The organism is Nocardia caishijiensis NBRC 108228 (assembly GCF_001612825.1).
GTDB lineage: Bacteria > Actinomycetota > Actinomycetes > Mycobacteriales > Mycobacteriaceae > Nocardia > Nocardia caishijiensis.
This window is the reverse complement of record NZ_BDBE01000036.1, coordinates 57,672-113,174: the sequence shown is the minus strand read 5'-3', so window position 1 is coordinate 113,174 and position 55,503 is coordinate 57,672. Positions and strand designations below refer to the sequence as shown.

Annotated in this window: 59 protein-coding genes, 1 tRNA gene and 2 pseudogenes (2 of these 62 running past the window's edge); 29 read left to right on the top strand and 33 right to left on the bottom strand. The window is 68.5% G+C overall.

Annotation, left to right across the window (positions count from 1 at the left end; genetic code table 11):
- The 5 genes and pseudogenes from NC7_RS20210 to NC7_RS20195 all read left to right on the top strand — a co-directional run.
- On the top strand, positions 1-253 hold the final stretch of the coding sequence (locus NC7_RS20210; RefSeq protein WP_218017650.1) for a glycosyltransferase family 2 protein. Its footprint begins 533 nt before the window's first position; only the last 253 of its 786 coding nucleotides appear in the window; its start codon lies off the left edge, out of view; it ends in the stop codon at positions 251-253.
- Between the two features lie 63 nt (positions 254-316).
- Positions 317-1,147, top strand: coding sequence for an alpha/beta fold hydrolase (locus tag NC7_RS20205; RefSeq protein WP_067985417.1), 831 nt, complete (start codon positions 317-319; stop codon positions 1,145-1,147).
- A gap of 23 nt (positions 1,148-1,170) precedes the next feature.
- On the top strand, positions 1,171-1,740 hold the full coding sequence (locus tag NC7_RS20200; protein WP_067985415.1) for a hypothetical protein: 570 nt from the start codon (positions 1,171-1,173) through the stop codon (positions 1,738-1,740).
- Between the two features lie 87 nt (positions 1,741-1,827).
- Positions 1,828-1,890, top strand: a pseudogene (locus NC7_RS30575) (DUF2510 domain-containing protein); the annotation flags it as partial.
- A 77-nt stretch (positions 1,891-1,967) separates the two neighbouring features.
- The gene (locus NC7_RS20195; protein WP_067985413.1) at positions 1,968-2,363 is read left to right on the top strand and encodes a hypothetical protein; all 396 of its coding nucleotides are present in this window, start codon (positions 1,968-1,970) and stop codon (positions 2,361-2,363) included.
- Here the strand turns inward: NC7_RS20195 and nrdF are convergent, their stop codons facing one another.
- The gene (nrdF, locus tag NC7_RS20190) at positions 2,364-3,326 is read right to left on the bottom strand and encodes a class 1b ribonucleoside-diphosphate reductase subunit beta (RefSeq protein ID WP_067985411.1); all 963 of its coding nucleotides are present in this window, start codon (positions 3,324-3,326) and stop codon (positions 2,364-2,366) included.
- Between the two features lie 451 nt (positions 3,327-3,777).
- Between nrdF and NC7_RS20185 the strand changes: the two genes are divergently transcribed.
- Positions 3,778-4,728 (top strand): hypothetical protein, encoded by a 951-nt coding sequence (locus NC7_RS20185; RefSeq protein WP_067985409.1) that lies wholly within the window; start codon positions 3,778-3,780, stop codon positions 4,726-4,728.
- A 39-nt stretch (positions 4,729-4,767) separates the two neighbouring features.
- Here the strand turns inward: NC7_RS20185 and NC7_RS20180 are convergent, their stop codons facing one another.
- The gene (locus tag NC7_RS20180) at positions 4,768-5,382 is read right to left on the bottom strand and encodes an NAD(P)-dependent oxidoreductase (protein ID WP_067985407.1); all 615 of its coding nucleotides are present in this window, start codon (positions 5,380-5,382) and stop codon (positions 4,768-4,770) included.
- 22 nt (positions 5,383-5,404) lie between these two features.
- Complete coding sequence (locus tag NC7_RS20175; protein WP_067985406.1) at positions 5,405-6,208, bottom strand: inositol monophosphatase family protein; 804 nt, start codon at positions 6,206-6,208, stop codon at positions 5,405-5,407.
- Between the two features lie 125 nt (positions 6,209-6,333).
- On the opposite strand from NC7_RS20175, the gene NC7_RS20170 reads away from it, so the two are divergent.
- On the top strand, positions 6,334-7,233 hold the full coding sequence (locus NC7_RS20170; protein WP_067985405.1) for a LysR family transcriptional regulator: 900 nt from the start codon (positions 6,334-6,336) through the stop codon (positions 7,231-7,233).
- 107 nt (positions 7,234-7,340) lie between these two features.
- A complete protein-coding gene (locus NC7_RS20165; protein WP_067985402.1) occupies positions 7,341-8,306 on the top strand; it encodes a peptidase in 966 nt (321 codons plus the stop codon).
- A gap of 3 nt (positions 8,307-8,309) precedes the next feature.
- On the opposite strand, the gene mgtE is transcribed toward NC7_RS20165, so the two are convergent.
- A complete protein-coding gene (gene mgtE / locus NC7_RS20160) occupies positions 8,310-9,749 on the bottom strand; it encodes a magnesium transporter (protein ID WP_236573502.1) in 1,440 nt (479 codons plus the stop codon).
- 327 nt (positions 9,750-10,076) lie between these two features.
- Positions 10,077-10,658, bottom strand: coding sequence for a TetR/AcrR family transcriptional regulator (locus NC7_RS20155; protein ID WP_067985399.1), 582 nt, complete (start codon positions 10,656-10,658; stop codon positions 10,077-10,079).
- A gap of 79 nt (positions 10,659-10,737) precedes the next feature.
- Between NC7_RS20155 and NC7_RS20150 the strand changes: the two genes are divergently transcribed.
- Entirely contained in the window at positions 10,738-11,424 is a 687-nt protein-coding gene (locus NC7_RS20150; protein ID WP_067985397.1) for a DUF899 domain-containing protein, read from the top strand.
- Positions 11,425-11,575: 151 nt separating this feature from the next.
- Positions 11,576-12,571 carry an LLM class F420-dependent oxidoreductase gene (locus tag NC7_RS20145; protein ID WP_067985395.1) on the top strand — a complete coding sequence of 332 codons (996 nt, stop codon included), beginning with the start codon at positions 11,576-11,578 and terminating at the stop codon, positions 12,569-12,571.
- Here the strand turns inward: NC7_RS20145 and NC7_RS20140 are convergent.
- Positions 12,560-13,069, bottom strand: coding sequence for a DUF3558 family protein (locus NC7_RS20140; protein ID WP_084458632.1), 510 nt, complete (start codon positions 13,067-13,069; stop codon positions 12,560-12,562). The two genes, NC7_RS20145 and NC7_RS20140, sit on opposite strands and share 12 nt — an antisense overlap.
- Positions 13,070-13,517: 448 nt before the next feature.
- On the opposite strand from NC7_RS20140, the gene NC7_RS20135 reads away from it, so the two are divergent.
- Both NC7_RS20135 and NC7_RS29265 read left to right on the top strand, forming a co-directional pair.
- The gene (locus tag NC7_RS20135; protein WP_067985391.1) at positions 13,518-13,976 is read left to right on the top strand and encodes an RDD family protein; all 459 of its coding nucleotides are present in this window, start codon (positions 13,518-13,520) and stop codon (positions 13,974-13,976) included.
- Complete coding sequence (locus NC7_RS29265) at positions 13,933-14,256, top strand: hypothetical protein (protein ID WP_157102098.1); 324 nt, start codon at positions 13,933-13,935, stop codon at positions 14,254-14,256. Before NC7_RS20135 ends, NC7_RS29265 begins: the two co-directional genes overlap by 44 nt.
- A gap of 62 nt (positions 14,257-14,318) precedes the next feature.
- Here the strand turns inward: NC7_RS29265 and nrdE are convergent, their stop codons facing one another.
- The 4 genes from nrdE to NC7_RS20110 form a co-directional block, all read right to left on the bottom strand.
- Entirely contained in the window at positions 14,319-17,675 is a 3,357-nt protein-coding gene (gene nrdE / locus NC7_RS30570; protein ID WP_373861263.1) for a class 1b ribonucleoside-diphosphate reductase subunit alpha, read from the bottom strand.
- Between the two features lie 11 nt (positions 17,676-17,686).
- Complete coding sequence (gene nrdI / locus NC7_RS20120; protein WP_067985387.1) at positions 17,687-18,157, bottom strand: class Ib ribonucleoside-diphosphate reductase assembly flavoprotein NrdI; 471 nt, start codon at positions 18,155-18,157, stop codon at positions 17,687-17,689.
- A 23-nt stretch (positions 18,158-18,180) separates the two neighbouring features.
- Positions 18,181-18,414: a glutaredoxin-like protein NrdH gene (gene nrdH, locus NC7_RS20115; RefSeq protein ID WP_067985385.1), complete on the bottom strand. Its 234-nt coding sequence runs from the start codon at positions 18,412-18,414 to the stop codon at positions 18,181-18,183.
- A gap of 392 nt (positions 18,415-18,806) precedes the next feature.
- Entirely contained in the window at positions 18,807-19,376 is a 570-nt protein-coding gene (locus NC7_RS20110) for an NAD(P)H-dependent oxidoreductase (protein WP_067985383.1), read from the bottom strand.
- A gap of 132 nt (positions 19,377-19,508) precedes the next feature.
- On the opposite strand from NC7_RS20110, the gene NC7_RS20105 reads away from it, so the two are divergent.
- Together NC7_RS20105 and nadE are read left to right on the top strand one after the other, a co-directional pair.
- The gene (locus tag NC7_RS20105; protein WP_444980002.1) at positions 19,509-20,120 is read left to right on the top strand and encodes a TetR/AcrR family transcriptional regulator; all 612 of its coding nucleotides are present in this window, start codon (positions 19,509-19,511) and stop codon (positions 20,118-20,120) included.
- Between the two features lie 6 nt (positions 20,121-20,126).
- Positions 20,127-20,951, top strand: coding sequence for an NAD(+) synthase (gene nadE, locus NC7_RS20100; RefSeq protein WP_067985381.1), 825 nt, complete (start codon positions 20,127-20,129; stop codon positions 20,949-20,951).
- Here nadE and NC7_RS20095 read toward each other — a convergent pair.
- The 4 genes from NC7_RS20095 to moaA all read right to left on the bottom strand — a co-directional run bounded on the left by NC7_RS20095 (position 20,948) and on the right by moaA (position 24,296).
- The gene (locus tag NC7_RS20095; protein WP_067985379.1) at positions 20,948-22,192 is read right to left on the bottom strand and encodes an RNA polymerase sigma factor; all 1,245 of its coding nucleotides are present in this window, start codon (positions 22,190-22,192) and stop codon (positions 20,948-20,950) included. The two genes, nadE and NC7_RS20095, sit on opposite strands and share 4 nt — an antisense overlap.
- 2 nt (positions 22,193-22,194) lie before the next feature.
- Complete coding sequence (locus NC7_RS20090) at positions 22,195-22,905, bottom strand: YciI family protein (protein WP_067985377.1); 711 nt, start codon at positions 22,903-22,905, stop codon at positions 22,195-22,197.
- A gap of 97 nt (positions 22,906-23,002) precedes the next feature.
- Complete coding sequence (locus NC7_RS20085) at positions 23,003-23,245, bottom strand: MoaD/ThiS family protein (protein ID WP_067985375.1); 243 nt, start codon at positions 23,243-23,245, stop codon at positions 23,003-23,005.
- Positions 23,238-24,296 (bottom strand): GTP 3',8-cyclase MoaA, encoded by a 1,059-nt coding sequence (gene moaA, locus NC7_RS20080; RefSeq protein WP_067985373.1) that lies wholly within the window; start codon positions 24,294-24,296, stop codon positions 23,238-23,240. The genes NC7_RS20085 and moaA overlap by 8 nt, the downstream gene beginning before the upstream one ends.
- 128 nt (positions 24,297-24,424) lie before the next feature.
- Here moaA and NC7_RS20075 point away from each other — a divergent pair, with 128 nt between their 5' ends.
- Genes NC7_RS20075 through NC7_RS20065 form a run of 3 tightly spaced genes read left to right on the top strand, consistent with a single transcriptional unit; the run spans position 24,425 to position 27,160 of the window.
- The gene (locus tag NC7_RS20075) at positions 24,425-25,630 is read left to right on the top strand and encodes a molybdopterin molybdotransferase MoeA (RefSeq protein ID WP_067985371.1); all 1,206 of its coding nucleotides are present in this window, start codon (positions 24,425-24,427) and stop codon (positions 25,628-25,630) included.
- Positions 25,627-26,736, top strand: coding sequence for a bifunctional molybdenum cofactor biosynthesis protein MoaC/MoaB (gene moaCB, locus NC7_RS20070; RefSeq protein ID WP_067985369.1), 1,110 nt, complete (start codon positions 25,627-25,629; stop codon positions 26,734-26,736). The genes NC7_RS20075 and moaCB overlap by 4 nt, the downstream gene beginning before the upstream one ends.
- Positions 26,729-27,160, top strand: a complete 432-nt coding sequence (locus NC7_RS20065) for a molybdenum cofactor biosynthesis protein MoaE (RefSeq protein WP_067985368.1) — start codon at positions 26,729-26,731, stop codon at positions 27,158-27,160. Before moaCB ends, NC7_RS20065 begins: the two co-directional genes overlap by 8 nt.
- On the opposite strand, the gene NC7_RS20060 is transcribed toward NC7_RS20065, so the two are convergent.
- From NC7_RS20060 to NC7_RS20050, 3 genes are all read right to left on the bottom strand, one after another.
- Complete coding sequence (locus NC7_RS20060) at positions 27,157-28,194, bottom strand: CobW family GTP-binding protein (protein ID WP_067985366.1); 1,038 nt, start codon at positions 28,192-28,194, stop codon at positions 27,157-27,159. The genes NC7_RS20065 and NC7_RS20060 overlap by 4 nt on opposite strands.
- A gap of 203 nt (positions 28,195-28,397) precedes the next feature.
- Complete coding sequence (locus NC7_RS30565; RefSeq protein ID WP_067985364.1) at positions 28,398-30,206, bottom strand: N-acetylmuramoyl-L-alanine amidase; 1,809 nt, start codon at positions 30,204-30,206, stop codon at positions 28,398-28,400.
- 167 nt (positions 30,207-30,373) lie between these two features.
- Complete coding sequence (locus tag NC7_RS20050; RefSeq protein WP_067985363.1) at positions 30,374-30,910, bottom strand: sigma-70 family RNA polymerase sigma factor; 537 nt, start codon at positions 30,908-30,910, stop codon at positions 30,374-30,376.
- 228 nt (positions 30,911-31,138) lie between these two features.
- On the opposite strand from NC7_RS20050, the gene NC7_RS20045 reads away from it, so the two are divergent.
- The gene (locus NC7_RS20045; RefSeq protein WP_067985361.1) at positions 31,139-32,092 is read left to right on the top strand and encodes a cation diffusion facilitator family transporter; all 954 of its coding nucleotides are present in this window, start codon (positions 31,139-31,141) and stop codon (positions 32,090-32,092) included.
- A 605-nt stretch (positions 32,093-32,697) separates the two neighbouring features.
- A complete protein-coding gene (locus NC7_RS20040; RefSeq protein WP_067985359.1) occupies positions 32,698-33,024 on the top strand; it encodes a hypothetical protein in 327 nt (108 codons plus the stop codon).
- Here the strand turns inward: NC7_RS20040 and NC7_RS20035 are convergent.
- On the bottom strand, positions 33,003-34,364 hold the full coding sequence (locus NC7_RS20035; RefSeq protein WP_084458630.1) for a lipase family protein: 1,362 nt from the start codon (positions 34,362-34,364) through the stop codon (positions 33,003-33,005). The genes NC7_RS20040 and NC7_RS20035 overlap by 22 nt on opposite strands.
- Positions 34,361-35,506 carry an esterase/lipase family protein gene (locus NC7_RS20030; RefSeq protein WP_067985357.1) on the bottom strand — a complete coding sequence of 382 codons (1,146 nt, stop codon included), beginning with the start codon at positions 35,504-35,506 and terminating at the stop codon, positions 34,361-34,363. Before NC7_RS20030 ends, NC7_RS20035 begins: the two co-directional genes overlap by 4 nt.
- 195 nt (positions 35,507-35,701) lie before the next feature.
- Here NC7_RS20030 and NC7_RS20025 point away from each other — a divergent pair, with 195 nt between their 5' ends.
- Positions 35,702-36,919: a PucR family transcriptional regulator gene (locus NC7_RS20025; RefSeq protein WP_067985356.1), complete on the top strand. Its 1,218-nt coding sequence runs from the start codon at positions 35,702-35,704 to the stop codon at positions 36,917-36,919.
- Between the two features lie 85 nt (positions 36,920-37,004).
- Here NC7_RS20025 and NC7_RS20020 read toward each other — a convergent pair.
- The 3 genes and pseudogenes from NC7_RS20020 to NC7_RS20010 form a co-directional block, all read right to left on the bottom strand.
- A pseudogene (locus NC7_RS20020) lies at positions 37,005-37,331 on the bottom strand (transglycosylase family protein); the annotation flags it as partial.
- Between the two features lie 376 nt (positions 37,332-37,707).
- Positions 37,708-38,334 (bottom strand): response regulator, encoded by a 627-nt coding sequence (locus NC7_RS20015; RefSeq protein WP_067985354.1) that lies wholly within the window; start codon positions 38,332-38,334, stop codon positions 37,708-37,710.
- An 11-nt stretch (positions 38,335-38,345) separates the two neighbouring features.
- Positions 38,346-39,527 (bottom strand): sensor histidine kinase, encoded by a 1,182-nt coding sequence (locus NC7_RS20010; protein WP_067985352.1) that lies wholly within the window; start codon positions 39,525-39,527, stop codon positions 38,346-38,348.
- 198 nt (positions 39,528-39,725) lie between these two features.
- Between NC7_RS20010 and NC7_RS20005 the strand changes: the two genes are divergently transcribed.
- Both NC7_RS20005 and NC7_RS20000 read left to right on the top strand, forming a co-directional pair.
- Entirely contained in the window at positions 39,726-40,286 is a 561-nt protein-coding gene (locus tag NC7_RS20005) for a GlcG/HbpS family heme-binding protein (RefSeq protein WP_067985350.1), read from the top strand.
- A gap of 55 nt (positions 40,287-40,341) precedes the next feature.
- Positions 40,342-40,836: a DM13 domain-containing protein gene (locus NC7_RS20000; RefSeq protein ID WP_067985464.1), complete on the top strand. Its 495-nt coding sequence runs from the start codon at positions 40,342-40,344 to the stop codon at positions 40,834-40,836.
- Between the two features lie 5 nt (positions 40,837-40,841).
- On the opposite strand, the gene NC7_RS19995 is transcribed toward NC7_RS20000, so the two are convergent.
- Positions 40,842-41,795: a DNA polymerase domain-containing protein gene (locus NC7_RS19995; protein ID WP_067985348.1), complete on the bottom strand. Its 954-nt coding sequence runs from the start codon at positions 41,793-41,795 to the stop codon at positions 40,842-40,844.
- A 95-nt stretch (positions 41,796-41,890) separates the two neighbouring features.
- On the opposite strand from NC7_RS19995, the gene NC7_RS19990 reads away from it, so the two are divergent.
- The 3 genes from NC7_RS19990 (at position 41,891) to NC7_RS19980 (ending at position 44,106) form a co-directional block, all read left to right on the top strand.
- Positions 41,891-42,655: a hypothetical protein gene (locus tag NC7_RS19990; RefSeq protein WP_067985345.1), complete on the top strand. Its 765-nt coding sequence runs from the start codon at positions 41,891-41,893 to the stop codon at positions 42,653-42,655.
- A gap of 127 nt (positions 42,656-42,782) precedes the next feature.
- Positions 42,783-42,855 (top strand) — tRNA-Glu (locus NC7_RS19985).
- A gap of 105 nt (positions 42,856-42,960) precedes the next feature.
- A complete protein-coding gene (locus NC7_RS19980) occupies positions 42,961-44,106 on the top strand; it encodes an acyl-CoA dehydrogenase family protein (RefSeq protein WP_067985344.1) in 1,146 nt (381 codons plus the stop codon).
- A 51-nt stretch (positions 44,107-44,157) separates the two neighbouring features.
- Here NC7_RS19980 and NC7_RS19975 read toward each other — a convergent pair whose 3' ends face one another.
- The 8 genes from NC7_RS19975 to NC7_RS29845 form a co-directional block, all read right to left on the bottom strand.
- Positions 44,158-45,378 carry a cytochrome P450 family protein gene (locus tag NC7_RS19975; protein WP_067985341.1) on the bottom strand — a complete coding sequence of 407 codons (1,221 nt, stop codon included), beginning with the start codon at positions 45,376-45,378 and terminating at the stop codon, positions 44,158-44,160.
- Positions 45,375-46,628: a cytochrome P450 gene (locus tag NC7_RS19970; RefSeq protein WP_067985339.1), complete on the bottom strand. Its 1,254-nt coding sequence runs from the start codon at positions 46,626-46,628 to the stop codon at positions 45,375-45,377. Before NC7_RS19970 ends, NC7_RS19975 begins: the two co-directional genes overlap by 4 nt.
- Complete coding sequence (locus NC7_RS19965) at positions 46,625-47,191, bottom strand: GTP-binding protein (RefSeq protein WP_067985462.1); 567 nt, start codon at positions 47,189-47,191, stop codon at positions 46,625-46,627. Before NC7_RS19965 ends, NC7_RS19970 begins: the two co-directional genes overlap by 4 nt.
- Before the next feature lie 28 nt (positions 47,192-47,219).
- Entirely contained in the window at positions 47,220-47,558 is a 339-nt protein-coding gene (locus NC7_RS19960; protein ID WP_067985337.1) for a DUF742 domain-containing protein, read from the bottom strand.
- Positions 47,555-47,965 carry a roadblock/LC7 domain-containing protein gene (locus tag NC7_RS19955; protein ID WP_067985335.1) on the bottom strand — a complete coding sequence of 137 codons (411 nt, stop codon included), beginning with the start codon at positions 47,963-47,965 and terminating at the stop codon, positions 47,555-47,557. Before NC7_RS19955 ends, NC7_RS19960 begins: the two co-directional genes overlap by 4 nt.
- Entirely contained in the window at positions 47,962-49,329 is a 1,368-nt protein-coding gene (locus tag NC7_RS19950; protein WP_236573501.1) for a sensor histidine kinase, read from the bottom strand. Before NC7_RS19950 ends, NC7_RS19955 begins: the two co-directional genes overlap by 4 nt.
- A gap of 249 nt (positions 49,330-49,578) precedes the next feature.
- Complete coding sequence (locus tag NC7_RS29850; RefSeq protein WP_067985330.1) at positions 49,579-50,283, bottom strand: SGNH/GDSL hydrolase family protein; 705 nt, start codon at positions 50,281-50,283, stop codon at positions 49,579-49,581.
- Entirely contained in the window at positions 50,280-51,275 is a 996-nt protein-coding gene (locus tag NC7_RS29845; protein ID WP_159372884.1) for a saccharopine dehydrogenase NADP-binding domain-containing protein, read from the bottom strand. The genes NC7_RS29850 and NC7_RS29845 overlap by 4 nt, the downstream gene beginning before the upstream one ends.
- Positions 51,276-51,392: 117 nt before the next feature.
- Here NC7_RS29845 and NC7_RS19935 point away from each other — a divergent pair, with 117 nt between their 5' ends.
- Complete coding sequence (locus NC7_RS19935) at positions 51,393-52,292, top strand: AraC family transcriptional regulator (protein ID WP_067985328.1); 900 nt, start codon at positions 51,393-51,395, stop codon at positions 52,290-52,292.
- On the opposite strand, the gene NC7_RS19930 is transcribed toward NC7_RS19935, so the two are convergent.
- The gene (locus NC7_RS19930; protein ID WP_236573500.1) at positions 52,293-52,655 is read right to left on the bottom strand and encodes a RidA family protein; all 363 of its coding nucleotides are present in this window, start codon (positions 52,653-52,655) and stop codon (positions 52,293-52,295) included.
- A gap of 12 nt (positions 52,656-52,667) precedes the next feature.
- On the opposite strand from NC7_RS19930, the gene NC7_RS19925 reads away from it, so the two are divergent.
- A complete protein-coding gene (locus tag NC7_RS19925) occupies positions 52,668-53,042 on the top strand; it encodes a TetR-like C-terminal domain-containing protein (RefSeq protein ID WP_236573499.1) in 375 nt (124 codons plus the stop codon).
- On the opposite strand, the gene bla is transcribed toward NC7_RS19925, so the two are convergent.
- Positions 53,035-53,958 (bottom strand): class A beta-lactamase, encoded by a 924-nt coding sequence (bla, locus tag NC7_RS19920; RefSeq protein ID WP_067985326.1) that lies wholly within the window; start codon positions 53,956-53,958, stop codon positions 53,035-53,037. The two genes, NC7_RS19925 and bla, sit on opposite strands and share 8 nt — an antisense overlap.
- A gap of 165 nt (positions 53,959-54,123) precedes the next feature.
- Between bla and NC7_RS19915 the strand changes: the two genes are divergently transcribed.
- A complete protein-coding gene (locus NC7_RS19915; RefSeq protein WP_067985324.1) occupies positions 54,124-54,990 on the top strand; it encodes a LysR family transcriptional regulator in 867 nt (288 codons plus the stop codon).
- Between the two features lie 14 nt (positions 54,991-55,004).
- Positions 55,005-55,503, top strand: partial view of a serine hydrolase gene (locus NC7_RS19910; protein ID WP_067985459.1) — the 5' portion only. The gene runs 437 nt beyond the window's last position; only the first 499 of its 936 coding nucleotides appear in the window; the start codon lies at positions 55,005-55,007; its stop codon lies off the right edge, out of view.

Genomic DNA, 55,503 nt, shown 5'->3' with positions numbered 1-55,503 from the left:
TGATCTCCTGCTCGCCGCGGGCGGCTGGGCGGCATTGCGCGGAATGGAGGACACCGCTCTGCTGATGTCGGCCTCAGCGATGGCCGCGGGCGTTGTGGTGGACGCGCCGACGCTGCGCTATCGCAAGCACCACCTGCAGCAGTCCTCGAAACACTCGATCTTCGAGGGGGGGGGGGAGCAAATTTCGCTCATTCGGGCGCGGGCGGCAGCGCTGTTGCTCGGACCGGAATGGGCGGCGCCGTCGCTGCGCTGATGCCGTCGCGGCGTCACTGTGGTGACATCTCCGACGGTATGTTCCGGCGGATATCCTCGGGTCATGCCCGTGCAGCGCGATAGTTCCGTCATCCATTTCACCGACACCGGTAGCGGCGAGCCGATCGTGCTGTCGCACGGATTCCTCATGGACGCAACGATGTTCGATCGCGCCACCGCGCAGCTCACGGCGGCGGGACTGCGGGTGATCGCCGTAGACGCGCGCGGCTTCGGTGCGACCGTCAGCGACCCCGGCGAACCGTTCACCTACTGGGACCTGGCCGACGACATCGCCTCGGTCCTCGACGAACTGGACATCACCGGCCCCGTCATCGTTGGCGGCATGAGCCAGGGCGGCTACACCGCCCTCCGGTTCGCTCTGCGCTACCCCGAACGCACCCGCGCCCTCGTCCTCGCATCGACCACGGCCCGCGCGAACACCGTCGAGGAATCCGCGCAGTACCGCGCCATGGCCACCGCCTGGACCGACCCGGCCATCCCCCTCGAACCCCAGGCCCGCGCCCTCGCGCCCCTGCTCATCGGCGGCACCGACGCCGACCAGGAACACTGGATTCGCCGTTGGCTCACCGACCCCGACCGCTCCCGCACCACAACCGCCTGGCACAACCTCGCCACGCGCGACGAACTCACCCCCCGCCTCCCCGAGATCACCTGCCCCGCCCTGGTCCTGCGCGGCCACGCCGACCAAGCGGGCGGCACCGCCGACGACGCATCCGCCCTCGCCGAGGCCCTCCCCGGCACCCACGGCCTCTCCACCGTCATCGCGGGCACCACCGCAGGCCACGGCGTCTGGTGGACCCACGCCGGGCCCGTCGCCACCGCCGTGACGAGATTCGTCGACCAAGTCCGTCAGTCCGAGGAGGTATCTTCCTAGCGAAACTTCGGGGAGGGGACGGAATGCAGAACACCGCAACTCGACGAGCACACGAATCGTCGCCCGCGATCACCGCAGCCGCCATCGTCGGCGCCATTCTGCTCGTCGGCGGTGCGGCAACCAGTACTTTCGCCCTCGAACCGCACGCCGCGGCGACTGAAGACAGCGGGAGGACCGGTTCGGCTCTGGCCTTCTTCTCCCTGGTGTTCGCGATCACCGTGCTCGTCACGCTGACCGTCGCATTGCGGTGGTCGCTCACTTTCCGAATCAACGGGCTCGGAAATCTTCCGGCGGTGGCGATGACGGTCGTCCTCGCAGTCGAGGTCGTCATCACGCGGGCCTGGGATGGCATCTCCGACATCGCGGTGCTCCTCCACAAGGATCCTCCGATCTCGGTAACGCTCGCGGTCGCCGCTTGGGCTCTCGTCGTCACCGGCACCGTGCTGGTCGTGTGCGCGGCCTTCACGCCGCCGACCCGCTGGACCCTCGCACCGCGTTCCCGAGGCGTCTACGCAGTGATCGGCATCGTCATCTGCTGTGCCGCAGTGGCCTTCGCTATCCACGCCAGCCGCGACGTTCAGAACGCTATGTAGACCAACGATCGGACTCGAACGCCCCACGATCAGAGCGCCAGCTAAGAATCAACAAGACCGCGTGCGCGCTGCTTAGTCGCGGGGCGCACGCGGTGGTTCGACGGCCGTCAATGGTCCGAACAGACTCAGCCGCCCGTCGACCCGCAGTAGGTGAACCTGCGGGTACAAGGGCAATTGCTACGATCGAATCCGCTGATCCATGACCCGCGAGTGTCAAGGAGAGACCTGTGTCGAAGCGTGAAGTTCCGCCCGAGTCCGACAATGCCGCCGACGTCGACATGCCGTGGGCGCCGCGTGACCACGAATGGACCGGGCACCGTGCCGAGCACGATGCGTTGGAGTGGGCGAAGGGCGATCCGAACAAGCTCGCCAGTGTTTATCTGTATCGCGATCCGAAGGGCGATCCGGCGCTCGAGAAGGACTACAAGTTCCCGGTGGCCGACATCATCGACGGCAAGCCGACCAGGGTGTTCCGTGCGGTCGCGAACGCGGCGGCCCGGCTGGATCAGGCCGACATCTCCGCCGCCGACCGCGACAAGGTGAAGCATCGCATCAGCGAGCTCTACCGCGACGCGGCCGACGCCTTCGACGACCCGGAACTGCGTGCGCCGTGGGATCGGTGACTAGAACTCCCAGTCCTCGTCCTCGGTGTTGACGGCCTTGCCGATGACGTAGCTCGAACCCGAACCCGAGAAGAAGTCGTGGTTCTCGTCGGCGTTGGGCGACAGCGCCGACAGGATCGCCGGGTTCACCTCGCACTCGTCCTTCGGGAACAAGCCCTCGTAGCCGAGGTTCATCAGCGCCTTGTTGGCGTTGTAGCGCAGGAACTTCTTCACGTCCTCGGTGAGGCCGACCTCGTCGTAGAGGTCCTGGGTGTAGTCGACCTCGTTGTCGTAGAGCTCGAAGAGCAGCTCGAAGGTGTAGTTCTTGAGCTCGTCGCGCTCGGCCTGCGAGACCAGCTCGAGGCCCTTCTGGTACTTGTAGCCGATGTAGTACCCGTGCACGGCCTCGTCACGGATGATCAGCCGGATCATGTCGGCGGTGTTGGTGAGCTTGGCTCGCGAGGACCAGTGCATCGGCAGGTAGAAGCCGGAGTAGAACAGGAAGCTCTCCAGCAGCGTGGAGGCCACCTTGCGCTTGAGCGGGTCCTCGCCGTTGTAGTACGACAGGACGATCTCGGCCTTGCGCTGCAGGTTGCGGTTCTCCTCCGACCAGCGGAACGCCTCGTCGATCTCCTTGGTGGAGCACAGCGTGGAGAAGATGGAGCTGTAGCTCTTGGCGTGCACCGACTCCATGAACGCGATGTTGGTGTACACCGCCTGCTCGTGCGGGGTGATCGCATCGGGGATGAGCGAGACCGCGCCGACGGTGCCCTGGATGGTGTCGAGCAGGGTAAGGCCGGTGAAGACCCGCATCGTGAGCTGCTTCTCATCGGGGGTGAGCGTGTTCCACGACGGGATGTCGTTGGACACCGGAACCTTCTCGGGCAACCAGAAGTTGCCGGTCAACCGATCCCAGACCTCGGCATCCTTCTCATCGGGCACCCGATTCCAATTGATGGCCGACGCCCGATCGATGAGCTTCATTCCGCCTCCACACCTTTCCGCCAGACCTGTGACCCGCACCTGCCGCCGCGTGCGAGGCCGTTCCCCACGAACACTACTCGTAGTGGGTGACAACCTCACGGAACACAACAGCTTGTGTTGCGATGCGGGCGATACGACCGCACCAGCCGGTCACCCGCACCACACACGCGGCCCCCATTGTGCGCCACGCGTCCGACTCGACCACCATCGCATCGCCAGTGATTCACCACATGTCTCCGACGGCCGGTTCCGGCGGTGAGCGGTACCACTGCGGACCCGGTACCGAAGCACACCCGCGATCCGGCACACTGACCTGCGTACGCGCCCGACAGCGCGCCATTGGACGCGACCCCAGGCGGAGACATCGCACTCATTCCTGCCACCTGGAAGCGGATGACCAGGTGCGGGAAGATCGCCCGAGGCCTCCGAACGATTCGAAGGGACACCGACTGTGCGACAGGCTCTTCTGTTCACTCTCGCGGCGCTGACCATGGTCGCGTGCGGGTCCGAACCCGTGGCCGATTCGATGCCGAGTGGCGGATTCTGGTCCAGGGCGGCGGTTTCCGACGAGGAGAAGGTGAGCGTCCTGCGCAAGGTGCGCGCGATCGATGTGTGCGCCCTGCTGCCACGCGCTTCGCTCGCGCGGCTGGGAACAGTCGGCACGGTCGAGGATGTTCGCCCCGATCAGTGCCGCGTCGGGATCGCGGTGGCGGGACATCTCACCGGCATCGATGCCACGTGGAGTACCGGCGTGATGTTCTCCGGGGAACCGGCCATGGACGGTCCCGTGCGCGAGGAGTCGATGGGTGACGTGCGCGTGTTGTTCGACGACGAGCCGGCCACGTCGGCGGATCCGCAGGCACGCGCGGCGTGTCAGGCGTGGGCGCTGTTCGTGTCGGGTGCCGATCTGTCGTTGAGTGTTCGCGCGCCGGGCGACGCGTGCGCGACCGCGGCCGACCTGTTGCGGATCGCGTTGGTCGAGTTCCGTGCGGAACCGCCACACGGCACCTCACCCGATACCGACCGCACGGTGGTGACCGGCGCGGACCCGTGCGCGGTCGCCCCCCTGCTCGGATTTCCGGTGCCGGTCGCCGACCAGCGGCTGACCACCTGCACCCTCACCGTCGACGGCCACGAGGCGATCGTGACCTACGACTACGGTTCCGAACGGCCCATCACCGACGACACCCCCGTGTTCACGGTGGGTGCCCGCCAGGTCTTCCGCTTCGAACCCGACACCGCGACCTCGTCCATCACGTCCCTGTCCGCGGTCGTCGGCCCGGCCCTGACTCCCGGCCCGACCGATGCGCTCCTCGGCCCCCGGGTGCCGAAGGTGTCGGTCACCGCCGACTCCTCGGTCGCCGAGAAGGTGATGCGCGAAACGCTGCCGCTGTTGCCGTGACGAGTGTGCACCGGCTCGCGACCGGTGCACACTCGTCGATCACCGGCCGAACAGGGCGATGGTGTCGGTGTCGGCGAAGCCCGGCGATTCCGCTTCGGCGACCATGAGCGCCGCGATCCCGGCGCGGGGCGCGGTGGGCGGAAGCAGGCGCGGCCGGAACTCGTCGGCCGGGATCAGCCGTCCCCGACCGTCGTAGGGTCTGCCGGTGAGCGGACCGGCGTGGACGGTGGTTCCACCCGCGTTCCGAATCGCTTGGCCCGCAACGCTCTTGGCGTTCCATTCGTGCCGCAGCACCCGTTTCAGCATGGCACCGTTGACCGAACCCAATGCCCCTTCGGTGGCACCCATGCCGAGCGAGGTGAGCCAGACGACCCGTGGTGCCGCCGAGGCGATCTGCAGAGCACCGTCGATCAGGATCCCGGGATCCTGCTTCTTGGTGATACCGAGTCCGCTCAGCACGGCGTCCGCGCCTCGCACGGCAGCGGGCACACTTCCCGGTTCGGCGACATCCGCGCGCACCACCCGCAGGTTCGGCCTGGCCGCGATCTGGTCGGGCCGCCGTGCCAGGGCGATCACCTCGTGACCACGATCCAGCGCGAGCGCGACGATGAGACGTCCGGTCTGCCCGGTGGCGCCGAGTACAGCGATCTTCATGACGGTTCTCCGGTTCCGCTGGTCAGTTGAGGACGTCGACGACCTGCGCGTGCAGGTCGGGGGCGGCGGCGAGGAAGTCGGCGGAAGCCAAGCTCCACGGCCGACCCTCGGTATCAGTGACCGCGCCGCCCGCCTCGGCGACGAGCAGCGCGCCGGGCAGCAGCCCCGACCGCACATCGGAGAACTGCCAGAACGCGTCCATCCGACCCGCCGCGACATGAATGAGCTGCATGGTCGCGGGCACCGAGACCCGCACGACCAGCGCACTGGTGAGCATGTCGGTCACCGACGCACCCATCCGCCGCAGCGCCTCGGGCTCCTCTCCCGGCTTGGCTTGCCCGGTACCGACCAGGGCGGCCGTGAGCTCGGTCTTGGCCGACACCCGAAGAGGTTCGCCGTTGAGCCACGCGCCGCCACCGCGCACCGCGGTGTAGACGTCGCCGGTGAGCGGGACGTAGACCGCCGCGAGGACCGGAACGTTGTCGCTGACGAGTGCGGCCGTCACGGCCCACTCGCTCATGCCGTGGATGTGGTTGATATTGCCCTCGGCGGTGTCGACCACCCACCACTCGCCGGGCGGAAGGGAACCACCCGCCAGTTCGTCCTCGGCCAACCGGGAACCGGCGCGGGCCGCGAGCAGCGGTCGCGCGAGGATCGGCAGGATCGCCTCGTCGTTGGCATGGATGGCACGCACGAGGTTGTCGAGGTCGGTGGGACGCGCGGCCGGGTCGAAACGCTCACGCAAGGCGTCACCGGCGGCCGTGAGGGCGGTGACCACGGGACCGAGCACGGCGTCGAGTTCCGAGGCGGAGACGACAGCATTCATCACAACTCCTGAAAAAGTAATGGGGAGAAAGGAATTCGAGCCGGTTTCGCTTCGGCTCGTCGTCAACGCTAATCCGGCGCATGATTGACGACAAGTGCAACCTACTTATGTCTGGATTAACCGTCATGCAATTGGATCTGAACCTGCTGATCGCCCTCGACGCCCTGCTCGAGGAGGGCAGCGTGACAGCGGCCGCCGCCCGCCTGCACGTGTCGGCCCCGGCGATGAGCCGCACCCTCGGCCGGATCCGGCGGGCCACGGGCGATCAGATCCTCGTGCGCACCGGCCGCACCATGACCCCGACACCCCGAGCGCTGGCCTTGCGCGCGCGGGTGCACGACCTGGTCCAGCAAGCGTCCGAACTGCTCGCACCCGACACCGGGCTCGACCCGGCCGGGCTCACCCGCACCTTCCTCCTGAAATGGCACGACACGCTCGCCACCGTGGCCGGACCACCGCTACTCGACGCGCTGCGCGCCGAGGCACCCGGCGTGCGTCTGCGTTTCCTCGCCGAGGCCACGACCGACACCCGCGATCCACGCCGGGGCGAGATAGATCTCGAAGCGGGCGCGGGCGCGCCGTCGGCACCGGAAATCCGGCATCGGATCGTCGGCCGGGACCGGCTCGTCCTGGTGGTTCGGCCCGGTCACCCGCTCGCCGACGGCCCGATCTCCGTGACGGATTACGCGGCGGCCGAACATCTCACGGTGTCGCGCCGCGGTCGGCTGCGCGACCCCATCGATGACGCGCTCGAAGCCTCCGGGCTGACCCGCAGGGTCGTCGCCGCGACTCCGACCATCGCCACCGCGCTGCGGTTCGTCTCCGACTACGACTACGTGGTCGCGGTGCCCGAACTCACCAGCCGGGCACTCCTGCACGACCTGGATCTGCGCACCCGGCCGCTACCGCTCACCATGCCCGAAATCCCCCTGCACCTGTCCTGGCACCGTCGCTACGACAACGATCCCGCCCACGCCTGGCTGCGCGAACACGCCGCCACCGCTTTGCGGCACGCCACCACCTGACAACGTTCTGGGTACGACTCGCGACATCGTTTGCCCCCTGATTGCCACCCCGGGCAGACTCGATGGCCAGGCACCGGTTCGGCCCGCGTTCGAGAACAGGGGTGACGATGTTGCGCAGGTTCACACTCGCCGCGCTCGCACTGTTGACCGTCACGAGCTGCGGCGAGGACTCCCCGGACCGAGCCGACATGCCGCCACCGCCGCCACCCGCCATCCCCGCACCGCCACCGGAGTTCTGGTCGGCACCCGCCGACACCGAGGCCCGCCGCGCGACCGTGGCGCAGGCGACCCGCCAGATCGACGTGTGCGCACTACTCCCCCGCGACACCCTTGCCACCGTGGCGCAGGTACACAGCGTGACCGTCGGCCTGGACTCGTGCCGCGCGATCCTCGGCAGCGAGGCGCCCGGCGCGGGCACCACACTGACCTGGCACGCGACGCTGCTGCCGCCGCTCACCCCTGGCCGAGGGGTGAGCAAGCAACTCGGCGACGTGACGGTGCGCCTGGTACCGGACCGGGACGACGCCCTACCACGCTCGTGCGGTGCCACCGCCCGGTTCCCGGCGGGCGCCGCCTTCTATCTCGGCCTCACCACCCCGGGGCAGGATCCGTGCGCCGTCGCCGACGGTTTGCTGCCGGACATGGTGGCGCGCTGGCGTGCGGCCCCACCGCAGGGCACCTCACCCGACACCGTCTCGACCGTCCTGCTCGGCGCCGACCCCTGCGCGGTGCGCGCGCGGCTGGGTGCGACGGTCGAGATCGGACAGCAGCGGCTCACCCAGTGCCAGTTCCGCTATCGCGACGAGAACATCACCGTCAGCTACGAATACCGCGTCCCGGCGTATCTCGCCGCCCGCAGCACCGAGGAGAAGATCGGTGACCGAACCGTGCACCGATCCGTCTCCGTCTACGACAGCAGCATCCCCATGTACACCGCCGCCGTCGGACCCGAATTACCTTCCGAGAGCACCGCTTTCGGCACCCGGTTGCCCATCGTCGAGGTCACCGCCGCCTCCGACGACGTGGCCCGCGACGTGATGGGCCACATCCTGGCCATCTTCCCGCCGCAATGAAACTCAGATGCCGAGAACGAGTTTCGCGGTGGTGAAGTAGATGATCAGGCCGGTGGCGTCGACCAGCGTGGTCACCATCGGCGCCGACACGACGGCCGGGTCGATGCGGAACTTCTTGGCCAGCAACGGCATCGTGCCGCCGATGGTCGCGGCCCAGCCGCAGATGAGTACCAGGGTGACCGCGACGACGATCGCGATCTTCGGTCCGACGAACAGCGTGCCGATCAGCATGCCCGCGGCGGCCAGCATGCCGCCGAGCACCAGACCCACCCGACATTCGCGCCAGATCACCTTGAACAGGTCCGACACCCGCACCTCGCCGACGGCCAGGGCGCGCACACACGCCGTCGCCGCCTGCGCGCCCGCGTTGCCGCCCGCCCCGATGAGCAGCGGAATGAACAGCGCCAGGCCGGCGGCCTGCTCGAGGGTGGTGGCGAAGATGTCGGTGACACTCACCGTGAGCGTGGCCGCGAACAGCAGCAGCATCAGCCACAGTGCCCGGTAGCGCGCCAACTGGAACACCTTGGCGGCCATGTAGTGGCCCTCCCACGGCGCCGAACCGGCCTGCTTGGCCACGTCCTCGCTGTCGGCGGCCTCGAGCACCTCCATCGCGTCGTCGATGGTGAGCAGCCCGACCACGCGGTCCTCGCTGTCGACGACGACCAGGTTGATGTCGTTGGTCGAACTCATCAGCCGGGCGGCCTTCTCGGCGGAATCGGTGGCTCGCACGAACGGCGGTTCGGTGACCACCAGTTCCGACACCATCGCCTCCGGCGCGTGCAGCACCAGTTCGCGCAGTTCCACGATGCCGGTGAGTCTGCGGCCCCGGTCGACCACGGGCAGGGTGTACACGGTCTCGGCGTTGCCGCCCTTGGCCCGCACCCACGCCAGCGCCTGGGCGACGGTCAGATTGCCCGGCAGCGCAACGACTTCCGGCGTCATGTAGTGCCCGACCGACCCCTCCGGGTAGCCGAGCAGCGCGGCGGTCATCCGGCGCTCGCGTGGGCTCAGGCCCTCGAGCACCTTCTTGGCGACCTTGGCCGGTGCCTCGTGCAGCATGCGGGCGCGGTCGTCGGGGTCCATCGCCTCGACCAGATCGCGAAAACTCTTCTCGCGCAGGCCCTGCAGGATCTGCTGCTGGTCGACCGGCTCGAGCTCCTCGAAAACCGTGATGGCACGGTCCTTGTCGAGCAGGCGGAACACCACCCCGGCCTGCACGGCGTCCATGCGGGCCAGCGCGTCGGCGATCACGTGCGGTGGACGGTTGTCGAGCCAGTCCATCGCGCTGTTCACGCGGTGCGTCTCGACGATGTCGCGCACCGACTCCGACAGGACGGCCAGCGCCTCGGTCACCGAATGATCTTCGGACACAACAGGATTCGGTTCGGGCGTGACGGCTTCGACAGGTACGTGAGGTGCTTCGACGAGATCGATCTGCGACATGGGACAGTCCTCTGGCGCGACAACGCGCATGCCTACGACACGGGTAGACGCATGCGCCGAGATGGTTTCGGGAAACGGCGAGGATCACCGCGGGCGTCCGCCACCACGACCATCACGCACCACCGTCAGGGCAGTCCCGAGGGGTGTCAGCGCGAGAACGAAGGGGCGACGCCGCGCGGCCTTCGACTGGGGGGTTCGCTGCGCATGGCAACACCACCTCCTCGTCGTCACCGCGGGCCCTGTGCCCACACTTCCTTCCGAAGGATACATGCGGGGCCGAAGGGTTTCATCTCGACACTGTCGTACCACTGGTCACAGTGGCCTCTGTCACACCACGGCGGGCAGCCCGGCGATGACGGTGTCGACGGCCTGTTCGGCGAGCCGCCAGACCTCGGCACCGTCGACGTGTCGCAACGGCCCGCGCAGTGCCAGCTCGGCGAAACCGTGCACCGTCGACCAGCAGCTCCAGGTGGCCGCCGCGCGCCCCGAGGGGGCGAGGTCGCCGATGTGAACCATCATGTCGAGCGCTTCGGCCAGCGCCGAGTACGCGGGTGAGTCGACGACCGTGTCGGGCGTGACATCGCCCGCGCCGAAGAACGCGACAGCGAACCAGCCCGGTTCGGCGAGCGCGAACGCGATGTAGCCGAGACCGACCGCGCGCAGGGTTTCCCGCGGCCCGGCGGGTGGGCGGCCGGTCGCCATGCGTCCGGCCATGTCGGCCTGGATCGCGGCCGAGACCGCGTCGAGCAGCGCCTGGCGGTCGGGAAAGTGCCGGTAGGCGGCATTGGGCGTGACACCGACGCGGCGGGTCACCTCCCGGATGGTCAGCGCCTCGGGGCCGCCGGATCTGGTGAGCTCCAGACCGGCCGTGAGCAACGCCGCCGCCAGATCACCGTGGTGGTAGGCCAACCCTTGAACACCCTTCCCGCGAAGTATATGGTGTAAACATATCAAATGTGCACGCCGTACACATCGGAGGCCGTTACCCATGACCGCACTGCCGACCATCGTCGATCAGGACACCTGGCAAGCCGAGCTGGACGCCCTGCGCGTCCGCGAGAAGGCAGCCACCCGCGAGCTCGACGCCATCGCCGCCCAGCGACGCAAGCTGCCCGCCGTCCGCCTGCCCGACTACACCCTGAAAGCCGAAGACGGCAGCGATGTCTCGCTCGCCGAGGTATTCGACGGACACACCCAGCTCATCACCTACCACCACATGTGGACACCGGGAAACACCTGGCAGTGCCCCGGCTGCACCGGCCTCACCGCCCAGTACGCGCGGCTCGACTTCCTCGCCGCCTACGACGCGCGATTCGTGATCGTCACCCAGGGCCCGATCGACGAGGTGCTCGCCTACAAGCGCCGCGTCGGCAACGCCATGACCTGGTACTCCACCGCCGACAGCCCCTTCGGCGCCGACATGGGCGCGGGACCGGGAGCCGGTTTCGCGGTGAACACCTTCCTGCGCGACGGCGACACCGTCTATCGCAGCTGGCACACCGACGGTCGCGGCACCGAACAGCTCGCCTACACCTTCGGCCTCATCGACGCCCTCCCCTACGGACGCCAGGAACAGTGGCAGGACAGCCCCGAGGGCTGGCCGCAATCACCCACCTACAGCCGCTGGCCCAGTTCCAAGGACATCGCCGCCTCCTACGGCGATCCGAACGCCTGACCGGCCGGTCGCGGGGCGAAAGCCGCCGGTCGGGGATTCGGCGCGGCGCGCGCACAACAGTTGCCCGAGTCGGCGGTAGTGGGAACAGTGGAGGCCGAGAGCCGCGGTGCGTGGCGCGGCGACATCGGTTCGACACACTGAGGAGAAACCTGTGCGCTTCGGCATCTTCGTCCCCCAGGGCTGGCGGCTCGACCTGGTCGGCATCGAACCGGCCGACCAGTGGGCGGTGATGCGCGAGCTGGCCCAACGGTTCGACAGCGGCGGCGAGTGGGAGTCGATCTGGGTCTACGACCACTTCCACACCACGCCGGTGCCCACCGACGAGGCCACCCACGAGGCGTGGTCGCTGATGTCGGCCTTCGCCGCCTCGACCAGCCGGGTGCGGCTGGGGCAGATGTGTACGGCCATGAGCTACCGCAACCCCGCCTACCTGGCGAAGGTCGCCGCCACCGTCGACCTGATCTCGGGCGGTCGCGTGGAGATGGGCATCGGCGCGGGATGGTACGAACACGAGTGGCGCGCTTACGGTTACGGCTTCCCGCCCGCCGGTGAACGACTCGGCCGCCTCGACGAGGGGGTGCAGATCTTCCGCCAGGCCTGGCAGACCGGGCGTGCCACCCTGGACGGCAGGCACTACCAGGTCGACGGCGCCATCGTGCACCCACGTCCGTTGCAGGAGAACGGGATTCCGATCTGGGTCGCGGGCGGTGGCGAGAAGAAGACGCTGCGCATCGCCGCGAAGTACGCGAACTACACCAATTTCAGCGCCGCCCCCGACGAATTCATCCGCAAGTCCGAAATCCTGCGCGAACACTGCGCGGAGGTGGGCACCGACTTCGCCGCCATCACCCGCAGCTCCAACTTCAACGCCGTGGTGGGCAGCACGGAAACTGAAGTGCAGGAACGTCTCTCGCTCATCATCGACCGCTACACACCCTTCCTCGGTGCCGATGCGGCCAAGACCTACGTCACCGACAATTTCGCGGGCAGCGCCGCCACCGGCACGCCCGAGCAGATCGCCGAACGACTGGGCGCCGTCAAAGATCTCGGCCTCGGCTATGCCATCCTGAATTTCCCCGAGGCCGCCTACGACACCTCCGGTATCGAACTGTTCGAGCGCGAGGTGATTCCCGCGCTAGGCGGGTAGGGCGGGGACGACGGCCTCGCCCATCCGGGTCAGCGTCGCGCAGGCATCGGGCGCGGGCTGGCCCGGGTTCGTCACCACGATCATGCGCACCACACCCTGCTCAGCGCCGAACACCACATCACAGGCCGTGGTCAGCGACGCCGAGTCGACCAGTTTGCGCCCCGCCCGCCCGGCGACCGTGATGTCGTAGAAGTTGCCCGGACCGGCCTCGGCCTCGAACTCCTCGAGCGATTGCCGCGCCGAGTACACCCGCAACGACGCGCTCGCCCCGTTCCACGCACACGTCTGCCACCCCGTTTCCGCCGACCCGGCGGGCACCCGCGACGCCGGATCGACCCCCGCCTGCGTCAACGCCTGCTCCCCCACCCCCGCGCAGGGCTCGAACAACGCCTTCGCCGCCGGGTCGTCCCCGGAACATCCGGCGAGCACACTCGCCACCACGATCCCCAGGCCCATCGTCGACAACCGGCGCATCCCGGATCCCTTCCACTCGCTCACAAACGCGCCAAAGCTAGCAAGCGATCACCCGCACCGCCCCCGCCCCGGCCCGATTCCGTCCTGATCACCACCGCCGACCTCGCGGGTTGTGGCGAACCGCAAGGGCTCGAACACTTCGGCGCCGCGCGGCTGGATGCGAGCTGTTCGTTCGCCGACAACCAGGTCTACCGGGCCGCGAGGCGCGATTCTCTCGGAACCCATACCGCCGCCTGATGAATTCGCGGCCCGCAATGTGCTTTTCGACCGCGTGCTCCGGGCGCACGGCGACATAGGATCACGTCCGGGCCTGCGAGAGATCGGGCGAATGGCTAAGAGCAAAGCCCCTGCCCACCAGTGTGATTCGCTGCCGCCCGACGAAGTCCAGGTCGACTGAGGGCTCGACCTGGTCCGGCAGCGGTATTGGCACGATCAACGGTTCCCGTTAAGCACCCCCACCTACCTTGCCGACATGAGCGACTCGGTGGACATGCGGAAAGAAGCCAAGCTTCTCAGCGCCAGATACGAACGGGACAGCGACGGTCGGCTGGTGTTCGTCCCGGCGGTGCCCGCCAAAGCGGACAACCCCGACGCGGAATGGCCGCTGCTGGCGAAGGATTCGAACGGCAGCACCACCCGGATGTGGTTCGCGTTCCCGTTGGACATGTCGTTGCACCTCGCGATCGGCGCCGCCGCATGGTTCGCCGTCCCCGGCTCGATATCGCTGCTCTACGGCCTACTCGCCTGGCTCACCGCATCGTTCCTGCACCGCACCGTCATCCAACGCCTCACCCGAGCGACGCTCGGAAAGGCCGTCTTCGGCCTCCGTATGCGCTACACCGACGGCTCCTACCCCACCCTCGGCCGCCTGATCAAGGAGTGGTTCCGTGGCCTCGAAACCGCCCTCGAAATGCTGGCCTTCTTCGGCTGAGAACACACCCTCCGAACATTTCGAAAGACATTTCGTTTCGTTCGAATATACACCGAATCTCACGGCACCTGCCGAACTCGACCAGGCGGTGCGAGCCTTCGCGGTCGGCGGCGCCGAACATATCCACCACTCCGGCGCCGTCGAGAAAGTAGCAGTACGCGGAGAGCATCTGCGAGACGCCCCGAGCCTCGACTTCTACTCGCGCCATCCCGAGCTTCGCTACGAGCTGAGCGGCGCGGAATCGATCGACCGGATCGCGCGGGGCGAACTATTATCATGAGCGGCCGCGGAGACAAATGAACCCGGCGCGGAACCTGCCCGCACCGGGTTCATCAGCAAAACTCACAGCATACAGCTGACACAATTCTCCACTTCAGTCCCCTCCAAAGCCATCTGGCGCAGGCGGATGTAGTAGAGGGTTTTGATTCCCTTGCGCCAGGCGTAGATCTGGGCCTTGTTCAGGTCGCGGGTGGTGGCGGTGTCCTTGAAGAAGAGGGTCAGGGACAGGCCCTGGTCGACGTGCTGGGTGGCGGCGGCGTAGGTGTCGATGATCTTCTCGTAGCCGATCTCGTACGCGTCCTGGTAGTACTCCAGGTTGTCGTTGGTGAGATAGGGCGCCGGGTAGTAGACGCGGCCGATCTTGCCTTCCTTGCGGATCTCGATCTTCGACGCCACCGGGTGGATCGAGCTGGTGGAGTGGTTGATGTAGGAGATCGAGCCGGTCGGGGGCACCGCCTGCAGGTTCTGGTTGTAGATACCGAACTCCTGCACCGAGGCCTTCAGCTCACGCCAGTCGTCCTGGGTGGGGATGTGCACGCCCGCGTCGGCGAAGAGCTGGGCGACCTTGTCGGTCTTGGGCTCCCACACCTGTTCGGTGTACTTGTCGAAGTACTCGCCGCTGGCGTACTTCGACTCGGCGAAGCCGCCGAACGCCGTGCCGCGCTCCTTGGCGATCAGGTTCGAGGCCCGGATCGCGTGGTAGACCACGGTGTAGAAGTACATGTTGGTGAAGTCGATGCCCTCTTCGGACCCATAGTGCACCCGCTCGCGCGCCAGGTACCCGTGCAGGTTCATCTGACCGAGGCCGATGGCATGGGACTCGTTGTTGCCCTGCTCGATCGAAGGCACCGAGTAGATGTGGGTCTGGTCCGACACCGCGGTGAGCGCGCGGATCGAGGTCTCGATGGTCTGGCCGAAGTCCGGGGAGTCCATCGCCTTGGCGATATTGAGCGAACCCAGGTTGCAGGAGATGTCCTTGCCGACCTTGGAGTACGAGAGGTCGTCGTTGAACTCCGAGGGGGTGGAGACCTGCAGGATCTCCGAGCACAGGTTCGAGTGGGTGATCTTGCCCTTGATCGGGTTTGCCCGGTTCACCGTGTCCTCGAACATGATGTACGGGTAGCCCGACTCGAACTGCAGCTCGGCGATGGTCTGGAAGAACTCGCGCGCCTTGATCTTCGACTTGCGGATGCGCTTGTCGTCGACCATCTCGTAGTACTTCTCGGTGACGTCGATATCGGCGAACGGCTTGCCGTAGATGCGCTCGACGTCGTACGGCGAGAACAGGTACATGTCCTCGTTCTTCTTCGCCAGCTCGAAGGTGATGTCGGGGATCACCACACCCAGCGAGAGCGTCTTGATACGGATCTTCTCGTCCGCGTTCTCGCGCTTGGTGTCGAGGAAGCGGTAGATGTCGGGGTGGTGCGCGTGCAGGTACACCGCGCCCGCGCCCTGACGCGCGCCCAGCTGGTTGGCGTAGGAGAACGAGTCCTCGAGGAGCTTCATGATCGGGATGACGCCCGAACTCTGGTTCTCGATCTTCTTGATCGGCGCGCCGTGCTCACGAATGTTGCTCAGCAACAAGGCGACACCGCCGCCGCGCTTGGACAGCTGCAGCGCGGAGTTGATGGAGCGCCCGATGGACTCCATGTTGTCCTCGATGCGAAGGAGAAAGCAATTGTGTACAACCGTGCCGCGGATCGAATAGGTGTGAGTGCCCTCGACGTGCAAGTTGTACACCATGTCGGGCGTCTCGGTCGTGCGCTCGACCGAACGCACACCATAGACGTGGCGACCGTGCACAACCTGATGGGTGGAGCGCTTCACGCCCTTACGACCGACGTAATTGTGGAGGTTCTTACCGATGTCGAAGATGAAGTCTTCGTTGTTGCCTGGCAGGCCTGGAACGAATACCTGGCCGGTCACGTTGCCTGCTTGGTTGACGTACTGGCGAACAGTCGACACGATGCCGAGTCGACGCAGCATCAGCTGAACTTGGTCGACGAGTTCGGGATTGACCAGGTCGAGCACCATACCGCCAGGCGTACTGCACCCGTCCCCACGGAACAACCCGGCAAGCAGGCCGCGCTGGAAGTCCTCATCCCCGGTCAGTACATCGTGCGTGAACCGCTTGTCTCCGTAGCCGGTTCCCGCCAGTGACATGAGCAGCGAGGCAACGACCTTGCTGTTGCACACCATTCTTGTCGAGTGATCCGAGTGGTTGGTATATAGCGAAAGATCCGCCCCGAAAACCTGCTTGAATGCCATACCGAGTTCGACGTGATACTCGGCCTCATGCGCTCCAAGCGTGAAGTGGACTCCGTTCGGTTGAACGCCCTCGACGCCTGATCGTTTGGACACATACCCCTCGGCGAGGTACCAACCGAGAATCAAACCCAGTTCGTAGGACTCCTCCACGTACCGGTTGACCGGTACGAAGCGCTGACTGTGACGCTGCTTGTTTCGATGCTTGGCGTCGACGTTCACCTTGCGGATCGCGCCGTCGACCTCCTCGTAGACACCGTTGCCCACGTGGTCCATGAGATCGAACGTGCGCCGCTCGCGTTCACCGAGTGGAGCCGTGGTCACAATGAAGTCGGACGGGTGCACGTCCTTGGCCGCCAACCACACAAAGCCGTTGAACGGATCCGCTCCGTCACCGTCGATCAATGTTTCGACATCGCGCGACGTCCAGACCAGGATCGGATGCTCTGGCGTACAGCGAATCGGCTCCTTGTGACCGAAATGCGAAATCGACACCAGTGCTTCGGTATTCGGATTCTCGATCAGGGCTTCCACCGCACGGTAGGACCCGTCGTGCGAGAGCACCAGGTCACCCGGCTGCAAGGTCTCGATAGCCCGCTGGCCCTCGGCCGTGTCCACGGGAGTACCCGCCGGGAAACAGCTCACGGGCTCGCCGCGCTGCTTCTTGCCGGAGTTGAGGAAGGTGGGGGTGGCGGGCTGGAAGCGGCCGTCGATGATCTCGTCGACCAGCTTGCTCGCCAACGTCTCGTCACCGGCGGCCAGGGTCAGCGCGACCATGCAGACACGGTCCTCGAACCGCTCGAGGTAGCGCTTACCGTCGAAGGTCTTGAGGGTGTAGGAGGTGTAGTACTTGAACGCGCCGAGGAAGGTGGGGAACCGGAACTTCTTGGCGTAGGCCTGCTGGAACAGTTGCTTGACGAAACCGCGACCGTACTGGTCGAGCACCTCGGGCTCGTAGTAGTTCTCCTTGACCAGGTAGTCCAGCTTCTCGTCCAGGTTGTGGAAGAAGACCGTGTTCTGGTTGACGTGCTGCAAGAAGTACTGGTGCGCGGCCTCGCGGTCCTTGTCGAACTGGATCTCGCCGTCGGGGCCGTACAGGTTCAGCATGGCGTTGAGGGCGTGGTAGTCCATCACCTCGGCGGCCTCGGGCCGCACCGCCGCCCGCTCTAGACGGGCTGACTTGCCTGCCGGTGCTGTGGTTGCTGTTGCCAAAACAATCCCAATCCCTCTCGGACGCGCGCGACGTCCTCAGCGGTTCCCATCAGTTCGAAGCGATACAGGTACGGCACCCCGCATTTGCGCGAGATGACATCGCCTGCAGCACAGTAGGTTTCGCCGAAGTTCGTGTTACCGGCCGCGATCACACCGCACAGCAGGGCACGGTTGTGCGGGTCGTTGAGGAACTTGGCGACCTGCCGCGGTACGAGATCCTTGTCGGACCGTTGCTCACCCATGACGTGCCGACCACCACCGTAGGTGGGGGTGATCAGCACGTAGGGTTCGTCGACGCGCAGCGAATCAGCGGTGTGCAGTGGTAGTCGAGTAGCCGGGAGACCCAGTTTCTCGACGAAACGGTGAGTGTTCTCCGAAGCGCTGGAGAAGTAGACCAGCCCGCCCGGAGTCGTCCGTTCGGGCATCGCGGCTCCTTCCGAGCGAAGTCCTAGGCGGCCGCGACGGCGAGCGACTTGATGCGGTCGGGACGGAAGCCCGACCAGTGGTCGTCACCGGCGACGACCACGGGCGCCTGCAGGTAACCGAGGGCCATGACGTAATCGCGCGCCTCGGCGTTCTCCGAGATGTCGATGATGTCGTACTCGACCCCGACCTTGTCGAGCGCCTTGTAGGTGGCATTGCACTGAACGCACGCGGGCTTGGTGTACACGGTGACGGTCATCTCTAGAGTCCCTCTCTCCTATGCCTGATCCACAGCCTGGTTATCCGTATGCAGTGCACGAACGGTGATGCTGCGCAAACTCCTGGATCTGGCGAAGAAAGCCCTGCTCGCAACCCCTTCCCTTGGGCCCGATCAGTAGTGGCTTCACACCGTGTTCCAGTACCGAAGACACTACACCTAGTGGCCGACAGATGGGAACAACACAAGGGGTTGCGAGTCGCACAGATGTAATTTCCACCGGGTAAGTCCCAGGACGCGCCCCAGCCCAGCAGGCGAAACAGTGGTTCAGATCACGATTTCGCCTACCGGCGAGTCTTCAGCAAACCGGCTCGACAACGAAAGAGCGCCGCACCGACCGTGTCGATGCGGCGCCCGTGGGGAGCGCTGTCAGCTTACGCGGTGACGAGCGTGCCGTTCGCCGCGGCGACCAGTTCGTGCACGGCCGCGCCGAGCTGGGTCAGCGCCTCGGCGTCCTGGCTGGGGTGCACCTGGGCGAACCGCTCACCGATGGTGCCGAAACGGACGGTGGCCGACTCGACCACGACGCCACCGGCGACGCCGACGGCCTTGACCGCGTCACCGTGCGCCCACTCGGCGGCACGCGCGCTGATCGAGGCACTCACCACGGCGACCGGCTTGTCCTTGATCGAACCGGCACCATAGGGACGCGAGGCCCAGTCGATGGCGTTCTTCAGCACGGCGGGCAGGGTGCCGTTGTACTCGGGCGTGACCAGCAGAACGGCGTCGGCGGCGGCGACCGCGTCGCGCAGCGCCTGCGCGGCGGCGGGAACGGAACCGGGAACGTCGATGTCCTCGTTGTAGAAGGGGATCTCGGCCAGACCCTCGTACAGGGCGACCTCGACACCCTCGGGCGCGGTCTGCGCGGCGGCCTCGGCCAGGCGGCGGTTGATCGAATCGGCGCGCAGGCTGCCGACCAGAGTAAGGATGCGGGTCTCGCTCATGACGACTCCTGGTGTACTCAGTGGGAGGATCGAAGTTTCATCCCAGACTAACCGGACCACGGTCCGAATACTTCCCCGGAGGGGCGTGTGAGCAGCGTGAGCTACAGCACACCGAGGTCCGACGAGCCCGGGCTGCTGCGCATCGGGCAACCGTCGTCGCTCACCGCGGAACCGGCCGAGCGTGCCGACGCGGCCCGCAACCGGGCGCTGCTGCTCGACGCGGCCCAGCAGCTGGTGCGCGAGCACGGCGTCGCGGGGCTCACCATGGACGCGCTCGCCAAGCGCGCGGGCGTCGGCAAGGGCACGGTGTTCCGCCGCTTCGGCAATCGCTCCGGGCTCATGCTGGCCCTGCTCGACCACTCCGAACAGAAGTTCCAGACATCGTTCATGTTCGGGCCTGGCCCGCTCGGGCCCGACGCCGACCCGGTGGAACGGTTGATCGCCTTCGGCCGCACCCGACTGCTCGACATCGAACTCGAGGGCGACCTGCACCGCGCCGCCGAGGAGAAGGGCCGCTTCGGTGACGGCCCCTACGCGCTGCACCGCGCCCACATCGTGCTGCTGCTGCGCACGGCCGGGGTGCGCGGGGAACTCGCGCTGATCGCCGACGGCCTGCTCGCGACGCTCTCGGCGGCGCTGGTCCTGCATCAGATGGAGGTGCTCGGCTACACCCGCGCACAGATCGGCGACAACTGGGAATGGCTCGTTCGCCGGGTTGTTTCGCCTGCCGCCCAAGTAGAGTGAGACGGCATGGGGACACTGCGTGAACAGATCATTGCCGAATTGGGTGTGCGACCCGAGATCGAACCGAAGCAGGAGGTCCGCAGGCGCGTCGACTTCCTCAAGGAGTACCTGAGCACGACCCCCGCGAAGGGTTTCGTGCTCGGTATCAGCGGCGGGCAGGACAGCACCCTCGCCGGTCGGCTGTGCCAGCTGGCCGCCGAGGAGCTGCGGGCCGAGGGCGGTGACGCCACCTTCCTCGCGGTCCGGCTGCCCTACGGCGTGCAGGCCGACGAGCACGACGCGCAGATCGCCCTGAACTTCATCGACCCCGACCGCTGCGTCGTCGTGAACGTCCGCCCCGGCGTCGACGCGGTGTCGGCCGAGGTGGCCGGGTCCATCGACCACGAACGGTTGCGCGACTTCGTGCGCGGCAACATCAAGGCGCGCGAGCGGATGGTCGCCCAGTACGCGCTGGCCGGGCAGGAGAACCTCCTGGTGGTCGGCACCGACCACGCCGCCGAGGCGGTCACGGGATTCTTCACCAAGTACGGCGACGGCGGTGTCGACCTGACTCCGCTCACCGGCCTCACCAAGCGTCAGGGCGCCGCGCTGTTGCAGGAACTCGGCGCCCCGCCGAGCACCTGGTCGAAGGTGCCGACCGCCGACCTCGAGGACGACCGGCCCGCGTTGCCCGACGAGGACGCGCTCGGCGTGCGCTACAGCGAGATCGACGACTACCTCGAGGGCAAAGACGTCACCGACAAGGTGGCCGACCGGGTGGAGTCGCTGTTCACGGCGACCCGCCACAAGCGCACCGTCCCGGTGACGCCGCTCGACACCTGGTGGCGCTAGCCGTCGACTTCGGCGAGTCGTCGCGTCAGGAAGCGGCGGACCTGGTCGTTTTCCGCGGTGGCCACGGCCCGCCGGTACTGCTCGGCGGCTTCGGCATCGCGTCCCGCCCGGCGCAGCAGATCGGCGCGGGTGGACACGACCGCCGAGGACCCGGCCAGCCGCGGGTGGTCGGCGATGGTGTCGAGCGCCGCCAGTCCCGCCTCGAAACCGTCGCGGAAGCCCAGGGCGACAGCACGGTTCACCAGCACGATCGGTGAGCGCGTGGCGCGGGCGAGTTCGTCGTAGGCGGTGACGATCGCGTGCCAGTCGGTGTCCGACCAGCTCGGTGCCGTGGCGTGCGCGGCCGCGATCCGGGCCTGAGCGAGATAGGGCCCGGTGTGACCGTCGGCGGCGGCCGAGATCAAGCAACGCAGGCCCGCCGCGATGGCGCCACGATTCCAGCCCGACCGGTCCTGCTCCTCCAGGGGCACCAACTCACCGGTGGGAGAACGCCGTTGGTCGCGACGGCTGTCGTTGAGCAGCATGAGGGCCAGCAGCGCCCTGACCTCCGGTTCGTCCGGGAGCAGAGCACAGAGCAGACGACCGAGCCGAATCGCCTCGTCGCACAATTCCTCGCGCACCGCCGTCGCGCCCGAGGTGGCGAAGTAGCCCTCGGTGAAGACCAGGTACACACAGGACAGGACCGCCGGGGTCCGCTCGGGCAGCAGGTGCGGGGGTGGCACTCGCAGGGGAATGGCGGCATGACGGATCTTGGCCTTGGCGCGGGTGAGCCGTTGCGCCACTGTGTGTTCCGGTTGTAGGAAGGCTCGCGCGATCTCGGCGGTGCGCAGGCCGCACACCAGCCGCAGGGTGAGGGCGACCTGCGATTCGGCCGACAGCGCCGGATGGCAACAGGTGAAGATCATCCGCAGCTGGTCGTCGGCGACCGGCGCCATGTCGAGCTCCTCGTCCGGTGCGGGGAACCCGACCTGGCCGAGTCGGACCGCGTCCTGTTCCTTTGCCGCCCTGGCGGATTCGCGCCGCAAGCGATCCAGCGCGCGATGCCGGGCGGCGGTGGTGATCCATGCGCCGGGGTTGTTCGGGAGCCCGCGCTCGGGCCAGGTGCGCAGGGCGTCGGCGAACGCCTCCTGCACAGCGTCCTCCGCCGCGCCGATGTCACCGAGCTGACGTGCGAGAGTGGCCAGGGCCCGACCGAATTCGGCACGGTAGACGCGGTCGAGATCGATCGGGCCCGTCGGCATCGTCAAGCGCCGAGATCCACGACCTGGCGAACCTCCACATGCCCCTTCTCACCACACGGGATCCGAGCCGCGATCCGGGCCGCCGTCGCGCGGTCGGGAGCCGCGAACAGGTAGAAACCGTCGACCACCTCGGCGAACTCGGGGAAAGGCCCGTCGGTGAGCAACAATTCGCCCTCGCGCACCCGCAGGGTCGTCGCGGTCGCGGGCGGCATCAGCGCCGCGCCGCCACGGATCGCCGCGCGCTGTTCCTCGCCGAACCGGCTGTGCTGCGCCACCGCGGCGTCCCACTCGGGTGTTTCGGGGGCGATCACCGCGTCGGGCTGTTCCCAGAGCAGCGCCATCCACCAGTCCGGACCGGGAGTGCCGTGCGGGGCGTACATCACCGCGGGCCGCAGTTCGACGGCACCGACGGCGGCAGCCGGGATCCGGCGCGCCCGCTGGATCGCCTCGTCGAGATCCGCGCAGTCGAGCACATAGAAGCCGCCGACCACCTCGGCCTGCTCGGTGAACGGGCCGTCGGTGATCATCACCTGCCCCGCACTGTGCCGGACCGTCAGTGCCGTCTCGGCCGGATACAGCGCGGCGCCCCCGGCCACCGCCGCTCCCGCCTCGCTCTCGAAGTCCACATATGCCTGGAGTTCGGCCTCGAACTCGGGGCTGCCCGGCTCCGCGCTCGCGTCCTCGCGGCCTGCCAGAGTCGCCAGATAGTGCATGTCGCTACCTCCTCGGATGACGCCGGGCCCGATGCCCCACGTTGTCCAGACGACGAACTCCCGGCGGGGATCTCTACATCGATCCGCCAGAAATTTCTCAGCCGCCCGCGAACGGGGGCAGCACGTCGACCGTGTCACGCAGGGTGGCGGCGGGGTCGCGGGTGAGTTCGTCACCGATCAGGAAGGCGCAGACGCGGACCAGCGTGTCCACCTCGGCGCCGTAGGTGGCGGCCAGGGTGGTGCGCAGGTCGGCGATCGTCGCGCCGTCGGGTAGGTCGAGTGATTCGGTGTTCTTGCCGACCGCGTCGGCGATCGCGGCGAAATAGCGGACCTCAACCACCGATGGCTCCCATCGTGCGTTCCGGGGGGACGAAACCTGCGGCATCGATGCCGTGACCTGCCCATTTCTGCCACATCGCACCGCGCCACAGTTCGGCGACCTCGGCATCGTCGGCACCGGCGCGTAACGCGGTGCGCACGTCGAACTCCTGGTCGCTGAACAGGCAGGAGCGCAGCATGCCGTCGGCGGTGAGTCGGGTGCGGTCGCAGTTGTCGCAGAACTTGCGGGTCACCGTCGCGATGATGCCCACGGCTGCCGGACCGCCGTCGACCAGCCATTTCTCCGCGGGCGCCGCAGGGTCGGCACGGCCCGCGGGAGTGAGGGTGAAGCGGGTGCCGAGCACATCGAGCAGGTCGGCGGCGGTCACCATCTGTTCGCGCGCCCACTCGTGGTCGGCGTCGAGCGGCATCTCCTCGATGAAGCGCAGTTCACAGTCCTCGGCGAGGCACCAGGCCAGTAGGTCGGCGGCCCCGGCGAGGTTGTCACGCATGAGCACGGCGTTGACCTTCACCGGCGCCAGGCCCGCGTCGCGGGCGGCGCGGATGCCGTTGAGGACCGATTCGAGGCGGTCGCGGCGGGTCAGGCGGGCGAAATCGAGCCGGTCCACGGTGTCGAGCGAGACATTCACCCTGCTCAGACCGGCTTCGGCGAGGCCACGCACCCGATGCTCCAAGCCGACGCCATTGGTGGTCATCGCCAACGGTGTGTCGGGCACGGCGGCGTGACAACCCGCGATGATCTGCTCGAGCTCCCGGCGCATCAGCGGTTCCCCGCCGGTGAACCGCACCTCACGCACCCCGAGTTCCCGCACCGCCAGCGACACCAGTCGCACGATCTCGTCGGCGGTGAGCAGTTCCTCGCGCGGAATCGGCGGCAGGCCCTCCTCCGGCATGCAGTACGTGCAGCGCAACGAGCACTTCTCGGTGATGGAAACACGCAGGTCACGGGCGACGCGGCCGAATCGGTCGACCAGCAGCGGCGTTTCGGGCCTGCCGTCGAGGGACGGCCGCTCCGAGCGCACAGCGGGGATCCCCATCTCGACCAGCGTCATTCCTCCAGTATGACCCGTCGGGCCCGTCGCGACGGGTCCGGTGCGGCGATTCGTGCTCACCGTCCGCGCCCGAAAACAGTGAGCAACACGATCGAACCGGGCGCGGCGACGACGATTAGGCTGGGCACATGACTCACCGGCCCGCCACCGCGTCGGCGCGCAGCGTGGACGAGTACCGCGACACCGTCGCCGCGCTGCTGGCCCACCTCGCCGATCGCCCCGACGAACAGGTGCCGGTGCCCGACGCGCTCGGGCGCGTCCTCGCCGCCGACGTCACCTCGCCGATCGATCTGCCGGTGTTCCGCAATTCGGCCATGGACGGGTACGCCGTGCGGGCCGCCGACGTCGCGGTCACCCCGGTGACGCTGCCGGTCGCCGGGGTGGTCGCCGCGGGCAGGCCCGGCACGGAGATGCTGCCCGAGGGCGCGGCGATGAAGGTGATGACGGGCGCGCCGCTGCCGCCCGGCGCGGACTGTGTCGTCCCGGTGGAGGACGTGCAGGCGGGCACCGACCGCATCGTCGTCGAACGCGGCCGGGCGCGCGGGGAGTTCGTGCGCGAAGCCGGGACCGATGTGCGGGCGGGCGAGTTGGTCACGCGGGCGGGCACGGTGCTCGCGCCACGTCATATCGCCGCGTTGGCCGCCGTCGGGATGCCGACCGTGCCCGTGCTGACACGGTTGCGTGCGGTGTGCCTGACCACCGGCGACGAGTTGCGACCGGCCGGTTCGGTTCTGGCGCCCGGGCAGATCTACAACTCGAACGGGATCGGCCTGGCCGCCGCCCTGCGCGCCGACGGTGTCGACGTGCTCGAGATCGCGCACAGCACCGACGACGCATCGATGTTCGCGCGGGTACTGCGGTCGGCGGTCGCGCGGGCCGATGTGGTGTTCACCTCCGGCGGTGTGTCCAAGGGCGACTTCGAGGTGGTCAAAGAGGTGCTCGGCCCGCTGGGCGGCACGTTCGGTTCGGTCGCGGTGCAACCGGGCGGTCCGCAGGGCTACACGGTGGTCGACGGTGTGCCGGTGCTGAGCTTCCCCGGCAATCCGGTGAGCACGATGGTTTCCTACACGGTGTTCGCCCGGCCCGCGATCCGCGCGCTCGCCGGTCTGCCCGCACCCGCGAGTCGCGAGCTCACCCTGCTCACCCCGATCCGCTCCCCGGCGGGCAAGCGCCAATTCCTGCGTGGGCTGACCAGCGACGACGGCGTGGAAGTTGTGTCCGGCCCCGGTTCGCATCTGATCGCGGGCATGGCATGGGCCGATGCCCTCGTCGACGTTCCCGCCGAGGTCACCACACTCGACGTCGGCACCACTGTGCGAATCTTGATGCTATGAGCGAGTTGTCGCACGTCGACCGCGAAGGTCGCGCCCGCATGGTCGATGTGAGTGCCAAGCCCGACACCACCCGGATCGCCGTCGCCGCAGGGGAATTGCAGACCACCGCCGAGGTGGTCGGTCTGGTGCGGGCCGACGGCATGCCCAAGGCCGATGTGTTGTCCACCGCGCGGCTGGCCGGAATCGCCGGTGCCAAGAAGACTTCCGAGCTCATTCCGCTGTGTCACCAGCTGGCGCTGTCGTCGGTGAAGGTGGAGTTCGGGTTCACCGAGACGACCATCACCATCGAGGCGAGCGCCAAGACCACCGGGCCGACCGGGGTGGAGATGGAGGCGCTCACCGCCGTTGCCGTGGCGGGCCTCACCTTGCACGACATGGTGAAGGCGGTCGATCCGGCGGCGGTGTTGAACGGGGTGCGGCTGGTCACCAAAGAGGGTGGGAAGCACGGGCATTGGGTGCGGCCCGAGGCGAGGGGCGCCGTCGAATCAGACAGCGCGGCTGGTGAGTCGCATGGTACCGCTGGCGAATCGCACAGCATCCCTGGCGAATCGCACAGCAGCGCCGACAACTCGCGTAGCGCCGCTGTCGAATCGCACAGTGCCACGAGCGAGTCGCACGGCACCGTTGACGAATCGCGAAGTGCCGCTGTCGTTGTCGCCTCGACTGGTGCGGCGGCGGGGACGCGCACCGACACCACCGGCCCGGTTCTCGCTGAATGGCTTGCGAAACAAGGCTTTTCGGTGCGAGGGCCGCTCGTGTACGCGGACGCGGAGATCGGCGCCGGACTGACCGACGCTCTCACAGGAGCACCCTCGCTGGTCATCACGACCGGTGGCACCGGCGCCTCACCCACCGACGCCACACCCGAAGCGACGCGAGCCGTGCTCGACCGGGAGCTGCCCGGGGTGGCCGACGCCATCCGGCAGCGTGGAACGGCGAAATTCCCGCTCGCGGCGCTCAGCCGCGGAATCGCGGGCCTGGCGGGACGCACCGTGGTGGTGAACCTGCCCGGTTCGCCCGGCGGGGTGAAGGACGGCATCGCCGTGCTCGAGCCGCTGCTGGATCATCTGCTCGCGCAAGTAGCCGGAGGCGGCAACCATGAATGACAAGGGCACGGTCGCACTGGCCACGATCAGCGACCAGGATCTCGATCCCGCCGCCGTCGAAAAAGCCGTGGACGGACCGGAATTCGGCGCGGTGGTGGTGTTCACCGGCAAGGTGCGCAATCACGACGGCGGGCAGGCGGTCTCATCACTGGAGTACTCCGCCCACCCGCAGGCCGAACGATTCCTACACGCGGTGTGCGCCGAAGTCGCAACCGCCAGCGGCCTTCCCGTAGCCGCCACCCACCGCGTCGGCGCCCTCGACATCGGCGGCCTCGCGATCGTGGTCGCCGTAGCCGCCCCCCACCGCGCCGAAGCGTTCACGGTGTGTCACCAACTCGTCGACCGCATCAAACACGAGGTACCCATCTGGAAACGCCAACTCTTCGCCGACGGCCTCTCGGAATGGGTCAACGCCTGCGGTTAGACCATGCTCGGGGTGTAGCGCCAGATGCCGAGCATCGCCTGGTCGTCCAGGGGTGAGTCGCCCTCGAAGACGGTGGTGTGCAAGCGTTTCAGGGCGGCGTCGGTGTCGAGGCCCGCGCCGATGAGTACCAGGCTCGACACCCGGGGCTCGCCGCGCGCCCAGGTGCCGGGGGTGAAGGTCACGTGGCGGCCGACCAGGTGCATCTCGAATTTGCGGCGCTCGCCCTCGACCGCGAAGGCCACGCAGCCCTTGGCGCGGAACAGGCCGTGCGGGGGGTTCTCCAGGAAGTCGACCAGCGCACGTGGATTCAGTGGGCGTTCGCTGGTGAACGACACCGACACGTAGTCGTCGTGGAAGTGGCGGTGGTCGGGATCGTCGTGGTCGTGGTCGTCGAGCAGGGCGTCGAAGCTCAACTGCTGAGCCACTTTCGGCTCCTCGCGGGTGCGCTCGTCGAAGAGCAGGCCGGGATCGACGCGGCCGTGGGTGGTCGCGTAGACGGGCACCTGGCCGACCCATTCGCCGAGTCGCGCGCGCAGTGCGGTGAGCGCGTCGGCGGTGACGCGGTCGGCCTTGTTCACCAGCACCAGGTCGGCGAGTTTCAGATGCGCGATCAACTCGGGGTGGCGGGTGCACGTCTCGCCGAACTGTTCGGCATCGACCACCTCTACGAGGCCGCCGTAGGCGATCCGTGGATTCGGGTTCGCCACCACCATCCGGATCAGGTTGCGCGGCTCGGCCAGGCCGCTGGCCTCGACCACGATCACATCCACCGCGCTGCGCGGCTGCGCGAGCTGGGCGAACAGATCATCGAGCTCGGAGACGTCCACCGCGCAGCACACACACCCGTTGCCCAGCGACACCATGGCGTCGACCTGCCCCGCGACCAACATCGCGTCGATGTTCACCGCGCCGAAGTCGTTGACGACCACCCCGATCCGGGTCCCCCGATTGTTGCGCAACAGATGGTTCAGCAGGGTCGTCTTCCCCGACCCGAGAAACCCAGCGACGATCACGACAGGAATCACGGCCCCCATCGTGCCACTCCCCCGCCGCGCCCCGCTCCATCCCACCTCCCCCACCACTCCAGGCCCCGGCCTCACTCCGTGGGCCGTGGGCCTGGAACGATCCCCACGCTCTGGTGGCGTTCGGCTCTCGCGCGATGCCGCCACCCGAGCGTGGTGATCGTGAAACGTGCACAGCCGCCCGCTGGATCGAGGGCGGCTGTGGACCCGGTCGGCTACTTCGTCGGGCCGAAGACGACGCCAGCGAGGGTGTAGGCCAGGTTGATGAGTTGGTTGGTGATGACGCTGTTGTCCATGCCGAGGGATTGCGCCATCGGCATCAGCATGTTCATCACCGTGAGGACCGGGCCGCCGAGGGAACTGCTCAGCGACGTGATGTCGGGGACCGATTCCTCCTGGTAGGGCTGGGCCTTCGGCGCGGCGCCGCGCTCCCGTGGGGTGGGCGCCGGTGCCGCGGGCGGACGGGCGTTGGCACCCGGTGCGGTGCGGGCCGGGGCGAACGGCAGCGGCGCCGGGTCGGCGACCGGTGCCCGGGCAGGTGCCCGCGCCGGGGCGGGAGCCGCCGGGGTGCTGGACGCCGTGGAATCGCTGGCCGGGCCCTGGCCGGATTCGTCGCCGGACGTGCCGTTCTCGGGCGACCCCTGCGCGGGTGCGCCGGGACCTTCCCCGGCTCCTGACTCCGCGCCCGCTTCGGGTGCCGACCCCTCGCCGACACCGCCCGACTCGGGCACCGAGGCCGCACCGGGATCGGGCACCGCACCCTGGCCGACGCCACCGGGCGCCGAGCCCTCACCGGCTTCGCCGGACGCCGATCCCTCGGCTACGCCGGACTCGGGTTCCGCACCCTGGCCGACTCCGCCGGATTCGGGCGCGGCACCCTGGCCGACTCCACCCGACTCGGGCGCGGCACCCTGACCGACTCCACCCGACTCGGGCGCGGCACCCTGACCGACTCCGCCCGACTCGGGCACCGACCCCTGATCGACCCCACCGGGCTCGGACGTCGCACCCTGCCCCGGCTGCCCTGCCGCACCCGGTTCGCCCGCGGCACCGGGCTCGCTGGTCGACGGCGAACTCCGGCGCGGCGCGGTGGTGTCGGACTGACTCGGCTTGTCGGTCGAGTCCGTCGCCGCGCCCGGTTCGGGCTCCTGCCCCGGCGTGGGTGTTGCCGTCGCCACCGGCGCCCGGCCCGGAATCGGTTTCGGTGCCAGCGCCAACGCGGGTGCGGGCCCGATCGGCTTGTTCAGCAGATACCCGACCACGCCGGTCGTGATGGCCACCGCGTGCCGTAGCCGTCCTTCGCGCGATTCGAGCAGCGCCGCGTCCTCGGCGTTGGCGCCGTTGCCCATCTCCACGAAGACGAGTGGGACCCGGGTCAAGGCGGGCCCGGCCACGTCGGCGCGGGTCTGCAGGCCGTTGTTCGCGCCGCCGTAGGTGGCGGGCGGGATTCCGGCGGCGACATAGGCGTCGCGCACCGCGCTCGACGCGGCGAGCCCGGCCCGCGACTGGGCCTGCTCGACGGCCGGGTCGGGCACCGGTAGTTGCGGCACGATGAGGTGGAAGCCGCGCTGGTCGGCGGCCGCACTGTCGGCATGGATGCTCACCGCCACCTCGGCGCCGGATTCGTTCGCGGCGCGGGCGCGGTCGTCCACGCACCCGCCCCACCCGGCATCGTCGGCGCGGCTGAGGACGACCTCGGCGCCGAGTGCCTGCAGTGAAGTCTTCACCAGCTGGGCCACTTCCCAGTTGATGGTGTGTTCGGGGACGCCGCCCAGTGAGGTCATGCCGGTGGTCTGGCAGTCCTTGGTTCCGCCTCGGCCGTTGTCGACCTGACGAGCGAGGTCTTCCGCGTGCGCCGGACCCTGATGTCCCGGGTCGAGGAAGATCGTCTTCCCGGCGAGCTGATCGCCCGGCGCGGGCTCAGGATCGGCGTGGGCGGTCACGGGCAGCAGCCCGGACAGCGACACCACGACCGCGGCGGAGACGGTGGAGCAGAGACCGGCCTTGATGATGTCTGGTTTCATGTTCGGTCGGCGCTCCGGCACGGAGCACCCCTCCCTTCCCATTGGTAACACCAAACCCAGTAATTAACTCTTGCCACGTGTACAACGACAGAGCAAGCGCCGTTATCGAACTGCAATAGGCCGATAATCGCTGGTCAGGCGCCCAGATGAGGTCTTCGGCAGGGGTGTCAGGCAACCTCCGGCAACTGCCGAAGGGAGCGAAGCGCATAGTGCACGCGAGTCTTGACGGTGCCGACCGGAACCCCGAAGTCCTCGGCGACCTCCCGATAACCACGATCGCGCAGGATCACCTCGACCACCGCGGCGCGCTGCGGCTCGGGCAGGCGGGCCAGCAGCTCGTCGACCAGCAGTCCGTCGATCAGTCCGTCGGCGAAATCCGGTCGTCCGCACGGCACCAGCTCGGCGAGATCGTCGAAGCCCACGTCGACCGGACGGACCGCGCGGGCCCGCACGATGTCGACCACCACGTTGCGCTCGATCGCCAGCAGCCACGTGCGCACGCTGCCCTTTCGGGCGTCGAAGTCGGCGCACGCGCGCCACGCGCGCAACAGCGTCTCCTGCACGGCATGCTCGGCCAGCCCGCGATCGCCGAGGCTCCGCATCGCCCGCCAGTGCAGCAGGCCGCGATCGGTGGCCAGCACCTCGGCCAGCCCGTCTCTGGTACACAGTCGCGCGCAGTGCGCGTTACAGAAGTTGTCCGCCATACCGGGTTATCGCGGCCGGAGCGTCGGATGACAACGCCTTAAGCGACTCTTCAGGATCCTGCTGGTGCCGTGCTGGAAAGTAGTTCCTGCGAGCCCGGCCGGGCCTGCTCCAGGAGGGGGGAGCAGGGCTGCCGGGCTCGCTCCGTTTCCGGGTCACGAAGGAATTGCATACATAGCGATTCATGCATATGATTGCGGCGTTCGGATCACCGGAGAGGGGAAGATCGCATGGGCGCAGGGCACGGGCACGACCACGGGGTGTCGGCCGACAGTGACAAACGCTGGCTGGCTGGCGCGCTGGCGGTGATCGTCACGTTCCTGATCGGCGAGGTCATCGTCGGTATCGTCGCCGATTCGCTGGCCCTGCTGTCCGACGCGGCGCACATGACGACCGACGCGGCGTCCATCGCGCTGGCACTGTGGGCGATCCGGTTGGCCGCGCGCCCACCGAAGGGTCGGATGACCTTCGGCTGGAAACGGGTCGAGATCCTGTCCGCCCAGGCCAACGGACTCACCCTGCTCCTGCTCGCCGCGTGGCTCGGCTACGAGGCGATCCGCAGGATGTTCGAGCCGCCGGAGGTGCACGGCATGCTCGTGCTGATCACCGCGCTGGTCGGGGTCGCGGTGAACGTGCTCGCCACCTGGATGATCAGCCGGGCCGATCGAACCAGCCTCAATGTCGAGGGCGCCTACCAGCACATCCTCAACGATCTGTTCGCGTTCATCGCCACCGCGGTCGCGGGCGTGGTCATCATCCTGACCGGCTGGGCGCGGGCCGACATCGTCGCCACCCTGATCGTCGTCGCGTTGATGATCAAGGCCGGTATCGGGCTGATCCGCGCGTCGAGCCGTATCTTCCTCGAGGCCGCCCCCGACTACCTCGATCCCGAACGGATCGACACCGACATCCGCGCCCGCGACGGCGTGGTCGGGGTGCACGACCTGCACATCTGGGAGATCACCTCCGGCTCGCCCGCCCTCTCGGCGCACATCCTGGTGCAGCCCGGCCGCGACTGCCACGCCGTGCGCGAGGACGTGGCGCACATGCTCGACCACGACCATCACATCAGCCACGTCACCCTCCAGGTCGACCACGCCGGCCCCGAGGTGCTCGCCATCGGCAGGCGGGACAGCAGCGCCTGCGTCGACCCGCATACGGCCAGAACCCCGCACACGCACTGACCGCGAACACGAGAATGCCCCACACCGAACGGTGCGGGGCATTCTCGTGGTCGGACGGTGATCGCCCGACCCGGCCGTTCACCGGCCGAAAGCGCTGACGAATCAGCCGCCGAAGGAGCCGGTCCACAGGGTGTCGACCAGACCGTGCAGAGCAGCACCCAGGGTGTCGAAAAGACCGTTCAGGGCGGCGCTACCGGTGTCGATGATAACGGGGATCATAATTTCTCCTCTGTTTCTCACGCTCCAGCCGAGGCTGGCTTACGAATGGCGTATCGACCCCCGAACGGCGCGAGTTACGGAATTCTCGAATTAGTGACACCGATAACAGTTGATCATTCCCACCTATTGTCACCTGCGAAGATAGGCGATACATAGCGTTACTAAAGAAACCGTGAGAATTCGGTGAGAAACAACTTCACGGAGGTTTGAACGGGATCCGCCCCGAATATCAGGGGCATAAATTGCACGGAATATCCGCTTCGTCCTGCTCAGACCGTTGGGCCGCACCGAGGACTCCCCCGCGTCCGAGTCGTGAACCGAACCCGGCGCCGAGCGCATCTCCTCGGGTACGTCGATCCGACGAACGAGAAGAGACGAGGCCTGACATGAACAAGACCCTTGCCGTCGTCGCCGCCGCAGTCGTCTGCGCGCTGAGCGGCGCGGGCCACGCGAACGCCGACGAGTACGGCCCCTACGCCGAGTACGAGGAATGCGTGCAGGCGGCCGACGACTACGACCAGCAGTGGCGACAACAGCGACCCGACGAGATCGAAGGCGGCGGCAGCGGTGGCGAAGATCCCGACTACGGCGGCAACCGGGAGATGAACGACGACGGCTACGTCGGCCTGGACCCGCACTCGGACGAGAACGCATCCGATTCCTTCGCCCGCTGCTACGCGGACCCGGACGGCTACTGGTACTTCGCGACTTGACGGCTCTCGGCCGCGACAGCCGCACCGGAAACCGAGCGCGGAGGTTCGACCTCGTGAGCCGCACGGACTCCGTCCGGTGACTCCTTTCCCACGATCGGTAGACCCGCGACCATGCGCGCGACCAGGCGCACGAAGGCCAGATGCGTGCGCAGGGCGCGGGGCGAACGGGCGACGGAGGAGACGGTGCAGGTGCCGGTCGGCGCCGGGCGCCCGGCGAACCGGTCGGTGATCCAGTCGAGAATCGCGGGGACGATGAGGAATTCCAGCGGGAGGTGGGAGCCTCGGCGGACTCGGAGGTAGCGCACCGTCGCCCCGGCCTGCTCGTATCGGCGTACGTGGGCGTCGATGTCGGCGACCGCGATCACCTCGTCGTTCACCCCCTGGACGACCAGCAGCGGCGCCGAGGGGGCACGGGTGCCCGGCTCGATGTCGGCGAGGATGCGGCGCAGGGCTGGTTCGGCCAGCAATTCGCCCATCCCGCCGCGCAGGTGCCGGGCGATGTCGCGGCGGATGAACAACAGCAACAGCGCGAACGTACTTCGCACCTCGGCTTCCCCGAGTAAGCCGCGGTACCGATTGTCGACGTGGCGATCCAGCACCGCGCCGAGTTCGGGATAGGCGTGCCGCAGGCCCGCGACGAACGCCGCGGGGAAGCCCGCGAACCAGCCGCCGTTGAGTCGTACGAAGGCGGCGGCCGGGTCTCCCACCGGGGAGCCCGCCGCCGCTCCGACGATATTCAGTTCGGGCGCGTACTCGGCCGCCAGTTCCGCCGCCCACGCCGTCGCCAGTCCCCCGCCCGAATAGCCCCACAGCGCCACGGCGGTGGACGGGTCCAACGCCGCGGGGGCGAAATCGAGTGCGGCCCGAATTCCGTCCAGCGCACGGTATCCGGGCTCACGTGCGGCCCCGAACCGGCCACCCGAGCCTTCGTGATCGGGGATCGACACCGCCCAGCCCTGCTCGAGAGCCATGGCGATGATCGGCAGTTCGAGCGGGGCGATCGAGCCGATGGTCCACGCACCACGCCGCAATGCGTAGGACGGAAAGCACTGCGGGGCAACGGCATCGATCGCGCACTGGAACGAGACCAGCGGACGCGGCCGGTCGGACCGCCCCCAGGGCAGCAGCACCGTCGTCACCGCGACTTCGGGTGTGCCGTCCAGATCGCAGGTGCGGTACAGCAACTGCCAGGCGGTGATCCGTTGCCGGATCACCCCGAACAGTGCCACCTCCACCGGCCTGGACCGCACCACCGTGCCCGGCGCGAGCGCGTCGATGCCGGGCACGGCGGTGTAGAAGGGGTCGTCGGGCGGCAGCACGGGCGCGGAGTGACCGGTCACAGGCTGCCGCCTCCGCCGAAGAACCACGGGTTGAACGTGCAGGCCAACTCGGGGCCGCGGGTCGGGTCGAGGGCGCGCAGCGCGATGGAGGTGGCGCGGGGGGAGTACATCATCGTGAGGTGGTCGGAGACGTCCTGTTCGCACCCGGCCTGCAGGGTGATGTTGTCGACGGTCGCGTCCGGCCCGGCGACCAGGAAGCCCAGGTCGAGGGGGTTCATCACCTCGTCGTAGCGGGAGCCGACCACGGTGTAGTTCACCCCGGGCACGGTGTCACCGCCCGCGTTGAGGGTGGTGTAGAACGGCGAACCGATGGCCTGTTCCACATTGGCGGCGCCGATGATCGGCCGATAGAAGCCGAGGATGTCGATGCCAGCGTTGTTGATCATGCGGCCGAGCGTGGCGATGCCGAGCAGGGAGGTGCCGTGGTGAGTGCCGCCGAGGCTGACCAGCGTGCCCACCTTGCCCTGTCCCCCGTCGAACTTCAGGTACTGGTTGGCGATGGTCGCGCCCTGGGAGTGGCCGACGATGTCGACCTGCTCGGCGCCGGTCGCGGCCCGCACCCGTTCGATGAACGCGGCGACCTGGCGTGAGGATTCGGCCATCGGCCCGACGCCGTTGCGGCCGGGCAGGATCGCGCCGAGCCCACCGGTCTCCAACAGCGTCGACTTGCCGAAGTTCAGTGTGAACACGCAGTGTCCGGCATCGGCCAGCCGCGGCGACAGGTAGGAGAAGGTGTCGTAGGCGTTGAGCCAGGTGCCGTGCAGCAGGACCACCGGACGCGGGTGGGCGGCGGTGGGTTTGCAGTCCCAGCGGTTGGCCTTGGGCGGGGCGGCGTCGGGGTGCAGCAGGCCGTAGGCGAAGGCGGGCAGGTAGGCCGACATCGAGGGGCCCTCACCGACGGTGTCGCTGGCCCGGCTCGACGACCCCGAACCGCTGCCCGAGGCGCTGCCGGTGTCGGCGATGGCGGTGGGTCGACCATCGGGGGTGTTCGGGGCGGCGGCGTCGAGGTACTCGGCCAGTGAGGCGATGGTCGGTTCCAGCGTGGGAGTCGCGGCGGCCGGGACGGTGCCGAGCGCGACGAGCGCGGCGGCGATGCCGAACGCGGACAAGGTCCGGCGAAAAGGATGCGTCGTTGCAATCAAGGGGTTTCACTTCCGTAGAACAGCGTCGTCGAGCAGGTGACTCGATGCGCGTTCTGCGAATCTATGACCGGGACCACAGCGTGTCACTGCACCGTGCGCCCAGAAAACCGACCCATCCTTGTCTCGGGAACCAAGTTCTCGTCGTAGCCGACGGGAGTGCCCACTTTCGCCCTGTCTTGGGACACAATTCCAGGCATGCTCGCCGAACAATCCACGCCCGCGTCGCCCGATCTGACGACTCGCCTGCTGAGCCGCTGGCCCCAGATCGCCGAGCGCATGCTCGCCGAAGGCCTCGCCGCCAAGGCCCCCGCCGAACTGCCCGCGGGGCACTTCACCGCCGAGGTGCTGCCGACCATCTACGCCTGCGGCCGGGCGGTGCTCGACGCGATCGCCTCGAACCGCGAGTTCACCAAACCCGAAGTGGCCATGTTCGTCGCCCCGGTCGCCGAGCGTCATGCCGAGGACCGGTTGCCGTTGCCGCTGCTCATCGACGCCATCCACGCCTCGGCCCAGTCGTTGCTCGCGGCGGCGTCCACGGAGATGCGCCCTGATGAGATGTCCGACTTCATCCACGTGTTCAGCCGCCTGCTCGACCTGCTGCGCCACATCAACATGACCGTGGTCGAGACCTATACCGAGGTGGAACAGTCGATCTACCACGCCGAACGCGAGGCGCGGCGCGAGCTGTGCTCGGCGCTGGTGCGCGGGCTGCCCGCCGAGGAACTCGCGGCGCGGGCCGACACCATGCTCGCCGAGCAGTACACGGTGCTCGCGATCCATCTCGACGAGCCGCCGCGCACCGGCAGCGCGGCCAACCTGCTGACCCGCCGCCGGATCCGGGTCCTGCAGCGCGCCCTCGACGCGCTCACCGGAACGACGACGCCCGCCACTTTCGACGGAACGAGCGGTATCGCGCTGCTGAGCCGCTCCGAGGCCGATGTGCTCGATGCCGAGCGTTTCGACCAGCTCGCCACCCGACTGGCCGAGCAGTTCGGGGTTCCGGTGTTTCTGGCGGAATTCTCCGAGGTCGCCCGCGACGACATTCCCGCCGCCGCCAAGGACGCCACCGAACTGACCGAACTGGCACGACTGCGCGGCAAGCCAGGTGGTTGCTACCGGCTCGACGACCTGCTGCTCGAGTATCAGCTCACCCGTCCGGGTCCGGCGCGAGAGCGCTTGGCGCAGCGCGTGATTCCGCTCCTGTCGAGCCCGCATCTGGTCGACGCACTCGAAGCGCACCTGCAGTTCGGCGCCGACCGGAAAACGGCCTCACGCAGAATTCACGTCCACCCCAATACCTTCACCTATCGATTGCGCCGCATCGCCGACCTCACCGGCCTCGACCCGGCCGATCCGAAGGATTCACGAATGCTGGCCGCCGCGCTCACCGTATATCGACTGGATTCCGCATAAACGAAAAAACCCGCTATTCGACGTGTGCTTCGAATAGCGGGTATTCCGTTTCCCGACAAGGAAAGTCTGTGGTGCGGCGTCCTTACAGGTAGGCGCTGCAGGTCGGCCAGGCGCCGGGACCCTGGGCCGCGAGCACGTTCTCGGCGACGCGGATCTGCTCTTCACGGCTGGCGTTGTCGGCCGTGCCGGTGCCGCCGTAGGCCTCCCAGGTGCTCTGCGAGAACTGCAGACCGCCGTAGTAGCCGTTACCGGTGTTGATACCCCAGTTGCCGCTGCTCTCGCACTGCGCCACGGCGTCCCAGTTGTTCGCCGAAGCGGTGGCAGTGGTCAGACCGGCCGGAACGGCGATCATGGCACCGGCGACAGCGGCGAAACCGAGGGCACGGGTGGTGAACTTGCGATTGAAAGACATAAGCATTTCCTGCCTGCGCCCACCGACTCGGTCTGCGATCTACCGCGTCCCTGCCCCACAGGTATGTCGGGGATCCTCGAATCGCGGGGCAGGCTTTGCGGCGTTCTGCGATTCGATTCGGCTCGGGTTGTTGTTCAAGCCGTGATCGAATGTAGCGGTTTCGCAACAGAAGATCACGCACCGATCACGAACCGCTCTGTAGCAGAGTTTGTCCAAACGTACGCTGTTCATCGCTGGTCGTTCGTGATAAATCCGTAATCACAGAACTGTCGTTCACAAGCTGATTTGTGGCGGGGCTCACAGGAAATCAGTGGGCCCGCTCACGTTACTTTCCGGCAATTCGGGCAACCCTTTTTCTGAGTAGTGGCCGAATGTGTCAGGCGAGGAGTCGCTTCTCCGATGCCACGGCCACCGCGGCCGCGCGCGTCTCGACCCCGAGCTTGTCGTAGATACGTCCCAGGTGGGTCTTCACCGTCGCCTCGCTGATGTGCAGCGCGCGGGCGATCTCCCGGTTGCCGAGCCCTTCGGCCAGCTTGCCGAGGATGTCGCGTTCGCGGGCGGTGAGCGTGGGTCCGGGGTTGCGCATCTTGGCCATCATCTTGGCCGCGACCGGCGCCGACAGCGCGGTCTGTCCGCTCGCGGCGGCGTGGATGGCGGCGAACAGTTCCTCGGGGCGTTCGGCCTTGAGCAGGTAGCCGGTGGCGCCCGCCTCGATCGCCCGGGTGATGTCGGCGTCGGTGTCGTAGGTGGTGAGCACGAGAACGTGCGGTGCGGGCGTCGGTTGCGCGGTGATGAGCCGGGTCGCGGCCACGCCGTCCATGTCACCGCCGAGTTGCAGATCCATCAGCACCACATCGGGCCGCAGGCTCCCGGCCAGCCCCACCGCCGCCGGGCCGTCGGCGGCCTCGCCGATCACCTCGATCTCGGGTGCGCTCGACAACAGGGCGCGCAGACCGGCACGCACCACCGCGTGATCGTCACAGAGGAGCAGGCGCACGGTCATAACGGCCGATGCTAGCGGTCGTCGGCCGGGTCAACCGGCGGCCAAGGGATGGACACGGACAGCACCGTTCCCTCCCCCGGCGCCGATTCGATCGCGCAGGTGCCGCCCAGCTGGCCCGCCCTGGCCCGGATCGCGGGCAATCCGTGGCCTCGGTGCTCGGCGGGGTCGCCGAGGTCCTCGGGGTCGAAGCCACACCCGTTGTCGGCCACATCGAGCACGACCTGGTCGTCCAGGGTGGTCAACGTGAGGGTGGCGGTGCTCGCCTCGGCGTGTTCGCGGACATTGGCCAGCGCCCCCTGGGCGATGCGGAGCAGCGTCGCCTCCACACGCTGCGGCAGTGGCACCGGTGCGCCCTCGATATGGCATCGCACGGTGAGAGTGTCGGTGGATTCGCGGGCGGCGAGGGCGGTCAGGGCGGCGGCCAGCGACCCACCCGCGGCGAGGTCGGCGGGAGCGAGATCGTGCACGAACCGGCGCGCCTCGGTGAGGTCGTGATCGGCGATCTCGGCGGCCGCGCGCAGATGGGTGCGCGCCTGGCCCGGATCGGTGTCCCACACCAGGTCGGCCGCCTGCAACAGCATCCGCTGGCTGGACAGGCCCTGGGCCAGTGTGTCGTGGATTTCCATGGCGAGCCGTTCGCGTTCGGCCAGGGTGCCTTCACGGCGTTCGGTGTCGGCCAGTTCCTGCCGGGTGCGCACGAGATCGTCGATGAGCGCCGCCTGCCTGCTCGCCTGGCGGCGCATACCGACGAACAGTGCCGTGGTCACCGCGGCCACCGCGGGCGGCGCGAGAACCAGGTTCGGGTCGAGCCAGCCCGCGATGCGGACCTGGCTGGCCACCACCAGCGCGGTCAACACCACCACCAGCGTCACCGCGGTGCGCTCGGACAGGATGCGCAGTCCCGTGTACACCAGCGGCACCGCGCACCAGGCGAAACTCGGCGCGAGCACCACCAGGACCGACCAGGTCAGGACCAAGGCCGCGAACCACACGAGGCGGTGCGACTCGCGCAACTCGCTGAGTCCGTAGAGGACCGCGAGCGCCACCGCAAGCACGACGATGAGCGGCGTCGATCGGGTCTCGCTGTGCCGGATGAGCCAGCGCAACAGCGACGCGGCGAGCAGCACGTAGAACGCGCTGTGCACGATGATCGCGAGCAGACGGGTGTCTTCGCGCTGGTCACCGAGGTCCATGGGGTCTCCTGCCTCTCCTCGGCATTGTCCCCCGCCGCGCGGGTCCGCCGGGTCATCCGATCGGTCGACCCCGGTGTCGTCCGATCCGGCCGCGCACTACAGCCACCTCGTCGATTCGCGGGCGGCGCCGGGCGAACAGGATGGATATCACCAGGCCGCGCCGGAGAATCGACGGCCGAGAAACGCTCAGGAGCAGCAATGACCAGCAAGTTCAGCACCCGCAACCGTCTCATCGTCGCCGGTGCCACCGCCGCTGTCGTCGGCGCGGGTGTGGTCGGTGTCGTCACCGTGCAGGCCGCCGACCCGGATCCGGCCACCCGCACCCCCGTCGTCGTCGAGGCGGCCGACAACAATCTGGCCACGAGCACGCACCTGTCGGTTGCCGCCGCAACCAAGGCCGCCCAGACCGCGCTCGACGCGGCCACCAAGGAGAACCAGCGGGTGAGCGTCGCCGTGGTCGACCGCAACGGCAACGTGATCGTCACCCTGCGTGGCGACGGCGCGGGCCCGCAGTCCTACGACGCCGCGCAGCAGAAGGCCTTCACCTCCGTGTCGTGGAACGCCCCGACCAGCGAGCTCACCGAGCGGCTCGAGTCCGCGCCCCACCTGGCCGACATCGACGGCACCCTCTTCCTCGGTGGCGGCGCCCCGGTGAAGTCGAAGGGCGCGCCCATCGCGGGCATCGGTGTGGCGGGCGCGCCGAGCGGCGATCTGGACGAGAAGTTCGCGCGGGCCGGGGTGGCCGCGCTCGGCAACTGATCACGGGCTGCGCCCGGCGGGTGGACGGAGAATGATGGACCTCGAAGGAGGCATCATGTCCGCTCGCCGGGTTCTGTTCAGTGTCCTCACAGTCGTCACGGTCGCGGCGGTGGTGGTCGGGTTGTATCTGTTCCAGCCGTGGCGCCTGTTCACCACGGTCACGGTCGACGAGGCGCCGGTGGTCGCCGCCGACGGTGCCCCGCCGCCGCTGCTCGCCCAGGGCACGTTCCTGTCCCACGAGCACGACACCTCGGGCACGGTGGTGTTGCAGCGCGCCGCCGACGGCACGGTGGTCGTGCGGATCACCGACCTGCGCACCTCCGACGGGCCCGCCCTGCACGTCTGGCTCACCGATCAGCCCGTGATCCCCGACGACTGGCACAATTTCGACGACGGCGCCCACGTCGATCTCGGCGCGTTGAAGGGCAACGAGGGCAATCAGAACTACGAGGTGCCCGCCGGAACCGACCTGTCCGCACTGCGCTCGGTCAGCATCTGGTGCGAGCGTTTCCACGTCTCCTTCGGTGCGGCCACCCTCACTCCGGTCTGAGTAGCTCATTCCGCGCGACGCGCGCGGGCACGTCGTTTGCCCTCGTGCATCGCCTGGACCCGGGCGACCGGGATGGTGTGACCCTCGGCGATCAGATCCGCCGGAAGTTGTTGCGGTTTCGGCATGTCCGTCGACCACGGATCGCTGTCACCGAGCAGGTCGGGCACGGTACGCAGCGTGAAATCGGCGGGGGTCACGTCGTCGAGGTCCGACCAGTTCAGCGGGTACGACACGGTGACACCCGGGCGGATGCGCGGGCTGTAGGTCGCCGCAACGGTGGCACCACCGGCCCGCGTGGCGTCGAGAAAGACTTTTCCGTGGCGGTCCTCGCGAATGAAAGCCGTTGTGCCGACACCGGGATCGATGCGTTCGGCCCGCGCGGCCACCGCCCGTGTGGCCGCCGCCGCGTCCTCCACATCGATCCCGTCGACCACCGGCACGAACACGTGCAGACCCTTGGACCCGCTGGTCTTCACCGCCCCGGCCAACCCGTCGGCGGCCAGCGCCTCCCGGATCAACCGCGCCCCCGCCACGGCGTCGGCGAAGGTCTGCCCCGGCGACGGGTCGAGGTCGAGTACGAGATGCGTTGGCGCGGGCGCCGATTCGGCCAGGAACAACGTCGCGTGATACTCCACCGCCCGCTGGTTCCCGAACCACAGCAGCGTGCGCGGATCGTCACACAGCGCGTAGGTGATCTCCCGTCGCGAGCTCTCCGCCCACACCGTCGTCCGCCCCACCCACTCCGGTGTGTACTTGGGCAGATTCTTCTGCATGAACGGCTCCTGCCCCGGCCGCACCCGCACCACCGACAGCGGCCGCCCCCGCAGCACCCCGACCAGCCGCTCCCCCATCACGTCGAGATACGCCACCAGATCCCGCTTGGTGGCCTCGGCGCCGTCGAACAACGCCTGATCGAGATTCGACATCTCGACCCCACCCCACACCTCTTTACCGCCCATCGCTCCACCCTCCACCCCACCACCGACAAGGTCAACCACCGCGCTCGCCGAAAGGACGTTGCCGCCGACGTCCCGGTACCGGCACGCTCACTCGTGTGCGCGCCGAGAATTCCGGATACGACATCTACCCATCAGGCTTCGGCCCACCGCGAGCCTTTCTCGATCTGGATTGGCCGCTCGACCCCGCGGTGTCGCCGGTCGATCGAGAACGGATGGCCGCCAACCATGCCGTCGCGGCCATCGTCGAGCTGTCCCGCGGTTTGTTCGTTCCGCTGCGATTCGAGGCATCTCGATGTGTGACGAACGACGTCGACGGCGTGTGGACGGTCGCCGACGGGTCGGAACCCGACGACCACGTGCGCGTGAACGCGGCAGGCGGCGTCCTGGTGCCCACATCGTCGGCTCCGGTCGGCATCGATGGGCCTGCCATGACGACAATGCTCGACGACCTGCTGACGACGCCCGGCGAAGCATCCGAGCCGCGATGGCACGGATGGAGCGAGATCCGCGTCGACGACACACTGGCGGCGCTGCCCGCCGCCCTGGTACCGGCCGGTGACGAATTCATCCTCGACGATCTCGACAACAGGGTCCGCGACCTGCGAATCCCTGTGCGACGACGATCCGACGGTGTATGGGTCGGCAAGTACGACCTCGGATTCCGGACCCCGATCTCGGTCACCGTATCGCGGCAGGCCGACGTCTCCGGCATCTCCGACGCCGACGGGCACCACACCTTTCTGATGCTGTCGATCGACGTCCACTGGTCGGTCTGGTGGCGAGACGGCTCCCCCGGCCGCGCCATGCTCGACACCGCCCTCGACCGCCTCCATGCCCTCGGCTGGCACCACGACTACTGACAGAGCTGGCACTGCTCCGATCGTCGCCCGCCCGCGATGGACGGCTTCCCGCACCCCGTTTTGGTCGATCGCCCGGTCGTGGGCTATCGTATGACCCGCGCGGTTCACCGAGGTGAGCTGTGGTTCTGGCCCCGTCGTCTAGCGGCCTAGGACGCCGCCCTCTCAAGGCGGTAGCGCGGGTTCGAATCCCGTCGGGGCTACAGATGAGCTCCCCGGCCCACCGGCCGGGGAGCTTTTTCGTGTCGAAGGACAAGACTGCTCGTTCGCGTTGACATCGCCGCACGCGCCATTCGTACACTGTAGGAATGAAGCGCACCCTCTACACCGAGGACCATGAGGCCTTCCGCGCCTCGGTGGCCGAATTCGTCAAGCGGTCGATCGAGCCGAAAGCCGAGAAGTTCATCGAACAGCGTGCGATCGACCGGGAAACCTGGTTGGCCGCAGGCGAATTGGGATATCTCGGGCTGGGTGTTCCGGAGGAATTCGGCGGTAGCGACGCCGGTGACTACCGGTTCAACGCCATCCTCGGCGAGGAACTGGCCAAGGCCGGTGCGGCGATCTCGTCGTCGTTCGGCATCCACTTCGACGTGTGCGCCCCCTACCTGGTCGAACTGACCACCGACGAGCAGAAGCAGCGCTGGCTGCCGAAGTTCTGCACGGGCGAGCTCATCACCGCGATCGGCATGACCGAACCGTCGGGCGGTTCCGACCTGGCCGCGCTCAAGACCACCGCCGTGCGCGACGGCGACGACTGGATCATCAACGGCTCGAAGACGTTCATCACCAACGGTTTCAACGCCGACCTGGTGATCGTGGCCGCCCGGACCAGCCCGGAGAAGAAGGCCAAGGGCATCACCCTGTTCGTCGTCGAGAACGGCATGGACGGTTTCACCCGTGGCCGCAAACTCGACAAGGTCGGTCAGCCCGAATCCGACACCGCCGAGCTGTTCTTCGACAACGTGCGCGTGCCCGACAACAACCGCCTCGGCGAACTCGACCGCGGTTTCATCACGATGATGCAGATGCTGCCCCAGGAACGCATCGGCGCCGCCGCCTCCAATATCGCCCACGCGGCGGCGATCCTGGACGAGACGCTCGCATACGCCAAGGAACGCAAGGCGTTCGGGCAGCAGATCGGCAGCTTCCAGTACAACAAATTCCTGTTCGCCGAGCTGGTCACCAAGGTGGAGGTCACCCAAGCCTTCGTCGACCAGGCCCTCGCCGCGCACACCGCCGGTGAGCTGTCGGCCGTCGATGCCGCCAAGGCCAAGTGGTGGTCGGCCCAGGTGCAGAACGAGGTGCTCGACGCCTGCGTGCAGCTGCACGGCGGCTACGGCTACATGCGCGAATACCGGGTGGCGCGGGCCTGGATGGACGCCAGGGTCACCAAGATCTGGGCCGGTTCCAACGAGATCATGAAGGAACTGATCGGCCGCGACCTGGGTCTGTGACCGATGCGTCGCGCCCGGTGAAACGATCCACCGGGCGCGACGCGACGCCGGTCAGTTCAGGGTGATCGGCAACGCGGCCAGATCGTTCTGGGTCAGCACCGGCAGGTTGCCGAGCTCGCTGTCGGGCACGGCCAGGCGCAGGTTCGGGAAGCGGGCGAACAGCGCGGGCAGCGCGATCGCGGCCTCCAGCCGCGACAGTGCGGCACCGGGGCAGATGTGCGGGCCGTAGCCGAAGGCAAGGTGGCGGTTGGCCGTGGAGCGGGTCACGTCGAACTCGTCGGCGGTCTCACCGTGCACCGCGAGGTCACGGCCGACGGCGCGGTAGGACATCACCACACCCTCACCCTTCTCGATCACGGTGTCGCCCACGGTGATGTCCTCGGTGGCGAAGCGCATCAGCAGGTGCGAGACGGGCCCGTCCCAGCGCAACGACTCCTCGATGACCTGCTTCCAGTCGACCTCCCCGGCAAGGACTTTCGCCAGCTGATCCGGTTCGTTGAGCAGCGCGCGCACAGTGTTGACGATGAGGCTCACGGTGGTCTCGTGCCCGGCGGCGACGAGGGCCTTGATATTGCCGATCGCCTCCTCCTCGGTGAGCGCCTCGCCACCCTCGTCGGCCACGACGAACGCCGAGGTGAGATCGTCACCAGGGTCGGCGATCTTCTTGCGCACCTGGTCGGTGAAGTACACGTCGAGCTCGCCGATCACGCGCAGGCGCTCGTCCTGCGGGGTCACCACCGAGAAGAACTTCTTGTACCAGTCGAGCAGCTGGGCGTGGTCCTCGCGGGCGACGCCCATCAGGTCACCGACCACACGCATGGGCAGCGGGTAGGCGAACACCTGCTTGAGATCCACCGGGGTGCCGTCGGCGCCCGCCGCGGCGAGGTCGTCGAGGAGCTCGGCGGTGAGCGCTTCGATTCTCGGGCGCAGTTCCTCGAGGCGGCGCGGGGCGAGCGCCTGCGCGGTCTTGAGCCGCAGCCTGCGGTGTTCGGCGCCGTCGACACTGAACATCGACCGGTCGACGTCGACCATCCCGATCAGCGGCCACTGGTTGCCGACCACGCCGTCGGCGAACAGTTTCCAGGCATTGATGTCCTTGACCAGGCGGGTGTCGGTGGTGAGCTGACGGGCCAGCGCGTGGTCGGTGACGGTCCACACGGTCACCCCCATCAGGTCGATCCGTGTGATCGGACCCGCGTCACGTAGTCGGGCGGTCTCCCCCGCGAGATCACCGACCATGGGGTCGATGGCGATAGGGCATTGCGAACTCACGAGAAACCTCCGACGGGTCGAACAGGGGTGAAACGAACGGGCAGTGCTTGCATGCCCCGAAGGAAAGCCGAAGGTCGCCGGGTGAGCTGGGCGGCCGGAACCGCCAGGTCGACATCGGGGAGCCGGTCGAGCAGCACCTCGATCCCGGTTCGCGCGATGATCTCGGCGATCTGCTGCGCCGGGTACGGGCAGCGGTATTCGCCGTAGCTGAACGCGAAGTGCGCGTTGTTGCCGGTCGGCACGGTGTCGCCGTCGGAGAACGACTGGCGCACATGCGGATCGAGATTCGCAGCGGCCAAGCCGAGCAGCAGCATGTCCCCGGCGCGGATGGTGCGATCGCCAAGGCGCGTATCGCGGGCGGCCCAGCGACCGGCCAGGATGGAGGTCGGCCCCTCTTCCCAGAGCACCTCGTTCATGGCCTGGCCGACGCTGCGCCTGCCGCCACCGAGCGCGGCGGCGAACCGTTCGTCGGTGAGCATCAGCCGCATCGAACTGCCGAGCCAGTCGGCGGTGGTGAGGTGACCCGCGGCGGCGATCGCCATCAGGTCGTTCATGTACTCCTCGTCGGTGAACGGCTCGGGATCGGCCAGCATCAACGAGGTGAGGTCGCCGCCGGGGCGCGCCTTCTTGGCGGCGACGAGGCGGGCCATGTGCTCGGCGAAACGCAGGTGTCCGGCCTGGGCGTCGGCGCCGCCGTCGGCGAGGGTCTTCATGGTCAGGGCCAGGTCGGCGGCGTCGGCGTCGGGCAGGCCGAGGATGCGCCCGAGCGCGAGCACGGGCAGCGGTTCGGCGAATTCGGCGATCAGGTCGGCGGTGCCGCGCCCACAGAACCGGTCGACCAGCTGGTCGGCGAGTTCCTCACAGGCACGGCGCAATTCGAAGTGGTCGACCGCGTCGAGGGCGGGTTCGACCATGGCCAGGTGGCGGCGGTGCTCGGCACCGGCGGTGAAGTAGATCGACGGCATGGGCCGCCCGATCATCGGCAGCAGCGGCCAGTCCTCCGGCACCCGCCCCCACTGGTTCCACAGCGACACATCACGCGGGAACAGCACCGGATCGCTGGTCACCTGGTGCAGTTCGCGGTAGCCGATCACCAGCCAGGCCGGAAACCCGCCGGGCAGTTCCACCGCGACGACCGGACCGTGTTCGCGGCGCATCCGCCGGTAGACCTCGTGCGGTTCGATATGGAACTCCGGGCCGCTCAGCGGGACGGCACCGGTGACCGGGCAGGCGCCGACTGGTGTGCTCATGAGACGGTCTCCCCCTGTGGGACAACAGAATACAGGTGCTCGATCAGGGCGATGAGGACCTGTTTGCTCGATTCGCGTGAGCGCGCGTCACACATCAGCAGCGGGACCGCCGGATCGAGATCGAGCGCGTCGCGAACAGCGTCGGGCGCGTGTGATTCACCGAAGTCGTTGCAGGCGACCACGAACGGGGTGCCCTGGTGCTCGAGGCGGTCGATGGCGTACCAAGAGTCGGCGATGCGGCGCTGATCGACCAGCACGATCGCGCCGAGCGCACCGGCGAACAGCCGGTCCCACAGGAACCAGAACCGTTGCTGCCCAGGCGCTCCGAACAGATACAGCACGTGTTCGTCGTCGATGCTGATGCGGCCGAAGTCGAAGGCGACGGTGGTGGTGGACTTGCCCGGTACTCCGCTGGCGTCGTCGACGCCGACGCTCACGTCCGTCATCGTCGCCTCGGTGTCGAGGGGACGGATCTCGCTCACCGAACGCACCAATGTCGTTTTGCCGACACCGAATCCGCCGATGATGACGATTTTCAACCCGTGCCGCGCCGTGCTGTGCAGCGGCGTGCGTGCCCGCTCGGGTACGTCTTCAGAGCCTGCGAAGTCCAACGAGCACCTTCTCGAGGGTGGAAAGATCCAGATTCATCGCCGCCGACAGCGGTGGCCTGATGGTGATCTTGCCCGCGGCGAGCAGATCCGACAGCACAACGGTGGCCACACCCACCGGCAGCCGCAGTTCGGCCGCGAGCTCGACCACGGCGGTCGGCGCCGCGCACAGCTCGAGGATGGCGACCTGTTCGGAGGTCATGCCCGCGTTCGGCCCCGATTCGCTGACCACGAGCGTGACCAGGTCGAAGTCGTCGTCGGCGGGCACCCGGCCGCCGGTGAGGGTGTAGAACCGGTCGGGATCGTCGTCGCGCCCGATCATCGCGGGGTACCTCGGCGGGGCTGGGCGGCCAGGTGTTCGCCGAGTTGCTCGACCAGTTCGTGCATCGTGTGTCCGACCAGGCCCGCGTCGGCGTCCTCGGCGGCGATCACCGCCAGGTGCGCGCCGAGTCCGGCCTCCACCACGAACAGGATGCCGCCGTAGAACTCGGTCATCGACTGGCGGACTCCGCCTCGCCCGTCACCGAATTCGACGGAGGCCCCGTGCGCGAGACTCTGGAAACCGGCGGCGATCGCGGCGAGCTGGTCGGCGCGATCGGTGTCGAGTTCCGGGGTGTGGCAGATCTTGAGGCCGTCGCCCGAGAGCAGCAGGGCGTGCCTGGCGCGGGGGGTGCGGGCGATCAGCTTCTCGAGCAACCAGCCGAGATCGGTCGCGGCGGTGGTGGTCATCGGTCCTCCTGGGGGTCTGGGGCAGAGGCGGCGCTGCCCGTGCGCGGCTCGGTACGGGCGGCACGTTGGAAGGCGCCGAGCGCCGACGGCCTGGCCGGTGTCGCCTGGGTCGGCGCGGGCTGGGTGAGACCCTCGGGGTGGACCTGCGCGAGCGTGCTGCCGCGACGGCGTTTGGGCAGCACGGGGGTGGCCTGCGCGGGCCCGGCGGCGGCCTCTGTGGCGGGCGGGGAGACCTGCCGGGCAATGGCGTCGGCCCAGCCCAGGTCACCGTTCTCGGTGTGCGGTGCGGGGCGCGGGGTCGGTGCGTCGAACTGCCCGAGGTTGGTGAGCTGCATGCCGCCGGTGTCGGCCCGCTGGGCGGCGTGGCGGCCCGTGTCGCGGCCCCGGCGTTCGGCACGGGCGGTGAGTTCGCGCGGGACGACGACGACCACCGCTGTGCCGCCGATCGCCGACGGCCGGTACGAGACGGTGAGATCGTGTTTGCGCGCGAGGTTTCCGACCACCGCGAGCCCGAGTCGGGTGCCCGACAGCGCGGCCAGGTCGGCGCCCTTGCCCTTGTGGTCGCGTCCGCTCACGGCGGCCTCGGCGCGACGCAGCGCCGATTCGCTCATCACCAGGCCGCTGTCCTCGATCGTGATGACCACGCCCGCAGGCACTTCCGCCGCGTACACGTGCACCTCGGTGGTGGGCGGGGAGAAGTTGCAGGCGTTGTCGAGCAGTTCGGCCAGCGCGTGCATGACGCCTTCGGCGGCGTGCCCGGCGATGCCCACCTCGGCGACGGCGCGCAGCCGCACGCGCTGATAACCGGCCACGCGTCCCATGGCACCGCGCAGAATCGATTCCATCGCGATGGGTTTGGCCCAGCGTCGTCCCGTGCGGGCGCCGCTGAGCACCGCGATGCTGTCGGCGAGGCGGCCGGTCTGGGCGGTGCGGTGATCGATGTGGAGCAGGTCGGTGAGCACGCGCGGGTCGGCGTGCCGGTGTTCCATCTCGCGCAGTTCGGCGAGCATGCTGGTGGTCATGGCCTGGATCCGGCTGGCGGCACCGGCGAAGGCCGCGAGGGCGGCGGCGCCGCGACGTGAGTTCTCCTGCGCTTCCCAGGCGTAGGCGGAGCTGTGTTCCTCGGCCTTCGCGATACGCTGCGTCGCCTCGGCGACGGTGGCGGCCAACTGTTGTTCGGCGCGCCGCGCGGCCGCGGCGCAGTGGTCGGCCTTGGCACTCTGGCGCAGCGCCACGAATACCGCCGGGGCGGCGATCAGGGCGGTGACCAGCGCTGCGGCCAGCACCGGATACCCGATGTCCGACGGTGCGAACAGCGCGGTGAGCACAGCGACGACCACGAGCACCACACCGGCGCCGATCACCGCATATCCCGCCGGTCCCGCCGTCGGGCGATCCCCCGTCGTGTATGTCGCCGACCCGACCTCCGCAGTGACCACCGGCCCCCAACCACCAATCCTCGAGCCAAACATGCAGCAAGGCAGCCCGTTTCGATATCGGGCCGAGCATATCGAGCCCTCGCTCCGCCTGCCACCCGAGCGGTCAGGGTTCACCGTCTGTTGTCCCGATGGTCCGCTGCGACGCAGGTGAGGACCGGCGTGCGGCATCGATCATCACAACACGTCCGCCTCGGCTATCACCGCCGCCATCTCCTGGTGGCCGGAATCGTTGGGGTGCAGATGGTCTCCGCTGTCGAACCGCTCGGCCAGCCGGGTGGTATCGGTCGGGGCGGCGAGTGCGCGGTCCAGGTCAACCACCGCGTCGAAGCCACCGCCTGTGCGAATCCAATCGTTCACCTGGGTTCTGAGCTGTTCGCGGTGTGGCGCGTCGTACGGCGAACCGCCGAACGGCGGCAGGGTCGCGCCGATGACGCGCACCTTCGCCGCGTGCGCCCGGTCGATCAGGGCGCGATAGCCCTCGACGAGCTGCTCGGCGGTGACCGGCGCGGTTCGGACGCCGTCCGGCCCGACATCGCCCGCGAGCCCGATGTCGTTGGTCCCGATGAGCACGACGACCGCGTCGACACCCGGAAGGCCGAGAACGTCACGATCGAAGCGGGCCAGCGCGCTGTCACCGAATCGGGGGGAGTCGGTGAGCAAGCGGTTGCCATTGCTACCCGCTTCGACGACCCTGACCGGGGCGAGCGCGCGTCCCAGCTGGTCGGGGTATCGCTGCCCTTGGCTTGCCAGGTATCCCTCGGTGAGCGAATCACCCAGCGTGACAACCACGTCGATCTCGGGCGCCGGGTTCCTCTCGGCCGTACCGCAGCCCGTGAGCAGGACTGCGGCCAGCACGGCGAGGACGAAGCGGGCGATCACCGCAGCGTCCAGGTCATCCCGAATTCGCCCAACGCGTCGAGGAATTCGATCGGATCGAACAGCTCGGCCGGTGCGTGCGCGCCCGGTTGCGCACCCGCGCCGATCCGGATCGCGGCGAGGACCGCGAGTTGGGCGCTGTTGCGGTAGGCGTCGGGACCGGTACCGATGCCGCGCAGGGTTTTTCCATCGCGATGGATGTCGACAACCATCGAGTACGCGGCAGGAGCGGACGGTTGTTCGGGTGCGCGTGCCACGTCCGCCTCGGTGACGGTGCCGACCACATCGAAGATCTCCTTCGCCAGCACGCCCTCCACCGCACCGACCGCGGTGTGCCGAGGGATCGTCACCACCGAGGGCTGCGGAAACTTCCGCACCACGATGGGATCGGTGGCGCCGGGCAGGAGCAGGGTGTCGCGGCGCGGTTGGGGGCCGGTGTGGAATTCGCCGTCCGACCAGGACAGACCGCCGCTGGCGAAGACGTCCAGGTTGCGCAGCACGGTGCGCATACTGCCGCGCGAACCCTCCCCGCCGGGTGCGGCGACGTGGCTGAGCACGATCTCGTCGGCACCGCCGAGCCGCCGCGCGCCGAGGTGGGCGAGCAGATCACCGAACACCCCGGCTTCGGTGATCGCCGGGGCCAGCGTGACCCCGGCGGCCTCGGCCAGGGGCCCGTATTCGTCGAACACCTTGCGCACGAACAGCTGTTCGCCCGCGACGTCCACATAGCTCGCCCCCGCGGTGACGGCGGCGCGCAGCACGCCCTCGCCGGTGCCGGTGTAATCGGGCAGGGTACTGATCACCACGTCGACTCCGGCGAAGGCCGCGACCAGGGCCGACTCGTCGTCGGCCGCGGCGACTCGGGCGGGGACGTCGAAGTCCTTCACACGCTCGGCATCACGTCCGACGACGACGGTCTCGATTCCACGACGGCCCAGTTCCGCGACCACGAAACGGCCGACATGTCCACTGGCCCCGTACACGGCGATCCTCATGTCCTGCTCCTTGCTCGTTCGGTTGATGAACTCAGCGTATGAGCGGGAGACACGGCGCGAAATCATCTATTGTCCGCGAGAGATGTCCGATCGTCTTCATCGGTATGGTCATCGGTTATGGACCTGCTCAGCGATATTCTGGCCACCGCACGCACCGGCGCTCCGGCGTCCGGCATGTTCGTGCGCCACGCACCGTGGGGGCGCAGGTATCCGCTGGTGGAGGGGGCGGGGTTCCATGTGGTCCTGCAGGGATCGTGCTGGTTGACCAGACCGGGAGCCGAACCCGTCGCGCTCGGGACGGGTGACGCGGTACTCATGCCGCGCGGGGTCGCCCACGATCTCGCCGACCACCCGACCAGCGCACTCACCGAGACCGCTGGCCCCGACGACGTGCGCGTGGTCGACGGGCCGGGCGCCCCGGCCACCTTGCTCTGCGGGTCCTACGCGCTCGCCGCCGACCGCACGCATCCACTGCTGGCCGAGTTGCCCGAGGTGGTGCACATTCCCGCCCGGCTCGGCACGCACGCGTCCCTGCGCGCCGCCGTCGATCTGCTCGCCGCCGAGATCGCCGACAGTGATCCCGGTGCCGACGCGGCGGTCCCACCCCTGCTCGACCTGCTGCTGCTCTATCTGCTGCGCGCCTGGCTCGCCGACAGCGCCGCCCACGACACCGCACGCTGGTCGGCGGCCTTCACCGACCCCGAACTCTCCCGCGCCCTGCGCGCGGTGCACGACGACCCGGCGCACGACTGGACCGTCGAATCACTCGGCGCCCGTGCGGGTCTGAGCCGCGCCGCCTTCGCCAAGCGTTTCACCACCCTGCTCGGCGAACCGCCACTGACCTACCTGACACGTTGGCGGATGCTCACCGCCGCCCGGCTCCTGCGCGACACCGACCACCCGCTGGCCACCATCGCCCGGCGCACCGGCTACGGCTCCGAATACGCGTTCGGCAAGGCCTTCAAACGCGAATACGGTGTGGCGCCGGGCCGCTACCGCGCGGGCAGGACGGGATGATCAGTCCAGCACCGCGATCGCCTCGACCTCGACCAGCAGGTCGGGTTCGCCCAGCGCCGCCACACCGATCAGGGTGATCGGCTTGACCGGGTCCACGCCGAGCTCGGCCCCGGCCCGGGCGACGCCCTCGCCGAGCAGCGGGTACTTGTCCGGCCCCCAGTCGACGACATAGATCGTCAGCTTCGCGACATCGTCGAAGGATCCACCGACCGCGGTCATCGCGGTGCCGATGTTCAGGTAGGCCTGCTCCACCTGCGCCGCGAAATCACCCGACCCGACCGGGTTTCCATCGGCGTCTCGGGCCACCTGCCCGGCCAGGAAGACCAGGCGCGAGCCGGTCGCGATCGACAGCTGTCGGTACACACCGACGATCCCGTGCGCGACCTGGGCGCACTCGGCAGCGCCTATCTCGCCAACGCGGTGGCCGAGCCAGACCTGTACCGGGTGATGTTCGACGCGGGTTTCGAGCTGGAGGACGCGCGGGCCGCCGACGCCACCCTGGAACGGCTGGTGACGGCGGTGGCACGGGCACGCGACCTCGGCCGGTTCCGAGCCGAGGTCGAACCACTCGCCTTGGCGACGCAGAGCTGGGTGATCGGGCACGGGCTGGCCGCCCTCGTGGCGACCGGCCCGTTGCCCGCCGAGGCACTCGACCACGGAGTCCCGATGCTCACCGCGTTGTTCGTCGGAGCGGGTGACGAACCGCAGCGGTGCGCGCGCTCCGTGCGGGCCGGGTGGCGGATCAATTGAGCTGGGTGACAGCGGCTCTCGATGCCTCCGCGAGGAGTTCGTTCGATGGTTCGGCGTCCTGCTCGGATTTGGTCGACAGGACCGCCAGGACCAGCGGGGGGCGGTTCGGCGGCCAGGCGACGGCGACGTCGAGTGCGGAACCGTAGGCGGGGCTGCCGGTCTTGTCGCCGACGATCCAGTCGGCGGGCAGACCCGCCTCGATGCGTTTGCCGCCCGTGGTGTTGGCCTTCAGCCACTCGGCGAGCTGGGCACGTTCGGGTTCGGCGAGTGCGTTGCCGACGACGAGGGCGCGGTAGTCGGCGGCGAGGGCCGCCGGGGTGGTGGTGTCGCGTTCGTCGCCGGGGACAGCGGTGTTGAGTTCGGTTTCCCAGCGGTCCAGGCGCGTGACGTTGTCGCCGAGAGTGCGCAGGAACGCGGTGAAACCCGCTGGGCCACCCAGCAATCGGAGCACCAGGTTGCCCGCGGTGTTGTCGGACAGGGTGATGGTGGCGTGGCACAGGGCCGCGACCGTCATGCCGGTGTCGACGTGCTTCTCCGTTTCGGGCGAGTACTCCACCAGGTCGGCGGCGGTGTAGTGGACGACCTGGTCGAAGTACCCGGTCGAGAGCGGATGGGCTTGCAGCAGGGCACCGCAGGCCAGGCCCTTGAAGGTCGAGGCGATGGGGAAGCGTTCGTCGGCCCGGTAGGCGACGGTGGCACCGGAGCCGGTGTCGGTGACCGAGAGGCCGAGTCGCGCACCGTATTTCGATTCCAGTGCCGCGAACTGGGTCGTCCCGGCAGGCGCGCCGGGAGCGCTCGAGGTCGCGGCCGGAGGTGCCGGTTCGGACGAGCAGGCGGTGAAGGTCAGCGTGGCGACAGCGAGAGCGGCGGCCGCGAGGCGCCTGCGGATCGAGCGTTCGGTAGCGGAGAAAGTCACCGTCGCACCACACCATCACCCGCCGGGTCGCGGCCAATATCCGGTGCCGACGGCGGCGAGTCGCGATCGATATCGTCGCACGTCGGGGCCGGTGTCCGAGCCGATACGGCGCGCACTTCGCCCGGTTCGGGCGAGTCGTCGCGTGCCCGCTGGTTCAATGGCCACATGGACCTGCTGCGCCACCTCCGGTTCTTCGTCGCCGTCGCGGACGAGGGCCATTTCGGGCGGGCCGCGGCGGCACTCGACATGACCCAGCCGCCGCTGTCGCAGGGCTTGCGGCGCCTCGAACACCATCTCGAGCTCGAGCTCGTCCACCGCACCACCCAGGGCGCCGTCCTCACCCCGGCGGGCAGGCAGCTGCTGGCTCGCGCCCGGCTCCTGATCGACGACGCCGATCGCCTGCTCGCCGAATCCCGGCGCATCGCCCAGCTCAGCGGCACCGTCCGCTTCGCGGCGACCACCGCCCTGCCCGACCGGGTGGTCACCGCCTGCGTCACCGCGTTGCGGCCCGAGGGCGGGACGGTGTCGACCACGATCGCCGGGACCGTCGACCTCGTCGCCGACGTGCGGGCGGGCATCTGCGACGTCGCGGTGATCGAACACCCGGCTTTGGTCGACGGCGTGGAGGCGGGCCCCGTCGTGAAACTCCCCCGTTGGCTGGTCGTGCCCGCCGGGCACCGGACCACCACCACCGAGCGCCCCACGTTCCCCATGCTCACCGGTTTGCATTTCGCCCACCCGCCGCGTCCGGCCAACCCGCCCGCACACGACGCGCTCCTCGATCTCCTGCGCGAGCGCGGCCTCGACACCCCGCCGCTCCCGGCGCCCGACGACCGCGCCGTCCTGGCGGCGGTGGCGGCCGGGACAAGCTTCGGCCTGACGACCACCGCGCCCACTCCCACGCCCGGTGTCGCGTGGCTGACCTTGGCACCGCAGTCGGTCGCGTTGCGGGTCAGGGTGATTCGACGCGCCGACACGCGTGGGCAGGCGGACGTACTGGATCGTGTGCTGTACCGGGAGCGGTTGCGGTGAGCAGATCGTTCGACATGCTCCGTGAGCGGTCGGCGGACGCGGCCACCGGGTGGGCGGTCGCGACGGCGGCGGACCGGATCCGGGCGGTGTTCGCCGACGCCGGGTGCAGCGGGTGGGTGCACGCGCGGCGGTGTGATGGTTCGGCCGCGGAGATCTCGGTCGGCGGGTGGGATCGCGTGGTGATGGCGTCGGCGTACAAGCTGCTGGTGTGCGTCGCGTTCTTCCGCGAGGTGGACCGGGGACGCATCGATCCGACGGACAGGCTCACCGTCGATCCCGCCGACTGCACGCCGGGCCCGACCGGCATTGCCGCACTGCGTGATCCGATCACGCTGAGCCGTCGCGATCTGGTGGCCTCGATGATGACGGTTTCCGACAACGCCGCCGCCGATGTGCTCCTCGGTGAACTCGGGCTGGCCGCCGTCACCGACTTGGCCGCCGAACTCGGTCTCACCGAAACCCGGGTGATCGGTGGCACCGCCGATCAACATCGCAGCCTCGTGCGTGACACCG

Coding starts and splice junctions, on each gene's coding strand:
- NC7_RS20205 (WP_067985417.1), top strand. CDS start 317: ATGCCCGTGCAGCGCGATAGTTCCGTCATCCATTTCACCGACACCGGT.
- NC7_RS20200 (WP_067985415.1), top strand. CDS start 1,171: ATGCAGAACACCGCAACTCGACGAGCACACGAATCGTCGCCCGCGATC.
- nrdF (WP_067985411.1), bottom strand. CDS start 3,326: ATGAAGCTCATCGATCGGGCGTCGGCCATCAATTGGAATCGGGTGCCC.
- NC7_RS20180 (WP_067985407.1), bottom strand. CDS start 5,382: ATGAAGATCGCTGTACTCGGCGCCACCGGGCAGACCGGACGTCTCATC.
- NC7_RS20175 (WP_067985406.1), bottom strand. CDS start 6,208: ATGAATGCTGTCGTCTCCGCCTCGGAACTCGACGCCGTGCTCGGTCCC.
- NC7_RS20170 (WP_067985405.1), top strand. CDS start 6,334: ATGCAATTGGATCTGAACCTGCTGATCGCCCTCGACGCCCTGCTCGAG.
- NC7_RS20165 (WP_067985402.1), top strand. CDS start 7,341: ATGTTGCGCAGGTTCACACTCGCCGCGCTCGCACTGTTGACCGTCACG.
- mgtE (WP_236573502.1), bottom strand. CDS start 9,749: ATGTCGCAGATCGATCTCGTCGAAGCACCTCACGTACCTGTCGAAGCC.
- NC7_RS20150 (WP_067985397.1), top strand. CDS start 10,738: ATGACCGCACTGCCGACCATCGTCGATCAGGACACCTGGCAAGCCGAG.
- NC7_RS20135 (WP_067985391.1), top strand. CDS start 13,518: ATGAGCGACTCGGTGGACATGCGGAAAGAAGCCAAGCTTCTCAGCGCC.
- nrdI (WP_067985387.1), bottom strand. CDS start 18,157: ATGCCCGAACGGACGACTCCGGGCGGGCTGGTCTACTTCTCCAGCGCT.
- nrdH (WP_067985385.1), bottom strand. CDS start 18,414: ATGACCGTCACCGTGTACACCAAGCCCGCGTGCGTTCAGTGCAATGCC.
- NC7_RS20110 (WP_067985383.1), bottom strand. CDS start 19,376: ATGAGCGAGACCCGCATCCTTACTCTGGTCGGCAGCCTGCGCGCCGAT.
- nadE (WP_067985381.1), top strand. CDS start 20,127: ATGGGGACACTGCGTGAACAGATCATTGCCGAATTGGGTGTGCGACCC.
- NC7_RS20095 (WP_067985379.1), bottom strand. CDS start 22,192: ATGCCGACGGGCCCGATCGATCTCGACCGCGTCTACCGTGCCGAATTC.
- NC7_RS20090 (WP_067985377.1), bottom strand. CDS start 22,905: ATGCACTATCTGGCGACTCTGGCAGGCCGCGAGGACGCGAGCGCGGAG.
- moaA (WP_067985373.1), bottom strand. CDS start 24,296: ATGACGCTGGTCGAGATGGGGATCCCCGCTGTGCGCTCGGAGCGGCCG.
- NC7_RS20075 (WP_067985371.1), top strand. CDS start 24,425: ATGACTCACCGGCCCGCCACCGCGTCGGCGCGCAGCGTGGACGAGTAC.
- moaCB (WP_067985369.1), top strand. CDS start 25,627: ATGAGCGAGTTGTCGCACGTCGACCGCGAAGGTCGCGCCCGCATGGTC.
- NC7_RS20065 (WP_067985368.1), top strand. CDS start 26,729: ATGAATGACAAGGGCACGGTCGCACTGGCCACGATCAGCGACCAGGAT.
- NC7_RS20060 (WP_067985366.1), bottom strand. CDS start 28,194: ATGGGGGCCGTGATTCCTGTCGTGATCGTCGCTGGGTTTCTCGGGTCG.
- NC7_RS30565 (WP_067985364.1), bottom strand. CDS start 30,206: ATGAAACCAGACATCATCAAGGCCGGTCTCTGCTCCACCGTCTCCGCC.
- NC7_RS20050 (WP_067985363.1), bottom strand. CDS start 30,910: ATGGCGGACAACTTCTGTAACGCGCACTGCGCGCGACTGTGTACCAGA.
- NC7_RS20045 (WP_067985361.1), top strand. CDS start 31,139: ATGGGCGCAGGGCACGGGCACGACCACGGGGTGTCGGCCGACAGTGAC.
- NC7_RS20040 (WP_067985359.1), top strand. CDS start 32,698: ATGAACAAGACCCTTGCCGTCGTCGCCGCCGCAGTCGTCTGCGCGCTG.
- NC7_RS20025 (WP_067985356.1), top strand. CDS start 35,702: ATGCTCGCCGAACAATCCACGCCCGCGTCGCCCGATCTGACGACTCGC.
- NC7_RS20015 (WP_067985354.1), bottom strand. CDS start 38,334: ATGACCGTGCGCCTGCTCCTCTGTGACGATCACGCGGTGGTGCGTGCC.
- NC7_RS20010 (WP_067985352.1), bottom strand. CDS start 39,527: ATGGACCTCGGTGACCAGCGCGAAGACACCCGTCTGCTCGCGATCATC.
- NC7_RS20005 (WP_067985350.1), top strand. CDS start 39,726: ATGACCAGCAAGTTCAGCACCCGCAACCGTCTCATCGTCGCCGGTGCC.
- NC7_RS20000 (WP_067985464.1), top strand. CDS start 40,342: ATGTCCGCTCGCCGGGTTCTGTTCAGTGTCCTCACAGTCGTCACGGTC.
- NC7_RS19995 (WP_067985348.1), bottom strand. CDS start 41,795: ATGGGCGGTAAAGAGGTGTGGGGTGGGGTCGAGATGTCGAATCTCGAT.
- NC7_RS19980 (WP_067985344.1), top strand. CDS start 42,961: ATGAAGCGCACCCTCTACACCGAGGACCATGAGGCCTTCCGCGCCTCG.
- NC7_RS19970 (WP_067985339.1), bottom strand. CDS start 46,628: ATGAGCACACCAGTCGGCGCCTGCCCGGTCACCGGTGCCGTCCCGCTG.
- NC7_RS19960 (WP_067985337.1), bottom strand. CDS start 47,558: ATGATCGGGCGCGACGACGATCCCGACCGGTTCTACACCCTCACCGGC.
- NC7_RS19955 (WP_067985335.1), bottom strand. CDS start 47,965: ATGACCACCACCGCCGCGACCGATCTCGGCTGGTTGCTCGAGAAGCTG.
- NC7_RS29845 (WP_159372884.1), bottom strand. CDS start 51,275: ATGAGGATCGCCGTGTACGGGGCCAGTGGACATGTCGGCCGTTTCGTG.
- NC7_RS19935 (WP_067985328.1), top strand. CDS start 51,393: ATGGACCTGCTCAGCGATATTCTGGCCACCGCACGCACCGGCGCTCCG.
- NC7_RS19915 (WP_067985324.1), top strand. CDS start 54,124: ATGGACCTGCTGCGCCACCTCCGGTTCTTCGTCGCCGTCGCGGACGAG.